We start from the raw sequence: 57,671 nt of genomic DNA, 5'->3' as shown, positions 1-57,671 counted from the left end.
TTCCTCTCAAGGCCGGATTGTTACGTACGCAAGCTTTAGCTCCCATACTTGTAACAATTTGCGCGGTCTGATCGGTGCAATTGTCGCAAATAACGAATACATCATACATCTCTTTGGGATAGTCGAGTTTATTCAAGTTATCGATTAACGCCCCCACAACCTTCTCCTCATTGTGAGCCGCTACCAGGATTGCAAAAGTTTTCTGAGCGGGATGTTGAACTTTGGCGGTACGCTTGTAATAACCAAAAAAAGTGAAGAACAGTTGGTACCCTCCCATACCTGCCAATAACAGCTGCATGGTAAGTACGATATAGTCTAGCATGAATGACCCCCCTTTTGTTTATATTGACCCTTTCTCTCTAGTACGTTGTAGTGTAAAAATTTAGCAAAGGTATACAAATGTGTGACCGAATATGATTTTCCTCTCTTTACACCGATTTGTCAAAATCCCATTTTCGCTCCAATAAGTCAGAAATTAAGGAATATGATGATTTTATCGGGTCTTAGGGCTTAACTCTTACGCATTACAGCCAATTGCTTCGTCTATCCACCAGTTTGCTGTATATTTATAAATTTGGTGAAGGTACGAGTTCCATTATACTGAACCACTCCTCACGAAACAACCTTAACTAAGGCCTATTTTAAGACCTATCTGCTAAGACCTTTCGACTTTTTTCGCACCCTTTCAACCCGTTTTGCCTTTAGTTAAGTCGAAATGAAGCGGTTCACGACGAACACTATATGGAGACTAAATTGGAATGTCTATCCTGCGTTAGGTTATAATGGACGTGATCTCCTCTCATACAAGGATTTCATTATATTCAGTATAACCATGTATGCTTTTCGGATATCATGTTAAATTAATTTTCATTTATTATTGCGATAATACTCTGCTAACAAATGCAGCTTACACTTAAGCTGTAATCCTGGAAGCTTATAGCTTTCGTAATACATTTGCTCCAGCAAATGTTTAAGGAGGAACCTTCTATGAGCCGTGTTGTAAGTTGGCTGCTGCACCATGAAAATCAACTGTTCTTTTGGGTCAATCGTCGTTTGCAGCATGCTGTTCTGGATCGGTTGTTCGGAGTTATTACTCACTTAGGCGGTGCCACTGCTACTATACTGACGTGTGTAGGGGTTGCAATTGTTGCAGAAGGACCGTTGCGATCTTCTGCGTGGCAAGCTTTGATTGCCTTGGTGATCAGTCACATCCCTGTTGCATGGGTGAAAAAAAAGTATCCGCGTCAGAGGCCTTATCTTACTCATTCCAATGTGAATTTCGGAAAAAACCCGTTAAAGGATCATTCCTTTCCTTCTGGACACTCGACGGCAATCTTCGCTGTTGTTGTTCCATTCGTCTGCTTCGCTCCCGCTAGCGGCATTATTCTTTTTCCGCTCGCAGCCTCGGTAAGCCTATCGCGTATTTATCTAGGCTTACATTATCCATCCGACTGCCTTGCAGGCAGCTTGCTGGGAACGTGCTCTGCTTTGCTCACAGTTGCATTGATCGGCTGACTTCGATTATTGTTAGGTTATCGTATGGCTAGTACTGCTGATGGAGCCTTGGAACATTGGATAAAGGGTTAGGTGACGACCGTTGAGAAAGAAACGAATCTTGCTGCTATCCGAAGGATTCGGAGCAGGCCATACGCAAGCTGCTCACGCTTTATCCGTGGGATTGCGACAACTCTCACCCCATTTGAGGACGCGCGTTATGGAGCTTGGAACATTTCTGCACCCTACGCTTGCGCCATGGATTTTTTCCGCATACCGAAAGACACTTATATCCCAACCGAAACTGTACGGAATGGTGTACCGTTCCCAATATAAGAAGTCTCTGAATCGAATTACCCAGCTTGCGCTCCACCGAATCTTCTACAGTCAAACATCAGAATTAATTCAACAATTGAAGCCCGACACGATCGTCTGTACCCATCCTTTTCCGAATATTGTCGTATCTCGTTTGAAGCGTGCTGGACTTAATGTCCCCCTTTGTACAGTTATTACCGATTATGATGCACATGGGACTTGGATCAACCCAGAAGTCAATAAATACTTGGTTTCAACCGCAGAGGTGAAAGACAAGCTTATGCAAAAAGGGGTTCCTGACCACTCCATTGAAGTAACCGGAATTCCGGTACACCCCAATTTCAGGGAACAGCATAATCGGGAGGAACTCCGTCAGCAGTTCGGTCTCAAGCAAATGCCAACGGTTCTCGTAATGGGTGGCGGTTGGGGTATGGTGGACAAAGAAAACCTGATGTCGTATTTAACCTGCTGGCGGGACCGCATCCAATTCATTTATTGCATGGGCAACAATGAGAAGCTGCGTCAGGAGCTTGCAGAACAAGCCGAGTTCCAACATCCGAACATTCATCTGCTCGCCTTTACCCGTGAGATTGATAAGTTAATGGATGTATCCGATCTGCTAATCACCAAACCCGGTGGAATGACCTGCTCTGAGGGTCTGGCCAAAGGAATCCCGATGTTATTCTATAGTCCGCTCCCAGGACAAGAAGAAGAGAACTGTCAATATTTCACCGAGCAAGGGCTTGGCGAACAAATCAAATCCCTTGAGACGATTGATTCCTGTTTCGAGAATCTGGTTCGCCACTATCCTCTCATTCAAGAACGCAGGGCAGCAATGATACAAGACTGGCCTATCAGCAACCCCAATCCTTGCACCCTTGCCATTATGCAAATGCTGTCATAGCACGCACTATACAAAAGGACCGTCCGGAGACTTAATTCCAGACGGTCCTCTTGCTTATTTCATTCCTCTTCTTGCTGCTCTTCAGCCTTATTCGCAGACAGCTGCTGTAAGTGCAGACGCAACGCACTTTCTCCCAACACCACTTCAATCCGGTGTATGGGGAAGCCGCGCCCAGAGAATTTGCTTTCGTATTCGGTCATCACATTGTCAGGAGCCGGACCATCCGCATGCAGATCAAGCGAAATGTTCCTCATTCGAAGTCCCATGTCAGCGAATGTATTCAGCGAGAATTCAAATAAAGTGCGGGAGTCCGTTTTGAAATGGATCTCACCGTTCTCATTTAATAACTCCTTATATTTGAGCATAAAGCCGGAATGAGTCAATCGGCGGCGGGCATGCTTCTTCTTCGGCCAAGGATCACTGAAGTTGAGATAAATACGATCAATCTCGCCAGGAGCAAAGGCCTCCTCTATCCGTTCAATGTTCATGCGAGCAAGAGCCAGATTCGCTGGTGCTGCCCCATCCTCACGATCAGCTGCCAAACGGGCCTTCTCACTTGCCCTGCGAACCAGCTCATCATACATATCCACACCGATATAGTTAACATCAGGATGGAGTACGCTCATCTCAGAGATGAACTTCCCTTTTCCCATGCCAAGTTCTACATGAATGGGCTTGTCATTACCGAAAAAATCTTTCCAACGTCCTTTGTAATCGCTTGGTGTAAGAATAATCAGTTCCTTTTGACTTTCGATCGCTTCTTTTATTCCTTTTCTACCTCTTAACCGCATAGCTGCTGATCCTCCACAAAATGCTTATTGTGACAACGCGCGCCGGGGCTGCATACGTTGTCAACGTTAGTAGTCCCATCATACAGCAAAAAGAAAACCTCCTCAACAAATCCCGCAGGATCCGCTGAAGAGGTGCTTGTTGAATCGTTATATGTCCAAAGTGTAATAATGAATCTTCTCAGCTTCCGGCATCAACTTATGTTCCAATTCCCTTCGAAGCTTCCGCTTCGCACTCAAAGCTACAAGACTAGCAGGCTGGAACCGCGAACCTCCGCTCAAAGCCAACGCTTCCTTCACAGTCAATTCAATCATGATCTTCTCATCGCCATTCGGAATCTCAAATGTTGAATTCATCGTTATCACCTCTCGGATTTATTTCCAGTATGCCCTTCGCTGAACATGTTTATGAATCCAAGTACGAATTGTGGTGGAATGCTTGCTGTATCTTGGTTTTAATATAACATACCATGTCAGGTTTATCAAGTAAAAAGCAACAATTGGACGCTGATTTACTTCCAAAAAACATTGTTAATATTGCATAATAAAACGTCCGGCTATTTAGCTAAACATGTTGAAATTTATGTAGATAGCAAGCTTCATTGGTAGAAGAAGCCTGCATTTGTTACAATGGAAGCACAGGACACCCTGCTGTCAACAATGTAAGACGAAGGAGTTATAGGCTATCTATGAATGGCATAATCCGGCAACACCAGCAACCTCTCCTTTGGGGGGATAAACGATTTCATACATGGAATTATGAAATGCGCGAGCAATTTGACACCAAGGTGTTCAAAGTGATGTTAGACGCAGGCTTCACTTGTCCCAATCGGGACGGGAGTATAGCGGCCGGCGGCTGCACATTCTGCAGCGCTCGCGGCTCAGGGGATTTTGCAGGAAGCCGCAGAGATGATCTGGTTACACAATTCAATACGATTCGTGACCTCCAGCACCTGAAATGGCCGGAAGCGAAGTATATTGGTTATTTTCAAGCCTATACGAACACTTACGCACCCGTTGATGAATTGCGCGAGTACTATGAGATCATTTTGCAGCAGCCTGGAGTAGTTGGATTATCGATTGCGACCAGACCGGACTGCTTGCCCGATGATGTTATCGAGTATTTGGCGGAGCTGAACGAACGCACTTACTTATGGGTCGAGATGGGTCTGCAGACGGTGCATGAGGAAACCTCCACGCTGATCAATCGCGCCCATGACACCCAGTGCTACCTGGACGCCGTAGCCAAGCTGCGCAAGCACAACATCCGCACCTGCGCCCACATCATCTACGGATTACCTGGAGAAACGCATGAGATGATGCTTGATACAGGCAGAGCCGTTGCTGCTATGGATGTACAGGGCATTAAGATCCATCTGTTACACCTGATGCGTAAGACTCCTATGGTGAAGCAATATGAAGCAGGGCTGCTGCGCTTTCTGGACAAGGACGAGTATGTGAAGCTGATCGTAGATACGCTTGAGTTTCTGCCGTCCGAAATGATCGTCCATCGACTTACTGGGGATGCTCCGCGTGATCTGCTTATCGGTCCGATGTGGAGCTTGAAGAAGTGGGAAGTATTGAATGCCATCGATGCTGAATTAAAGTCTCGTAATACATGGCAAGGGAAACTGTCGCCCCTGTCCTAACTTATTAACGGGAGTTGATTAGGTATGAATAGAGAAACTCACTCACAACTATTAAAGATAGCTGTCAAAAATTTCGTCCTCTGCGGATCATTATCCTTGACTCTGCTGTTAGCTGCTTGCGGGGAGGACAAACCGGACGCGACCTCCCCTAATGGAAGCAGCTCCAGAATGGTAGAGCCTGTAACGGCCAGCTCTACCCCATCCGGGATATCAACACCAGCCAGGACCGATTCACCGACAGAGTCACCGAAAGCGACGTCTCGGCCTGACGGTCCATCCATGTCTCCTATACAAACTCCAGGGTCGCAAGTAAGCGATCTGCCCAAGTCGGAGCCGGTAAATACTCAGCTTAACCAGACCCAAACCGCGACCCCTACTCCGACAGTACAAGCGGCTCCTGCCACATCTGTGCCGGTTCCTGCAGCCACAGCGGTTCCGCCAGCTCCACCTGCGCCTACAGCAGCGCCTGGTATTAGTGAACCAGCAACGGCTGCATCCACACCTGCTGCTGCTGCTGCTAGTGTTGATGCCGGCGTCCAGGCTGAGACTCTGTACAAGAGCAACTGCATGTCCTGCCACGGGAACTCGCTAGAGGGCAAAATCGGACCGAACCTGCAAAAGGTAGGGGCCAAGCAGACGAAGGAGCAAATTATGACTCAGATCAGCAAAGGCGGCTCCAGAATGCCCGCATTCGAGAAGAGCCTTGATCAAGCCTCGGTTGAGCTTTTGGCGGACTGGCTGGCAGCGAAGAAGTAGGTAGCAGCCTGAGCACAGATCTATATGACGGAGAGATGAGCAATTCGATGTAATCGGGGCGAATTCGCATTCATTAGCCACGCCCCAATCTGCTACATATCCTGTAATTGAGCTATTGCTGAACAAGAAGCGACAGACGACTTCTGACGGCTTCGAACGCGATTGAAATGAAAGAACAGAGTGGTGATTGACATGGGATTCAGATCCGTATTAAGCAGCGCGCAGCATTGGGTATCCGAACGATTGCAACCCGGAGACATTGCGATAGATGCTACTGTAGGGAACGGCGTGGATACACTGTTCCTCTGCCTTGCAGTTGGGCCGACAGGTTCCGTGTACGGCTTCGATATTCAACAGCGCGCGCTGGATATTGCTGAGCAGCGCATCGCCGGGCATGGTGCTGGCAGTAATCGTACAGCCAGCTGTAAGCTGTACCTCCGCAGCCATTCCGAGATGCTTGACGCCCTTCCCGCCGATGTCATCGGTCGAGTCGGGGCAGTCATGTTCAATCTCGGCTATTTGCCAGGAGGAACCGCAGTTGATGGCGGAGGGCCCGGACAGCCCCCCATTATTACACAGCCTGAGACGACTATCCCTGCGCTTGAAGCTGCTCTAAGTGTTCTGACAACAGGAGGAGTCATAACGATCGTTCTATACAGCGGACACGAGGGGGGCAGCCTGGAAGCAGACGCTGTCCGCGCGTGGACCGAGCAGCTGCCGCAAGAGCAATATCAAGCTGTCCACTACCGCTTCATTAATGTCCGAGCAGAGGCACCCTACTTGATTGCTATCCTTAAGAAGAAGCCGTCTGCCAAATCATCATTCATATAAGGAGACAATGATTCACGATGACGATTAAGCCTTATCCCTTGCAATTCCAAGCAGAAATGAAACAACGTGTCTGGGGCGGCCGTGCCCTTGAGCAATTCGGACTTGATCTGCCCGATGGTCCGATCGGAGAAGGCTGGATGATCGGAGATCATCCGAATGGAACGACTAAGGTTATGAACGGTGAGTTAGCCGGTCTAGGTCTTGATGAGGTGCGTTCCAAATATGGTGCGACTTTATTCGGTAACCGGGCATTGGTTGATGCGAGCACTCGTTTCCCTCTATTGATCAAGCTGCTTGATTGTAACGATGACTTGTCGGTTCAGGTGCATCCTGATAACGACTATATCGGACTTCCTGCCGGGGAGCTCGGCAAGACAGAGATGTGGTACATCCTTGATGCCAAGCCGGGAGCCAAGATTATATACGGCCTTCAGCCGGGCGTCACACGTGAGAGCTTCGCTGAAGCGATACACGAAGGCCGCATTATGGAATGTATGCAGGAAGTGGATGTCAAGGCCGGCGATTCCTTCTATATTCCTGCTGGTACTGTCCATGCCCTATGCGCTGGTGTCCTCGCTGCAGAGATTCAACAAAATTCGGATACAACCTATCGCCTCTACGATTACGATCGACCTGGTCTTGACGGCAAGCCCAGGGAATTGCACATCGAAGATTCCTTGGCGGTCATCGCCTACGAAGGCAACGATGCAAGTCGAATGACTACTGAATTAGCCGGACCGAATGAATGGCTTATGCTAGCCAGATCCCCTTACTTCGTTGTCGAGAAAGGTTCAGTTGAAAGTTCATGGGAGCTGCAAACAACCCCTGACAGCTTCGTCGTCCTTGTAATATGCGACGGAACAGGCACACTTAAGTGGGCAGATGGTGAATTATCGGTAAAGTCAGGTGATTGCTTCTTGTTACCCGCTACACTAGGTGATTATAAGCTTGAAGGAGCTTATACTTTACTCCGCAGCTACTTGCCTTAAATAAGCTGAAAAAGCCTATTACCCCTTTTGGGCGGGTTGTAGGCTTTTACATTACACACATGGTAGGAGAAGAACGAGGAATGGAACATCCCACATTAGAAATGCTGCTCTTCCTGATTGCAGCTGGTTTCCTTGCGTCATTCATTGACTCTGTTGTCGGGGGAGGCGGCCTTATATCTGTCCCAGCCTTAATGCTCACCGGATTACCACCTGGTATCGTGCTCGGAACGAATAAGTTAGGCGGCACGATGTCCTCCCTGACAAGCTCCACTTCCTTCCTTTTATCAGGGAAAATTAATATGCGGTTAGTCCGGTGGTTATTCCCGCTAGCTCTTGCGGGATCCATAGCTGGGGCCTTAACAGTTCGATTCATTCCAGCCTCATTCCTCAAGCCGATCGTGGTCGTTCTTCTTGTACTCGTAACCTTATACACCTTGTTCAAGAAAAACTGGGGCAGTCTGTCTACATATAAAGGCATAGGCAGAGGCACTGCACTGGTAAGTGCAATCGTGGCATTGGTTATAGGTTTCTACGATGGATTCTTCGGTCCCGGGACAGGCTCTTTCCTCATCTTCGCTTTTCTTCTGCTTGGCTTCGATTTTGTTGGTGCGGCTGGAAATGCGAAGGTTCTCAATCTGGCAAGCAACCTTGGAAGCTTAATTACGTTTACAATAATGGGCTATGTGAATTTCTATTATGGTATACCCATGGCGATTTCGATGATCTTCGGTGCATTAATTGGCTCGCGTGTGGCTATTCGCAATGGAGCAGGCTATGTGAAACCGCTCTTTATCGCTATGTCCACTCTGCTTATCGGCAAGCAAATATGGGATTTCATGCACAATTAAGTACAGAATACCGATGAGGAGGAACCAGTATGTCAGAAGCAGCAGCAAACAAGCTTAATGCAGTGTGGTTGTATTCGGGCAAGGAAGTGCGCAATAACGAGGAGCTTGATTCGTTTATAAATTGGTGCGCTCGCAATAAAGTAGGCAAAGTGCTTCTGCACCTTCCCCCTCGCGCCAAATCGGTAAGCGTCGAAATGCATAATCAAGTAGGAGCATTAATCACTGCTTGCCGTGCGGATGGAATCGAAGTACACGGAATGGTAGGGGCTTTAATCCAACGGACCTCTGACCGGAACGAGTTATTGTTCGATGACCCTTCCTGTTATTGTGTAGATGCCCATGGAATCAACAGTTGGGAGGAGCCGATCAGCGGCAACGCCTTTGTGTTCGATCCAGGGAAGCCGCAAGTAGTCAGAACCATTAGCCGTAACTGCTCAGATCTGCTTGACGCATTCCCGGGATTAGCTGGCATTCACCTGGATTTTGTTCGTTACTACCATTATGAGAGCATTCTAACGCTGGATACGAAGCATGCAGGTCACTGGCTGAGCAGCGTGCCTAAGAAGGGTCAGAAACTGCGGTTGGAGAATGAAAACGGGGAGCGGACGACCTTTTTCGTCGAAGCTTCTTCTAATTCGTACAACGATCCCCCTATCGGGGACAAGGTCGTTCTGAAACGCGATTATCGGTTTTGCTTCTGCGGTGACTGTATCCGCGGATTCACAGGGGAGACCGGGATTCAGCTTCCAAAGGAGCTTGGTGACACTACCTCTGAGCAGTCGGCATGGATTTTACGGGAACATCCGCACGAATGGGCTGCGTATAGAGCCAGTCTCATCACTGAGGTTATTCGTTCCATTCACACGACGGTGAAGGCTGCCCATCCATCTGCGCAAATATCGGCAACCATTTGGTACAACGCCCCCTATGGGAACGAACTGCGGCAAGAACCGCTGCAAGCTGGCAGTGAATACGAATTATTCGGGCAGAAGTGGGAGAACTGGATTACCGAGCAACTGGTCGATTTCATATGTCCGATGGATTATTGGTTGAATGCTGACAGCTTCGGACAAGTAGTAGGGGATCAGATTAGAAGAGCAATCGTTGCTGCTGGCCCACGTTCTGCTGTACCGTTCTACCCAGGCATCCTGCACTCGCCAGAATATGAGATATCTGCAGAGCAGCTGCAAGTATATGAACAACAAGCCCTTAGCTCAGGAGCTACAGGCATCTGTTTCTTTCATTTCGGTTCGTGGAAACACATTCTATAGACGATAGTGAGTCAGGAGGAGCCTTATGAAGCATCCATTGCGTAAAATCTTGAAAGAATGGCTAACCCCGCTGGCAATTGCCATTATTCTAAGTATTGTTGTACAAACCTATGTAGCTCAAGCGGTCAAAGTCCCTACAGGGTCTATGCTGCCTAGCATCCAGGTCAACGATCGGTTGATTATTGAGAAAATGTTGCAATTCACGACATGGGAGCATGGTGATATCGTCGTATTCAATCATGATGCCAACGGCAAAGGAACAGTCCGTTATGTTAAACGGTTGATCGGACTGCCCGGGGATACGATTGAAGTACGGGACGGTGTGCTGTTCCGAAATGGAGTACAAGCAGACGAGCCTTATTTGACAAGCCGCATGAACTATTCGTTCGGCCCCATACAAGTGCCTGATGAGCAATATTTCTTTCTGGGCGATAATCGCAATAACAGCTATGACGGACATTTGTGGCCTAACCGCTTCGTGCCAGCCGATGAGCTGATGGGGAAAGTTATATTGCGTTTCTATCCTTTCAATCATATCGGTACGATTTAATTACACAGAAAAAACCTCAAGCAGGCGGGATCCAGTCTGCTTGAGGGAATGTTTTTTTCAACCTTTCAATTAAGGGCCCTACTGCCTCTACCCCAGACCAGAATAGCTCCATATCCGCTTCCAGTTTGGCTATCATCTCACGATTCGGAAATAGTTCCTGCATGAAGTAGCTGCGATCGCCGAGCAACTCCTCTTCTTGAATCAACTTCATGTCATCATGATCCCAAACTCCCTCATTGATGTTACGCCGAACTGAGAGGTACATCCCCGAACGCACGAGCTGTCCCTGAGTCTCATCGCTTATTGCAATGTGGAGCATGTCCATCGCCAATCGACAATCCCCGTCCTTTGGCACCATACCGTAGATAGCCCCGATTTTCCTTGCCTTAACTGGTCCGAATGGCAGCTGCGCAATCTTGGCCTGGAATGGCATGCCGCCCGCGCGCCACACCCCAAGTTCTACGTTCGTAGTTAGCGTCATCGCTGCTTTACCGTAATAGAAAGGGCCGAATCCTTTGATCTCTTTGGGATACACTAACAGGCTCCGATCCCGGAAGGCCATCCTGCGAATAACCTCTAACACTTCAGCAAGGCGATCCGCCTCCTCCCTAATATTCGTGAAGGATATGTTGTTCTGCTGGGCAATAATCGGCCAACGGTTCCACGAAGGAGCTACACAAAAACCATAAATATCTGTAATCCCATCGCGATCTGTATCGATCGTAAGTGCTTTGGCGGTTTCTTGAAACTCATCCATCGACCAACTTTTATTTGGAAAAGGCACCCCATGCTCTCGGAAAATCGTTGGATTATAGACTAGAAAAACCGTCGACATCGAAAGCGGCAAGGATCTTAACGTTCGGTCATCATTACTCGGTGATTGAAGAAGGCGCGGATAGATCTGGAGTCCCTCTGTGTCGAATTCTCCAGCCAAATCCACCCATGACGAGTCCTCGGATTCTTGACGCAGCTGACTGTCCGTCAAAAGAATCAGGTCTGCCTTTAAGCCCGAGTTCTCTACATTCTCTATAGTCTCCCAGAACACCCATTTCGGAAAAGACAGCACCTGCACATCTACTTCAGGATGCTTCAGTCTGAATTCGGCAAGTATGTTCTGGAGGTTGTATTCCACGAAGTAGGATGGAGCATCAGCGAATATGCGAAATGTTGCGTTCGGACGCGGCACGTATGTCGGGTTCACGATGGAGCATCTGCCATTCTGGGTAATGACGACTCCGTCAGCCACAAGCAATTGCAGCGACTTCCGAACAGAGACCCTGCTCATCTGATAATGTTTGGCTAGGTCATTCTCCGACATCAAGGATTCCCCAGGCTTGATCTTACCCGAATTGATCTGTTCCCTTAAGGTGTTCGTCAGCTGGATATATAAGTAATCTTCTCCCCGTTTCATACCTTCGAACCCCCTATTCTTTGTCCTTAGACAAATTGTACCATGCGCCCGATAGCTCATCAACGGGAAAACAATCGCGGCACACGTCTCTCGGCATGCGAGCCAAAATCCGCAAAAATACAAAATGCCCTCCCGACGTACCTGACAGCTGATGTTAATTAAGGACAAAATAAAGTTGTAGCATTCCTCTAGGAATCATTTACAATGGGGAATGTAAGTTAAAACCCAAAAATGAAACGAGGTTGTACGATGAAAAAACTTGCCATCGAAGGTGGAACTCCAGCCCGCAGCAAACCATTGCCGCCCAATTACCCGGGTGCGGTAGTCATGGGACAAGAGGAGGCCGATTTCGCATCCAAGGTCATTCTGGCGCAGTCTCCTTTTCGATACTATTCACCTAATCCTCAAACTGCAGTACAAAAGCTGGAAGATGCTATGTCAGCAGACTTGAATATTCCTTATGTACTGGGAGTGACATCCTGTACGGCGTCTCTTATTGTATCTATGAAAGCGCTTGGAATTGGATACGGGGACAAGGTCATTGTGCCTGCCAACACTTTCCTGGCCACTCCTGGAGCAGTTGTATGCTGCAACGCGGTTCCGGTATTCTGCGACATCGACGAGAGCATGAACTTGGATCCTGCTGCGCTTGAGCAAGTATACGATGAAGATGTGAAAGCGATCATCGTTGTGCCTATTCTCGGTAATCCGGTTGACATGGACCCTATTATGGAGTTCGCCAAGCGCAAAAACATTCCCGTCATTGAAGATGTGGCTCAATCCTGCGGTGTTACTTATAAAGGACAACACGCCGGCACGATTGGAACAATCGGAGCGTTCAGCTTCCAGATGAACAAGATCATCACGGCTGGTGAAGGCGGAGCGGTTGTCACACGTGATATCAAGCTGTTCGAACGCGCTATTCGCTACCACGATCAAGGCATTCTGCGCCATAGGGACCGCTACGGTATGGATTCACCTGACGATCAATTCGCCATAGTCGGACAAAACTATCGGATGAGCGACATCACAGGAGCTGTAGTATATGAGCAATGGAAGAAGCTTCCCTCTATTATCGCTTCGATGAGACAATCGCATCAAACTGTTAAACAGGCGCTCGCAGAGCAATTCCCTGAATTGAAATTCCGCGATTGCCCAGATCCAGACGGACAGATCGGATCTAATCTGGGAATGATCCTGCCTTCCGCTGAGGCTGCTGCTGCTTTTAATAAAGCTACACAGGCTGAGAATATAAGCACACACTTGCTGTATTTGGGTAAGCCGGCTTATCGGACACCTGCTATCTTCAACCAACGCACGGCTGATAAAGATAATTTCCCGTTCAACTACCCATTCAAGAATCCGGTTGTATATAGCGATGATATGTGTCCTCGGGCTATTGATCTGATTCCGAGAACGACTTTCCTGCCCCTTGCTCCGACTTTGACTGAGCAAGATGTGGAAGAAATTATCGAAGGCATTTCCAAGGTATATGCATTCCTAAGAGATCAACAATTGGCAGGTAAGAACTAAAGCCATGCCGCAGATGGCAGGAGACTTCATTCATGATTCAATCTAATACACCGCTACCGAATCGCTGGCTGATTCTGCAGCTCGTTAACCTGGGGACGTTCATGACAACATTGGATGTCGGTATTGTCAACCTGGCTCTACCGACGATGGCCTATGAGTTCGAAACAAACTTATCCTATGTCCAATGGGTCGTGACCTCGTATTTGCTGACAATGGTTGCCCTGCTGCCTATATTAGGCAAACTGTCGGATAGGCTCGATAGAAGGAAAATCTACAGCTGGGGATTCCTGATCTTCGGTCTAGGCTCCTTGTGCGCAGCACTATCCAGCAGCCTGCTAACGATTATTATTGCGCGATGCATACAAGGTGTCGGCTCTGCAATGATCATGGCGAACAGCCAGGCGATGGTTAGGGCTATATTCCCGGATCACGAGCGCGGGAAAGCACTGGGGATCAATACAATCGTAATGTCGATTGGTACGTTATCTGGTCCTGCCATAGGGGGTTTCCTGATGGAAATCGCCGGATGGCCGCTGCTGTTCTGGCTCAATGTTCCGCTTGGCGTGGTCGCCCTTGTGTTCGGCTTACGTTGGTTCCCTGATACTGAGAGGGCCTACCATCCGCTCGATCTATTAGGTTCAACCCTGCTCGCCTTAGCGACGACGATCTTGCTCTATGCGGCTGTAGTCGCTGAGCAGAACGGATTCACGACCCTTGTGCTGAGCCTGGGCGCGGCCGGTATCGCCCTGATTGTCATCTTGCTCGTCTATGAACGCAAGCTCGAGCATGGTATCCTCGATCGGATCTTGTATAAGAACAAGTATATCGGCATCGGCAACTTGTCCGCCTTCCTGTTCTACGCCGCTCAGATGGCGTCACTAATCCCGATCACGTTCTACATGCAGAACGTGCTGCAGCTGTCGACGCGGAATGTCGGCCTGCTCCTGGCCATCCAGCCTGTGTTCATGGGCATCATGGGCCCAGTGGCCGGCTGGTACCGCGATCGCTATGGTGCGCGCATCCCCACGACGGCAGGAGCGATATGCTGCGCACTGTCCACGCTGCCGATCATATTGGGCAGTGAAGTGTCCGTGTGGGATACGGTTTTGTACAGCTCGTTGTTCGGCTTAGGCAGCGGATTCTTCCTTGCTTCCAACAATGCCGACATCATGGGCAACGCCCCGGCAGCCAAGGCAAGCTTGGTTGGCAGCATGCTCGCCCTCATCCGCTACTTGGGGATGATTGTCGGGATTGGCTTAGCCGTTTTGCTAGTAGGTCAGCTAGGCGGTGCTGCAGTAGATACTGCGGTGCTCGCATCTAAGATTCGCTGGTTATTCGTAATATGCTGCGCATTTGCATTGTGCTTGACGGTGTTTAGCTGGATGAGACCGAAAAGACGGAACGTTTAACGTTCCGTCTTTTCTATGGGCTAGTGGAAGGTTCGATATTTAGGATGAGGACGAAGGCGAGGCTATTCGCCTCTTATTGTGAATGGCGTCGATTCAGTAGGTGCTTGCAGAGACCTTGCTAGCTTCTGCCGCTTCTTTCACACTCAGACGTTCATACCGTGATAAGCAGAAACGAATTATGAATAAACAAAGAATAGTAAGAAACACAATACCAGCAAACATGGCACCTCGAATATCATTCAGGAAAAATAAAACGGTCAGCATGCAGCATCGGGACAAACACACGATACATTCACGCCAAAGCAATACCCTCAGCTTGCCCATCGGGCTCAAATGGTTAACCGAACGGAAAACTTTGATCATCCAATTAATATTGAAATAGAACATCCCGATTGTGGACAATATATTAGAGACTACCAAAAGCGGAGAAATATATGCTATGGATATCAAAAAACCAATAGACATGCATGACATCCCGAGCAAGATCCAGGTATTTTCAGATAACCGGACTCTTCGATACAAATACAGGGCTGCAAAGGAAGATAATGTATATGCCGTATTGAGCAGCGCGATAAGCAGCTTATTCTCGGTTACATGGAACGTAAATAGCAGCACGAATAAATTTTGAAATTGTATAAACACGCCTACTGCAAAAAAAGCTATGTTCAACCATTTGTCACTGCGATTACGAAATAGATTGCCATACGCCATCCCTTTGTACCACTCGCCTTCTTCCTTGACTACATGAGTCAATGATAAATTAGGGACAAGCTTCGACAAAGCAAGCATCACTGTAACGATAATCAGCATCATCAAGAATGAGCCCGGATAGCCGAACCATTGAATGATTAATGCTGATGCAATGGGAACCGTAACCGAGGCGATTTGCTGAAAAACATTAACATAGGAATAGTAGCTTCCCAAATCCTTCACTTGCCCGGATAAAGAAATGCTAAGGTTATGAGCCGCATAGAAGGACCCGAAGGTGAGGCCGACAAAAGCACCGATTAGAACAATCCACAGGATCCGATTATCCAAATGAAGAAATGAAAGGGAAGTAAACACCACCAGCCCCGCTATCGCTGATAAGGCGAAAACGAGGCGAATGGAATAACGCGTCATCAAGTGTGCTCCAAGTGTGAACCCAATGCTCCAACCAATGAACAAGGACATATTAAATAGTGCTATATCGGAGATCTTCTTGCCGTCTTCCCAAATATACAAATTAATGAAAATGCCGATGTAGATATATATCACTTGTGCTACAATATTCATGATCAACAACTTGCGTAAATCGCTGCTTAATCCCACTTGATTGGTCCACTCCCGACAGGTTAACTCCATACCGATTATTGTCTAATCCATTATGCACACATTATGGCAGATCAATCAACATGAAATAACTATCCGCGGCGGCAACCAGGTCTATTGTTGTTTCATCTGTGCTTCTTGCAGAATCTCGCTCTTGCAGCAACTGTCCGTTAATAGAGAGAGACCCTTCTATGTTGAAGACGTACGTTCTGCGGGAACTATCTTGATTGAATGTGATCCGTTCACCCGCATCCAAGCGAGACAAGTATAAGGTCATGTCCTGATGAATATGAGCGACTCTGTGTTCGGAATGGGCTTTACTCGATACAACGGGAAGCAAAGCTCCGTGCATGGCGGCTTGATCGTAAGCGAACTGCTCGTAAGAAGGCTCGAGTCGACTCTGATCTGGCAAGAACCATAGTTGAAGCAGGTGCAGCTCTTCATCCTTGGAAGGATTGACCTCCGAATGGGTAATTCCAGTTCCAGCCGTCATGCGTTGAATTTCTCCAGGTAAAAGAATTTCCTTGTTACCCATGCTGTCTTCATGCTGGATCCGGCCTTTGAGCACAACGGACACAATTTCCATCTCTCTATGAGGATGCATACCGAATCCATTCTCAGGTTGAACAATATCATCATTGAATACGCGAAGCGGACCAAAATTCATGTTGGCAGGATCCCGATATTCGGCAAATGAAAATCCGAAGCGGCTTTGCAACCACCCGTGGTCAGCGGAGTAACGACTGGAAGAAGGATATACTTGTAACATAATAACATCTCCTTTAAGATTAGATTGAGCAAGTTTAGAATAGCAAGTGATCGATGGAGTAAATGCCAGCTCCTGCGAATGCGACACCTAATGAAACTGCAATGAGCACTACGTTGTATTCAATCCCGTTTGCAGTGACCCAATAGCCATTACTTCCATGTACTTTAATGATGGCTACTAACATTGTAACAATAATAATGGCCGCTGCAAGAGGAGTCAAGAAGCCTGCTGCGAATAGTATGCCTCCTCCGACCTCCAGCAAACCAGCCAGAACGGCCATCAGAATACCTGGACGAATACCGATGGATTCCAACCATCCACCTGTACCTTTTGGGCCGTAGCCGCCGAACCAACCAAATAATTTCTGAACACCGTGACCAATGAATGTCAGTCCGATCACGATACGAATAATAAGTAATCCTAAGCTTAACATAAAGCAGCATCTCCTTTTCATCATATTTTTTGTTTGTTGCTTACTTTATGTTAGTATAATATCGCGGACACTTACTTTTGTCAAGTAACTATGTTATAATTATTTCAGGAGATGATAATCATGGATTCCATGGACTCAGCACACCCAATGCATCTTTGTCCCAAGTTCGAAACCGCTTTTGAGATTTTGGGTAAACGATGGACCGGTCTCATTATTCAAGTATTAATGAACGGACCATTACGATTTAAAGATATCTCGAATATGATTCCAGGTATGAGTGACCGCATGCTCACAGAGAGATTCAAAGAACTGGAGCAGCAAGGTGTCCTTATCCGCAGAGTCTACCCTGAGATGCCGATCCGTATCGAATACGATCTAACCGATAAAGGTCGCGCCCTCCGTGATGTAATGGCAGAGGTCCAGAAATGGGGAGACCAGTGGTTGGTGTAGAAATAGGGCGCATTTGCCGGGAGCAACGAAACTAGACCGTCCGGGAACCGGACGGTCGTTTTGTTTGGAGGAGCATCTTATAAACACCATACAAAAAATGGCTAGTTCATATTACAATCAGCAGGCTAAAAGGGCCTATAAGTAAACGGTCTTTCCCGTTGCGCGACTTTCATTAGCTGCTTCAAGGAAACGAACAATAGCGAGCGTCTCTTCTGGATCGATGCCAAGTTTCCCAGTCCGAAACATGTCCATTGCTCGTTCAAGTAATCCTGCATACTTGGGTTTTGGATGGTTCCCTACATCCACGAACTGCGTGCCATTGGTACGATGAATTAATGCTCCATTGGTGCGGTTGCCTTTGCGGTTCCCGCGTATCGTACCGATCCGACCGTCTGCCCACAACGCTGTAATACCCTCGTAGTGATCGTTCGCGATGGCCGTTACCTGCACACAACCGCGTCCCAGGATGGCATGCAGCATCTCGGCGCAATGAATACCATACCAGAATAACCCCGGTTGGGTAGGCTGTAATTCTATCGGACCGTAACAATCGGCGCCAATAATATCTCCTCTCGCCCCGTCCTGCAGAGCAATAACAAGATCTTCCGCGTATCTGAGCGAGGAGGAGCTCATCACAGGGACACTGTGCTCACGAGCAAGCGCCATGATCGCTTCAGCATCTGAGGAAGTGACCGCGAATGGTTTATCGATAAAGACCGGCTTGCCGAAAGGGGCAATAGCTCGGAATTGCTCCAAATGTACCCTACCATCGACGGAGGTGAGTAAGATCGCGTCCGACTGCTCAGCCACTTCTTCCAATTGATCCGTGATCTTAACCCCGTACTCCTCTCTTACGGTTGTTGTAAATCTGTCTACCCTGGACCAGCTCAGCTCAAAATCAGGAGATCCACCCTGAAAAGCTATCGTTACTCGACCGCCACCCACGTGAAACGGTGCATTCTCATCATTAAGCAGCTTTGTAAAAGCTCTACTATGGGATGTGTCTAATCCGATCATGCCTATTCTCAATGCGTTACTCAAAGTGTGATTTCTCCTTCCCTATTAGCTGCAACCTACAACACGATCTCTTTTCCCGTACGTCCTGATTCATAGATAGCCAGAATAACATCCACCGCTTTACGAGCTTCCTCTCCTGATATCAGAGGATCGCGATCTTCTCGAATCGCGGAGATCATATCATCTACGAGAATGTAGTGACCGTCTTTCGTTATCTGGGTCGGGTCTGTCTTGGAGCTGATCCTTCCTTCTACAATTGGAGCGGCTTCATCATGGTCAATAAATTTCCACTGGCGGATACCATCATCGTCAAAAATAATCGTTCCCTTTTCTCCGTGAAGCTCATAACGAGCCCCTTGATTCGGGTAGACGGATGTAGTGCCCTGAATGACACCGAAAGCGCCATTCTTATATTTCACTACAGCTACTGCGGTATCTTCTACCTCAATCTCTCTTACTAACGGAGCAGAGTAAGCGAATACGGAGTGCACTTCACCAGCTAGCCACAGCATCAGGTCGATCCCGTGGACACCTTGGTTCATCAAGGCTCCGCCGCCGTCGATCGCCCAAGTGCCGCGCCAGCCCGCGCTGCGATAGTACTCCGGGCTGCGGTAATACTTCTGGTACACATCGCCAAGCACCAGCTTCCCAAGCTTATTCTCACGTATCGCTTGTTTCACAGCAGCGGCAGCAGGCATGAACCGGCGTTGATACACACAGCCCAGCTTCACATTGTTCCCGCGTGCTGCCTGGATCATTTCGGTCATACGCTCGCTGTTGATCTCCAACGGTTTCTCGCAAAGCACATGCTTCCCAGCTTGGCTTGCGGCCACACTCAGTTGCCCATGAAGCCCACTCGGTACGGTAATGTTAACGACACTGATCTCGTCATTCTTAAGCATCTCTTCTATGTCTGTATAGATGTACGGAATGTTGAACTCCTCTGCCAGCTTACGGGCTTTGTCTATATCTTTATCGACGACGGCTGCAAGCTGCGCTTGGGGATGCGCAACAATCGCCCGAGCATGTTGGGGAGCAATAACCCCTGCTCCGATCAGGGCGAACTTGGTGATGTCCGACTTCATGATTATTCCTTCCTTTCTACGATCCTGGAAGTAACAGGGTTTTATTACGTGCTGAGCATGTAGCGGCCGCGATCCATTCGAAAGCGAAGCTGCTCTCCGTTCATATGTCGTCTGATATTGTCTAGACAGATTACCTCGCGCGGGAGCAGCGGAGGCAGGTTCCAATTCACTTTGGCCAGCGTATGTGCCGTGAACACGCAATGATCCCATCGCCTGGCAGGATGCTCGGATTCAAGCTCATCGTTGCCCGCCAGAACATCAAGACCAGCACGCAATCTGCCGCTCTCGAGCTCAGCGAATAAAGCATCCTGATCGAAGATTTCTCCCCGTGCTGTATTAATGATGACACTGTGATCCGGCAGCCGGGCAAGCAGCTCTGCTGTGATCGAGCTGCGTGTCTCCCGTGTCAAAGCCGCGTGAACGACTATTGCTAAGGAGCTGTCGAATAACTCCTCCAAAGTATGAGCTCGCTTGCAGCTTTCCGGCAGCTCTTTGACGAACGGATCATATACAGTAAGCTTCGCACCGAATGGGCGCAGAAGCTCAACGAAACGGCGCCCAATAACACCCAGGCCGTAAATGCCTACCTGAAGCCCCTTGATTGAACCGCGAGGGCGACCGTCCAGCCGCCAACCGCCTCCTTCAATATGCTTCACCTGAGGGCGAAGCTCTTTGACTATGGCTAGAAGCAGTGTCATGGCCGCTTCGGCAATCTCATCAGCTGGCGCATCGCCCCAATTCGTCACGGGAATATTCGACTCAATAATCTCGAGCGGGATCCAGCTCGTCATCTCGCCCGTAATATTGCAGATATACTCAAGCTGACCTGGGTTGCTTGCGACCTCAATTGGAACAGGAGCCGCACCCCACATGGTGAGGAGAATTTGATGCTGGCGTATCAGATCTGCTCTCTGCGCGGGAGTCATCTCATTCCCATTGCGAATAATCGTTAGATCGCCAAGCTTCTGAAGCTCCTCTATGAACAAACCGTCTACTGGCATCCTTGAGCGGGATGTGCCCAGGTGTAACATTTTCAACCGCATACAAGGTCACTCCGATTCTTCGACAGGATGGTAAATCAAGACAAGAGCACAGCGCCATATACTAGTGCTCCAGCAATCACATACGCCGGATTCACCTTTTTTCGTTCTAATAAGTACACCGACGCTGCTACCAGCACCAATGTGTGCCACAATCCTGCACCTTGCCAGGAAGACACAAAAAACTGATAAGCAAGCAAACCTAACAACACGGCAACTGTAGGACGAATCCAAGCCGTCATCCGCTTCACTCGCGGTGCATTGCGATAACGATATAAGAGCTGCAGAAGAGCAATCATGATAATGAGCGAAGGTGCGACAGTAGCAAACAATGCCACCAAAGCCCCCGGGATTCCTCCATAATCATACCCAATGTAAGCCGCCATCTTCGTTGCAATCGGTCCCGGTAAGACATTGCCCATGGCGAGCAATTCCCCGAAACGTTCAACCGTATACCAACCATAACGGTCTACCACTTCATTCTGAATGAGCGGGATGGATGCCGGTCCGCCGCCGTAGCCCACAATTGAAGGGATCAAAAAAGCAAGAAACAAATGCCAAAACAACTCCATGCGGCGGATCCTCCCTCCTTGTATTTCGCCTGCGCAGCGCCATTGGCGGCGTTTACCACGGGTTTTCCGTGTTAAATCGCAATAGGCCCGAAAGCTTACATGGATGCCGTGCTCTTCCCTGTTTCCTTCTGCTTCGCGCCTTTGCCGCCTTTCCCCATGCCCTTCCACAAAGATGCGGGATTCCCGAGCAACGCTGCGATCAACAATGCGAGGATGATAAAAGCAGGGTGCACCTTAAGCAGACCATATAGAAGCAAGCTGCCTGCCGCCAATAAGGAACAGCCCATCCAGCCCAGTTCTTTTTTCGATTGCTTGAGAAATTGCCAGGTCATCGATGCCAGCATGACAGCGATAATGGGAGCTACCGCTTCCGTCATCCCAGCCACCACTGGCGAATCACGGAAAGCCGACAAAAGGCCAATAAGGGCGATCATTGCGATAGCGGTTGGCAACACCGTAGCGATCAAGGCAGTAATCAGTCCGAAGATCCCCGCTAACCGATACCCGATGTAACCCGCCATCTTCGTTGCGATTGGCCCTGGCAAAGTATTACCTAGCGCGAGCACGTCCGCAAATTCATCATTCGTCATCCAACGGTATTTCTCAACGACCTCGCGATGGACGAGCGGAATTGTTGAAGGACCTCCGCCGTATCCTAATAAGCCCGAACGCAGAAATCCGATAAATATATCCCGCTGCAAGCTCCAATCCAAGCTGTGTTTCATCTCGTCCACCTCACTTACCTCGCACACCCTTCTGATTACCAATAACACAATTAGTGAAGCAAACTTAAGTATTAGTAAACTAATCTTTCGAATTAGTTAAGTTAGATTAATTATTTCCTTCCGACACCTATCTACATGACGAATTAGTTAATTTATCCTCACTAATAGTAAGGTTTGCTTAACTAATGCCGCACAAGGAGTGCTAAACAAACGCCTGCCCATTCCGAGACCACTCACTCAGCCAGCCAGCCAGCCAATCAAAAAACAACACATCATCGCAACAAATCACCAGACCGCAATATGTCCGTCCGTTCGCGGCTCAGTGCCGCCGACGAGCACGCCGCTCTCCGGATTGCGCCAGATGATCTGGCCGCGGCCGAAGTTGAACGGATGCGCCGACCGCACAATGTGATGACCGCGCCGCACCAACGCTTGCGCCAGATGATCTGGGAAGCTTGGCTCCACTTCGATCGTCTTGCCTTCCTTCCACTGCCAGCGCGGAGCATCAAGTGCTGCTTGCGGATTCAGCCCGAAATCCACCGTGTTCATCACCATTTGGAGGTGACCCTGCGGCTGCATGTAACCGCCCATTACGCCGAATGGACCGACAGGCTCGCCATCCTTGCTAAGGAAGCCTGGAATAATTGTATGGTAAGATTTTTTGCCAGGAGCCAGGGCATTTGCATGTGTCGGATCCAAGGAGAAATCACTGCCGCGGTTCTGCAGCGCGATTCCTGTACCTTCAACCACAACACCCGAGCCGAAGCCCATGTAGTTGCTCTGAATGAACGACACCATGTTGCCTTCTTCATCAGCCGTTGCAACATACACGGTGCCTCCTTGCGGAGGTGTTCCAGGTGCCGGCATAATCGCCGTTTCCCCGATAAGCGCTCTGCGCTCAGCAGCATAAGCCTCAGACAGCATCGCGTCCACGCTAATCTTCATGTGCGCCCGATCGGTAATGTAGTGCTGACCATCCGCAAAAGCAAGCTTCATCGCTTCAATCTGCTTATGATGCGTATCCACACTGTCCCGCGAGCCAGCATCGAACTCATACCCGCGCAGCATATTCAAAGCCATCAGCGCTACCATTCCATGACCGTTAGGCGGAATCTCCCACACGTCATACCCGCGGTAGTCCGTACGGACAGGATCTACCCACTCCGGTCGGTAGCTGGCCAGATCTTCCTTCGTCAAGTATCCGCCGTGCTCTCGCACAAAAGCATCGATTCGCCCAGCCAGCTCTCCGCGATAGAATTCCTCAGAGCGGCTATCCGCGATTCGCATCAGCGTCCTCGCATGATCGGGGAAACGCCACAATTCCCCTGCCCGAGGACGCTTGCCATCCCGCATAAATGTCGAGTACAAGCCGGCGAACTCCGGTCCTTTTTGCATCGCATCGAACTTGTCGAACTCATATCCGAATAAAAAATCAAGGGTGGCCGAGATTGGGAAGCCTTCCACCGCATAGCGGATCGCCGGCTTGAGGAGCTCATCGAAAGGCAGCTTGCCGAAGCGGCGCGACAGCTCTGCCCAAGCAGCAGGAGCCCCAGGTACCGTGATCGGCATAATGCCATATTTCGGCATCGCCCCGAATCCCTTGGCCTTCAACGCCTCAATCGAGATTCCGGCCGGTGAAGGTCCGCTGGAATTCAATCCATGCAGCTTGCCGCCAGTCCATACCAACGCAAATGCATCGCCTCCGATTCCGTTAGAAGTCGGTTCGAGTACTGTCAAGCTTGCTGCAGTCGCTATTGCAGCGTCGATCGCATTGCCCCCAAGCTTAAGAATCTCCAAGCCTGCCTGCGCTGCCAAAGGCTGTGAGGTCGCAACCATGCCCCGACGCCCATAAACAGCTGTTCGGCGTGATGAATAAGGATAATATAAAGCATCAAATCCGCTCAATTCCTAACCTCCTACTTAATAGAGCACGGAGCACATCCATTCAAGCTCTGCATAAGGGACAGGGAAAACGAATCCACCTCGTTTCCCCCGCCTGCTCCAATTTATAATTGCTCCTACTTTTTCAAAGTACGCTCATAAGCAGCCTTATGCACTTCAATCACTTTGTCCACGCCAAGCTTCTTCTGTTCCTCAACGAATTTGTCCCACTCCGCGATGTTACGCTCCCCTAGAATAAATTTGCTGATATTCTGATCACGATGCTTCACAATTGCGGCATATGTGGTTGTCATAACTTCCATTTCCTTCTCCGTCATAGGCGGTTCCGGATCAAGCGCAGCGTCATACTTACGTGCTTCTACGTACGTTTGCTGCAGCTCAGGAGTGGCTAGTGACAGATGGGCATCATAATCGAACCAAGTATAAGCACCGTTAGTCGAAACTCCTGTTTTCTTACGCAAATCTCCAACATCTACATAATTCTCGATGAATTTCTTCTTGCCGTTCTCCACCTTGTACGTTTCGCCTTCCTTACCCCAACTGAGCATGGTACGGCCTTCTTCGGAATAATAAAAATCCAATGCTTTCATTAGATCATCGATTTTTTTGGATGTAGATGCCACCATCATACCTGAAATTTTGAAATGCGTGAACGGATTTTTCTGAGGCGCGCCGGCAATACCTGAAGGCGGAGCCATAAATGCCATTGTAAATTTAGGATTGTCTTTGCGCAGCGGCGTATTGAAGTTATCAATCCGGCCGATATAATCTACTGTTACGAACGTGCGGTTCGTCGAGACAAGATCCTGCCACTGCTTCACATCGGTCGTGAGCCAGTCTGGCGGCATTAAGCCTTCTTTATAAAATTTGTTCAAGTATGTTACCAACGTTTTGTAGTTATCCTCGATTGGACCATATTTCCACACTTTTTTATCAAAATCATAGTAGAAATCCTCATTGGTCACGAAGTTGGTAGAGAGATTGCGCATGATTTGCAAGTTAGCGCCAGTACGGAAAGCGAACGGATAACTGTTCGGGTACAGCTCCTTCAGCTTCTTCAATACCGTATATAACTCGTCATACGTTTTGGGAATTTGCAAGTTGTGCTGCTTGAAAAGATCCTCGCGGTACATCCAGATGTTGCGGTTCGTCTCGCTGATTCCTTCATTAGGGAAGATGTACATTTTGCCATCGGCAGCTAGAGAGTTCTGCGCTTCGTTCGGATACTTGGTCAACCATTTCTTGAAATTGGGCATTTTGTCGACATAGTCGAGAATGTTAACGAGCGCACCTTGTTGACCGTATTTATCAGCCAGCTTTTTGTCCAGGGTATACATGATGTCCGGCATTTCACCAGATGCTACGGTCAGACTTAACGCGTCATCAATTTTACCGGAAGGCACTTGCACATCAAATGTGGCTCCAGTCTTCTCCTCAATCATTTTCCAGACCGGCCAATCTTTACTGTAAGGCCAGCTTGGATGAGATTCCACGAGCATCTTGAACGTCTGTTTCTTGATCACTGCCGACTTGCTGCCCGTATCTCCAGTCGAACCCGATGGAGATGCTTCCTCTTTTCCCGAACAGCCAGCAAGCACGCTTACGGCCAGAGTCGCGGATAGTGCGATGGATAACCATTTCTTCATAGCCATTCCCCTTTCAAAATGTTGAGCCATTTGTCGCAGCTTTGGTATCTTCTATTGGAGATCAGACCCTATTGGGGGAGATTACCCTTTCACGGAGCCGATCATGACACCCTTAACGAAATATTTTTGCAAAAAGGGATACACTAGCAGAATAGGTACGGTAGACACGATGATCGTCGCGAATTTCAAAGATTCCTCCACAACCAGGCTGTCCACACTTGTGACCTCGCTGGAATTGACTTGGCCCGCCAGTACTATGTTGCGCAAAACTACTTGGAGCGGGAACAAATCAGGTGATCGAAGATAGAGCAGCGCTGAGTAAAAATTGTTCCAGATCCCGACTGCGTAGAACAAGCCGATTGTAGACAAGGCCGCTTTGGACAGCGGCAGCACAATTCGAGTGAAGATCCCGATGTCGGTCAAGCCGTCCATTCTACCCGCTTCTTCAAGCTCCTTGGGAATGTTAGTGAAAAAAGTGCGCATAATGATCAGATTCCAAGTACTGATTGCAGTCGGCAACACCATTCCCCAGATCGTATCGACGAGATGGAGCCCTTTTACAACCAGAAATGTAGGGATCATACCGCCCTGGAAAAACATCGTGAATACGATAAGCAGAGTGAACGGTACGTTCCATATCATATCTTTGCGAGATAAGGCGTAGGCGCCCATGGCTGTGACGGTCAGGGAAATCACCGTACCCAGTATCACATAAAGGAAAGTGTTCATGTAAGCGGTAAATATTCTCGGGTCCTTAAGCACGATCTCGTACATTTTCGTATTAAAGCCCTTGGGCCACAACGAGACCTCACCTTTCATGACGTATATATCTGCACTAAGGGAGACTGCAATCATATAGATAAAAGGATAAGCGGTTACAATAACTAGACCGAGCAATGTTAGTACGATAAAAATGTTTGCGATGCTGAAACGCTTCTTTCTCATAGGTTACCTCTCCTTCTTTTACAAGTGCGAGTGCCTACCAGAGGCTCGTTTGATTAACTTTGCGAGACATATAATTAGCGGAATATACGAAGATCAGTCCGACAATGCCTCCGAACAGGTCGATTGCGGTCGCGTAGCTGTAATTGCCCTGATTCAACCCGGTTCGATAAACGTAAGTACTGATAATGTCCGCAGTCTCATAAATCGCAGGATTGTACAAAAGGAACACCTTCTCGAAGCCGATCTCAAGCACTTTTCCGATATTCAGAATGAACAGGATAACAATAGCGGGCGCAATCCCCGGCAAGGTTACATGGACCATCTGCTTCCAACGGCTGGCCCCGTCAATCTCCGCCGCCTCGTACAGCCCTGGATCAATCGCGGTTAGCGCGGCCAGATAAATGATCGTTTCCCAACCGACATGCTGCCAAATCTCGGATGCCACATAGATCCAGCGGAATAAATCCGGCTTCACCATGAAATTGATTGGCTCAAAACCGAACCATTGGATCATCTGATTAACGATCCCGCTTGACGGGGACAGGAACATAATGACCATACTTGCTACGACAACATTAGAAATGAAGTGAGGCAAATAGCTGACCGTTTGCACAAAACGTTTAAAGAAAGCGTTTTTAATTTCATGTAACAAAAGCGCAAGTATGATAGGTGCCGGGAATCCGAAGACAAGCTTGTAGACACCGAGTAAAAATGTATTTTTCAGGATAACCAGGAAGTCAGGATTTTGCAGAAACATGACGTACCACTTCATCCCGACCCACGGACTGTCCCAGATTCCTTTGAATAAATTGTAGTTTTTGAATGAAATGATAATCCCGCCGATGGGGGCGTATTTGAACACCGCGTAATATAGAAGACAAGGTAAGAAGAGCAATAATAAGTATTTGCTATTCGACAATCTCTTGAGAAAACGATTTGTTTGCTTTTTGACCGGTGCCGGTTCGGCGTTAGTTGGTCTATTCATAGTAATGGAATTCGCTCCGTTTGCCATACGCCAATTCTCCTCCGTCTTCTCTTCAGCTCGGTTTTCGTTCACGCTATTGCTTGTGTTCGATCCCTTTGTAAGTGCTATGTTAAGACAGATTTCACGGAAAAGAAACCGCTTTCTTTTCGATAACTTCACTGTTTTGAGGAAAAATCGTAATATGATTAGGTTTTCGAATAATCGACAAGTTCCTTGCCAACATGGGCATGATATGATCATAATCAAGTTCTAGATGTAGGTCAGGAAGGAGTAAAGGTTATGATGCGTCGAATCCTCAAGCTGAAAAACAAGAGCTCCTCTCTATTCCGCAGACTTCTGCTCAGCTTTATGCTTATTATTGTGCTGCTGGCCTCTTTTAACTTTCTTTCCTTCACTTACTTCCGCAAACAGATTCGAGAAGAAATCATTCGTTACAATACCCAGAATCTGAACAATACGACTGACGGCTTCGAGAATCATTTCAGCCTGGTCATCAAGCTCATGTACAGCTTTTACTCCAAAGACCGGGTCCAGTTGTTGAACAAACCCGATTTCTCCTATGAGATTGCCAATCAGCTGCGAACGGATATCTTGAATACGGTTTCGAATGATCTCTTATATATAGAAGATTTCCTCGTTGTGTTCGAATCTACTCGTTTGGTCTTAGGCAAAGGAGGCAGCACCGATCCCGAAACAGCATTTAACAAGTTCTATTCCAGCCCGAGTTACTCCTACGATTATTGGAAAGGACAGTTCAAAGAGCCCTTTACCTCACGGATTTATCCGGCCTCCCGATTCTTGGAGATAACCTTGAAGCAATCGCCTGTTGATCTGGGCCCGCTCATCCCGATTGTGGCCAAGAATAGATTCTATCCCGATCTGCATATGGTTAGTCTGCTGCGCTCGGATCGGCTTGTGACCGCTTTTCACCGCTCTATTAATGAGAAAATCGTCATTCTCGGCCAGGACGGGAAAGTATTGTTCTCCAATCACGCTGAGGAGATCAGTGAGATGCCTGCCCTTCCGGATAAGCAAGGATATATTAGACAAAATGAGCAGTATTTCTTCTATAAAAAAGGGGACACCACTGGGATCACCTACATAAATATTGTTCCGGACGCCCATATATCGGCTATTGTTTCACGCTTGAACTTCACATTGATCACTCTGCTGCTAGTTGCTATCGCCATCAGCATCGGGACTTCCGTATTGTTCAGCTTGCGCTTCAACAATCCTGTGCAGCGGATTATCGAGTCCTTAAGACGTATGAATGCGAATGCACCGCAGAAGAGTAGAGCTAATGAGTTCGAAGTGATTAACGAAGCGATAAATCACATGCAGCAGGTACAGCATTCGATCCATCTGGATCTCGACGAGAAAAATTCCTTGCTTCGCTCCTACGTCTACACGAACAAGCTCAAAGGCATTCCGGACAACATGGACAAGCAGCTTGGGACGCTCGAGTTCGATAGTAATAAACCGTATGTATTCGTTCTGTTTCAGCTAGCCTTTACTTCTCAGTTCCAGGCGGAGGGCGAAATTTCAGAAGAGCGTGTCACCTATTTGTTCCGGGAATATATTCGCAAGACAATGAGTGAGGCATTCCCTGACTCTCATACGTTCCAGATCGAGTATGATCAGATCCTGACTCTTGTATTCTTGGAAGAAGGGGCGTCAGCGCTTGACCTAGTGCTTGAGGAGATGAAACAGGAGTTCGACAAGGATCAAGAGAGCTGTTATTTCACCATCGCGGTTAGCGAGCCGTCTGAGCAAGCTGGCGCGTACACGGCCGCTTACGAGCGGGTGCTCGAGCTTGTGAAGCAGCGTCAGCTGAAGAACGGGACGCAGATTGTGTCTGGCGCGCCTAAGCAGAAGGGCGAGGCGGCCTCGGTATTGTCTGCCGCGCAAGCGCATGAATTCGAGACCCAGCTGCAAGCAGGTCACGGGGACGCTGTGCGCCAGCTCGTGCAGCGCATACTGGCGTCCATGCAGCGCAAGGAGGCGAGCGCTGCGCAGTTCTTGCAGTTCGCGGACGATCTCGTCCGCAAGGTGTCGCGCGTGCTCGCGGCGGTCGGCATCGACACGGAGAGCATCGCCGGCTTGCGCGACGCGGGAGCTCAGCTCCGCCGCATTCATTCGGCAGAGCAGCTCGCGAAGTTCTTCGATGCGTATCTGGGTCTAGCCGCCGATAGGGTGCGAGCCAAGCGGGAAGAGCGCGACCCGATTACAGGCTTCGTGAAGGAATATATTGAGAAACACTATCGCGAGGACATTACATTGGAGCTCGTGGCGGATAAGCTGGACATTACTGGAGGGTACTTGTCCACGTATTTCAAAGACAAGACGGGGGAGAATTTCCTCGACTATGTCCATGAGGTGCGCATCCGCAGAGCCTGTGAGCTCTTGCTGAGCACAGATGCAAGAATTCAGGACATCGCAGAGCAGGTTGGCTATAACAACTTGAACTCGTTCAACCGCACGTTCAAGAAAACAACCGGTCAAACACCACGGGAATATCGGATGGAGAAGGCTAAGCTGTGATTAGACTTATATCAGTAAAAGCAGCGGATTTTCCGCTTTGCAGCTCCGCTGAGCTTGGCTCGTTGCGCTGTAGCGCGGATTTTCCGCTTTGCAGCTTCGCAGAACTCAGCTCGTTGCGCTGCAGCGCGGATTTTCCTCTTTGCAGCTCCGCTGAGCTCGGCTCGTTGCGCTGTAGCGCGGATTTTCCGCTTTGCAGCTTCGCAGAGCTCGGCTCGTTGCGCTGTAGCGCGGATAAAATCATACATTAGTCCACATCGGGTTCCGTTGTTTGTGGATTCGATAAGAAACCATAATAGAGAAGGAATGGAAAAGGATCCATTTTCACATACTATAGGTACTCAAACTGACCCATTCCAAACCTATACCATCTTGGAGGTTGCGATGAAGTATAAAGCTACGATGATCCTCACTCTGTTCGCGATTGTTTTATGCTTGTTTAACTATTCGGGAGTTGATCCCGACAACATTTTCTTATTTATGTTCAGTGTTCCGGTATGGTTGCTTGAGATATTCTCCGACATCCATTACTACAACATTTACTTTGTTTACTTATTGACCGTAGTGACATACGCGATTTTCGGCAGGATTGGAGATTATTTCCGAGCACAAGACAAAGCTAGAAGATGACCGAGACTGAATGCGGCACATTAGCCCGCACCGCAAACACCCTGGCGGAACCATTCGCTGCCGAGGTGTTTGAGGTGCGTTTTTTTCTGCAAAAAGATAGTCTATCGGACAATCACGTTAGTTAAGAGCTGCATAGATTACAGAGTAGAACTGCGCTAATCCCTGTATAAAGGACGGTGAAATTAGGGTGAAGGAGCTCGTGATTGTTGTTGTGGCGTATAATCGAAAGCATGCCTTGGAGAGATGTCTCCGCGCATTGTCCAATGCTGCCTATCCGGATCATAAAGTGAAACTCATCATCAGCATCGATGGGGGCGAGTCCAATCAGGATGTACGAGAAGCAGCAAGCCTTTTTGGTTGGAAGTACGGTGACAAGCAAGTCATTTGTCAAAGGCATAATCTCGGACTGCGTAAGCACGTGATGCTATGCGGTAATTTATCTCACAAATACGGAAGCATTATTCTTTTGGAAGATGATATTTATGTATCCCCAGATTTCTACAATTATGCGCTTCAAGCAATGGATTACTACAGAAAAGACACTCGTATAGCCGGTATTTCGTTATATTCTCCGCGCTTCAATGAGAGCTCCAAGCTTCCCTTTGAACCGTTGCAAAGCATGTATGACGTATTCTTCAGTCAGCTTCCCACTTCCTGGGGACAGGTGTGGACTTCTGAACAGTGGGTGTCCTATACAACCTGGTATCAAAGTCAATCAAGCATGGCGATAGACAACTTTGATAATCCTTCCTTATCGCGAAGCGTTAAAAAGTGGCCATACACGTCCTGGAAAAAATATTATGCAAAATATATGCTGGAGCACAATAAATATTTTGTATATCCTTACGATTCATTAAGCACTAATTTCGGAGATCCCGGCACTCATTTTCGGAAAGGCTCGAGCTTGTTTCAAGTTACTCTGTCCCGGCGCGGGCCAAAAAAGTACAAGTTCGATCCCTTTGATTCAGCTAGCGTGGTCTACGACAGCAGCTATGAGAACATCCATCTAGCCAGCGTCCTTCATCCCTATAACGGATCGAATATCACGATTGATTTGTACGCGTCCAAAGAAATAAGCAGCTATAAGAGATATGCCCTGACGACTAGAATAATGGATCACCGCATCATCATGTCCTTTGACCTTTCCATGAGGCCAATCGAGGAAAATATCATACACTCCCTTCCTGGAACAAGTATATTCTTGTATGACACATCCATAAAACAGAAACTTCCCATGATGAAGCCGTCTATCCCTCTAATCAACTATTATTCCTGGGACAAGAAAAAAAGGAGGGACACTTCAACATGATTGTAGAGGATCGGGCTTTTTTTACTGTTAACGATGTACTCAAGGCTGTCCGTACGGCTCTTAAGGAGGAGAAACCTTTCTCTCTTGTTCGGGTCGGAGACGGCGAGAATATCGTGCTTGCCCAACAAACCGCTATGACTGTGGAACAAGTCCTTCAGACAAAGTGGGCCATACAGGCGAACAAAGGCATGAAGGGCGTTTCTCTGCCAAATTTGCAGCTGCGAGATGAGCTCGCATCCGGCATTAACCGCGCTGATATTGTGGGTATTCCATTCTGGAATAACGATCCTATTCGTGCAGATGATAGCTTGAAGCGCGAGCTTACGGAGAAAGTGTTCCAACAGCTGAACATTCAGCCGAAGCAAATCTGTCATACGTTCGTCAATCGGGTTTTTGCCCAGAAGAACGAATTCTGGAGCCTGCTGAGAGACAAACGGGTCGTTTTGATTAGCGGTTGGGCAGCGCCGGTTAGCCGAATATTGCGTAACAAACCGTACAAGCTGAATATTGCTTTCACAATTGACTTCAAGGATTATCAACAAACCAAGAAGACTTTAAAAAGGATGAGAAAAAGAAAGGACGACTTCGACGTCGTCCTCCTGTCTTGCGGTGTGAATGCAGTCATCCTGGCTCCAGCCATCGCGGAGCAGACGGGCAAGGTGGCTCTGGATTTCGGCAAATCTCTAATGTTTATCGTCGAGGAGAAGGCAGGATTAAAGCATTCCTCGGAGAAGGCGAACATGAATTTGATCCCTTGAATCCAGCATTCGGATAAGAGCTATTGTTCTTCGATGGGGAATACGGTGATAATTGCTGCCGTTATATCTTTGGCCATTTGTACAACATGGTGCAAGGAAGTATTTTGCAGAATCCAATATTTCTTTGGGCCGTCTACATTAACAATAGCCGCTATGGAGTAATGACCAACAGCAGGCAACCGCTTCCCCACGGACTTCCCCGGTTCTAAGGGGAGATTGGCTACCTGATATTGTCCAAGTGAGTTAGGCTTGCCCAGACATGCGTCTATGGCGATGACGATTCCTTCTGCGGGCAGTTGAGCAAGCCGAGCTTCCATATTGCTTCCATCACAAGGATTACTGAGTGTCCCTACAACCCGTGTATAGCCTGCTTCTGTAAGAAAAGTGCCTACCAATGGACCGAGCGCATCACCCGTAGACCGATCCGTTCCGATACAGAAGAAAATAAGCTGCTCCAGGCTTACGCCTTCCTTACGAATGGACTGAAAAAAATCAATCAGCCTATCGCCCTTTACTTTATGTCGGTAAGAAGCTGTTTGAGCGATTAGATCAAGCTCGCTTGATTGCATAGGAGGCTGATTAGAATGAGTTGGATTCATGAAGCGCTCTTCCTTTCCTAGGGCTTAACAAGGTACAATAGTTTTAAGAACATTTTGCCAGTCCTGAGGAGGACGCCGTTATGTCAGTTTGGGAAGCTGCTGCCACTGTTACATTGCTGTACTGGATGTTTATGCTAATTCAAACCTTGGTCGGTATTAAGCTTCTCAGGCCATTGCCAAGAAGCTCGAATGCGCCGTCTAAAACACCGCTTGTTTCGATCATCCTTGCTGCTAAGGAAGAAGAAACTACAATTCGTGACACCGTACAGCATCTGTTGAAGCAAGATTATGGCCGATTCGAAATTATTGCAGTCAATGATCGCTCCCAAGACTCCACCGGGCGGAAGCTGGAGGAGCTGCGAAAGTGGTCGGAGAGTATGCCCGAGAGTCGCATCCGGCTTACTATTATACATATTACTACATTGCCGGAAGGCTGGCTCGGTAAAAACCACGCCTTGTATCAAGGCTACAAACAAGCTAAAGGGAACTATTTGCTGTTTACCGATGCTGACGTGAAGTTTCAACCCCATACTTTGCGTGATGCTATAGCGTATGCCGATAAGCAAGGTGCTGATCATGTAACGATGAGCCCTTATATGAAATCGCGCTCCTTCTGGCTTCGAGCATTCGTTCACTATTTCTTGTTCTCCCTGTGCCTATTCATTCGTCCTTGGCGAGCGAATATCGATCATCAGCATCGCCATGGGATGGGGATCGGCGCTTTCAATCTTATTCGTCGTCAAGCCTACGAAGGCATTGGTACTCACAAGGCTTTCGCTCTGCAGCCGGACGACGACTTGCAGCTCGGATATCGGGTGAAGAAAGGGATGTATGTGCAAAGATTCGTAACCGGTAATGACCACTTGGAAGTGGAATGGTATCCGGATCTGAGGAGCGCCGTATTAGGTCTCGAGAAGAACTTCTTCTCTGGATTCCGTTATCGCTTCTCCTACGCGCTTGCAGGGATGCTTGGACAGCTGCTCTTCTTCGCCTATCCATTCATTGGCCTTTGGATCATGCCGGGTTGGTCACGAGCGGCTTATGCATTAAGCGCTGCGATTGCTATCAGTCTATATATAGTAAGTACACGGCGATTGACCAAAGACTCTGGACTGCGCGAGGTGATCGTCTTTCCTTTCACCGTCTGCCTGCTTGTATACGTCCTTGGCCGGTCTGTCTATCTGACGCTCCGGCGGGGCGGCATTTACTGGAGAGGCACCTTCTACTCGCTGCGGGAGCTTAAGAAGAAGCGTTCTGACACATAGGAAAGAGGACTGTTTCGAAGCAGGTGAATTTCCACTGCTCGATACAGCCCTCTTGTTTTTTGCATTCTAATAAGTATGATTCCATTATATCCAAGTATTTCGAAGTAATGCAGGAACAGCACTATGAGGAACAGGTTATTTCCAGTTGAAGGCCAGTATTGTTTTTTTCCAACCGCGGTGTTCTGCAGCTTCTTCCATTGCTGCCGTGAATTGCTCCGCTCCCCGCACTTCTATATGTTCATTCGGCAATATTCTTCTTAAAGTCTCCTGACAAGCAGGGTCTCGCATCGCTTTGACGACTGGATAATAATCTGCTGCAGAACTTCGGCTGCTGCCAATCATAGTGATGCCTCTCTCCAGAACGTCTCGTGTGTTGATCGGCACCCGCTCCTCGGTTACGCCCATCAGAATCAGCACGCCGCCAGGCGAGAGAATGTCGATTGCTTGATTAACCGCACTTTCTGAAAAACGGCCCCCTGTACATTCAACTGCAATATCAAATGGTTTACTGTTATTGAAATCGTATTCTTGGACGAGATCGGTTTGGGCGAACTTGAAGTTATCCAATTTGTCTGGAATTGCTCCGAATACTTGGAGTCTATCTGTACCAACTCCATAAATATGATGGAGCATAGCAGCCGTCAAGTACCCAACCGGTCCATCACCGAAAACGGCAACTCTCGCCCAACTAAGTTTGTTGGCTACTCGGCTTAATGCCTGGTAGGATACTGAACATAGCTCTGCGAGTACGGCAATATCGTCGGGAACTTCAGTCGGAACCGCGATGACACATTCCGCCGGTAACACAACACGACTTTGTGCGATTCCATCCTTCCCGCTCCCCAGGAATTGTCCTCTCTCACAATAATTATCCCCATTTCCAGCTCGACAGGATGGGCAACAATCTTCAGGGCTGATCCCGTCATAAACATGACCCGGCAGGTTCGGTACGATAATAACACGATCCCCATTATGGAAGCCTTCGGATCGACTCTCTATTATTGTACCAACACCTTCATGAATAAGGGCCATAGGAAGCTTGCGCGCAAGTGCCTCTGGTCTGCGTTGACCTGTAAAGTACCGCAAATCCGCATGACAAATGCTTCCGATCCTGGGTTCGACGGCCACTTGTCCATCTCGCAGCTCATAGAACATCGATACTTCTTGTACTTCTCCGGGTTGCAAAAGACGTAACGCTCGCGATTGAATCCTATTTCCAGCACAATATTGCAACGACTATCATTCCTCGCTTTCTTTGGTGACAAATTCATCTATATTGAGTATAAGCTCACATACACTCAATAATGTTTATTTCTGCTCGATTACAGATTAGTTTAAAAACATTCCCTTGTCAATAACTTCATTCCCCATTCCCGAAATCAATGTAATTGTGGATTATATAGGTAAAACATTGCATCGCGTACTCGTATTTTAAATAATTTCCATATATAGATTTAGATTACTTTCGATTATTTGCTCATATATGCTTGTTAATTTTTATTTTTGCGCTTTAATGCCACACATGTCATTCCATAAATCAGGATGTTGAAGGGCTTGCCGAGGTTGTTGGCCGCTAGGGAAATCGACGTGATCAACTTATCTGGATGCGGATTCACCCATTCATAGTCGTAAACCGTTTGGTAGCCCTTGTCGTTCTCGCCAATGATTCTAGGCCATGCAAACAAAGTCGCCTGCTGAAAACAAATATTCGTGCTGTATGCATACTTGGACGATTCATTTCTCCCCCAATCTGCACCGGAATTCCCTATGTTATGGCCAAAATACAAGTCAATCAGAGACGTGGCCCCGTCCTCATAGTTCACTGTGTATGTACCGATTAAATAGTCCTCCTTCTTATAGCCATGATCGGCTGACCGGAAAGGAATATCCGCATTCGTGTTGTGGGTGAAAACAATACTATCCGCCTTTTCCTCTATGATAGCTACTCTGAACGTCTGGGCTACCGTATAACGATTGATCTTGGAACGGTAAGACCCAACTTCATGCTCTACATGCGTATGCAGGAAATTTCGGATTTCCAACGCCGAGGTTTTTAGGTAATACTTCTCTTTCTGCTCGTGCCTGACTAGGACGGGGATAGTTTCATACTCTCTCTTCGAGCGGGAAGGAAGGGTGACGCCGCTAAGGATCTGTAAGAAATCCGGCGAGTATGCGATCGTCAAATCCCTGACGCAAGCATACGAATCATGGTTGTAGGTCTCGTTCCAAAATGGAAAAGACGAATAAATCACATTAAACAGAAACCCGTCGCGGGCCATATTATCCAACTCTACCGCATCCCAGTGGGAGCACACCCCGCCAATAACGTTGTCCATTCTCGAATACAGGTCCCAATCGCGTACATCCGGTCCCATAAAATTGTTGCATATGCCCTTTATTCCGCGTTTTTTGAACTGTTCAAAGCCTGTCGGTTCAATCGACCAGTACCATTGAAACAAAGTAATATCGTTCGGGATTTTGTGCAATGCGGGGTACACGGCACCTCTATACGAGAAGATTTTCGAGACTTCATAGCTTTCGATTACTTTGAACGCGCCCCCTTGTCCTCTCCCGTCAAGCGTATGCGCGTTTAAAAACTTTTCGCCGTACATTTCGGTTTGGATGCCCTTGGCCGCCAAATACCCGTGAATTTTTCCAACGTCATAAGCAAACAGATCCGCCGGGTCCCAATCTTTGCACCGCTCGCATTCACAATAGGAATACCACTCGTCATGCCCGATATGGACGGTATTCGGTTCGAACACTTCGATGACTTCATCCATGACATCGAACAGCAACTCATAGCTGCGCGGGTTCATCGGACAATACGTGTCCGGATAAGGATCATACGGCCTTTCTGCAATTTCCCTGTGCGGAATAACGAGATAGTCGCAATGACTGAGCGATTGAACTTCTGGAATCACTTCAATCATATGCGCCTTGCAGTACCTAATCAGCTCCTTCACCGTTTCTTGACTTACTATGTTGCCCCCTCCGTTTTCGATATGGATGCTGTCTTTCATATATTTAAAAGCGTTTTGGTACAGCTTTGCTTTCTCTGGGAATTCATTGAGATCTTCTGCGTATTGGATCCAGGATGTGTTGATTTCCGGATGCCGTTTGTATTCCATAGCGCTCACTTCTACATAGATGCGGTTATATTTCAGATTGGCCAACCCTTTTACGAACTTTTTAAAATAGTCCATTTGTTCTTTTGCGGGCAAATAAATGTGGACGCCTCTTTGAGCAACATGCGGATAATCGAATATTTCGACATTCTTAAATACAATTTGATGGTCCGATCGCTTCACAATCAATTGTCGCACCGTTTGAATGGCATAAAAGAAACCTTTCCGGTCTTTGGCGGCAATCCTCATCCCGTCCATATCGCAATGAATGAGATATGATTCGTCTTTCAATTGCTGATCGGACAGCCAGACTACGCTTATTTTACAGCTGTCCTTATACGAATGAACACTGAAATTGGTACCTAGGGTGTCATTCATCACTTGGATCAACTCCGGATAATGCAGAACCACTTCCGGGGTTACATGGACAAGATCGGTGTTTCCAATTGGCAAATAGCCGCTCTTCAACCTCAATTGGTTCGGTTCCGGCATTAGTACGGGCAAGTTCATATGTTTCTCCATTCCCTCATAAAGAGATAGATTTAGTAGCAAGGACAAATGACGAACGATTCGGTCTTTCTCTTGTTTCGCTAAGGTTTAGTTGAAAAATTGCGGCGCGTTCACTTTCAGATAAGCTTCCTTGGCTTGAAGGATCACATTAATGCCCGTTTTATCCACATCGCTGAGATATTTGTTCCAATCGACATCTTTGGCTGCATCATACTCCCCAGTAACCATTTTCATATACAGCGCTGTAATGGCGGAATTGTAATCCGGATATTTATCTTCTTCCAACAATCTTGGAATGATCAGCCCCCAGCTTTGATTTGGAACCGATGTAGGTGTAGACAGGCTAAAAGCTTGCTTGACTCTGACGATGGCATCCCGCTCGGGATCCCAGGATGGATCGCCGCCACCGCCCAAATCCTTTACAGCCAAATCATAATATTCTCCTGTCTTCAATAGCTCCGGGTCCCCCGTTAAATAATAATCGCTAATAAAACTTACTTTCTGCGATCTTGCCTTCGATAATTGTTTATTGCCGCCAACGACATCATGCTCTGTGCCTTCAATGCCGTATTTTGTAAATTCCATCCCTTCTCTGGAAGTAAAAAAATTAAGCACCTTCATAACATTGTCTATATTTTTATTGCCTTTCGGTATACCATAAAATCCGTCGAAGGGCTCGGTAATCTCATAGGTTCCTTCCGTGCCAAAAGGATTTTTCAGGCCTGTACCTGTGAGCGGAGGAATGATCGTCAGCAAAGCATGGTTGTTCTTCTGCGTTTGCCTTATGCTCGTTGTCAGCCAGCCCGTGCTGGCAGCCTGATGGCTGATGATCCCAACTTGCCCGCTATTGATTTTGTTCCAGAATTGATCGCTTGAATTGGTTACGCTTTCTTTATCAATCAAGCCATTATTCCAAAACTTCTGCACTTGGATAAAATATTGTCTGGCTGCAGCTGTGGTATGCCAAAGAACGACTTTTTTCTGTGGCTTATCTAGATACAGGTAAGGCTTCTCCGGATTAGCGCTTGGGTTGCCATAAGCCGCGCTGACGGCATAGAAATAAGAGAAATTTTTTCGGCCGGTCAAGCCGAACGTAAGCTGTCCATCCGGTTTATTGTCTTTGAATGCTTTGGCAACCTGATATAGATCGTCAACGGTTTTGGGCATTTTCAAATTTAATTTATCCAGCCAGTCCTGACGGATCAGAGTTGCTACGTTGGCTCGCGGAAACAGATACATGGACCCGATCAAATACTTGTTTTTATCGAAGGTAGTGCTCTCCCAATATTCGTCATTGTAAACCTTTTTCACGTTTGTGTATTTATCCAAATAATCGTTTACCGAAGCCAGCGCACCGGACCTCGCAATATTCATGCATTTGGCAGAAGAGTAATCCAGGAAGATCAGGTCAATGCTCGTGGGCGAGGCAAGCGCAAGCTGTACTTTTTGCTCATATCCGTTTGCCGGTTGCCTGTCTATGACCACCTTAATCCCTGTCTTATCAAAAATATAACGTGAATAGGGATTATCCTTTTCGTGCAGCTTTGACTCGGCTCTCTGGGCTGCCGTATTATCTATTTTCATAATTTTGACTACAGGTGCATTCTCGAAAGCGACATCTGCCGACGGCGAACTTTGAGGAGGAGCCGAAACGTTCGTCGAAGGCGGCTGGAGAATAGACGGGGTATTCAAGGATGTACATCCTCCTATCAGTCCAGCGATCCATGCGGACATAACTATGAAAATCATAGTTTTTTTGCAAGCATTGTGCATTTGCATTCACTCCTCCACCATATTAAAGGATGCATATCCAGACCCTGTCGTACTTCTAGTAGATACTTAATTGTTCAATGGGCTTAATCCATATTCCTGCAGGTAATTCATTCAGTCTAGCCTTTTAATGAACCAACGATAATGCCTTTAACGAAGTGCTTCTGCAAATAAGGGAATATACAAACAATTGGCAAGGTCGTACAAATGATCCATGCTGCTTTCAGGGATTGGCTTGTTAAGGCCCGCAATTGATCGCTATTGAGGGAGCTTTGCGTAATATTTTCTTGGTCCATGATGACATTTCTTAAAACAACCTGCAACGTTCTCAATCTCTCCGATGACGTAAAATACAAGGATTGATCGTACGTATTCCATTTGCCTACCGCATACCAAAGCGTAATGGTCGCAACGGCAGGCAGAGCGATAGGGAGAATGATTTTGAACAAGATCGCAAATTCGCCCGCTCCGTCAATAAAGGCGGAATCCTCGATTTCTTCCGGGATTTGCATAAAGAAATTCCGCAGGATGAGCAAGCTCCACGTCGCGATCGCGCCGGGCAAAATATAAACGTAAATGGTGTTATAGAGATGCAGGGATCTGTATAAAAAATATTCGGGAATTAATCCGCCGCTGAAAAACATCGTAAAGACGATCATGAAGGTAAGCGGAGTCCGCAATTTGAAATCCTTCTTCGATAATGGATAGGCGAGCAAGCAAGTCATGAGCAGGGAGTAGACCGTTCCCGCTGCCGTGATGAATGCCGTTAACAGGAATCCGCGCCAAAAAATTTTGCTTTGGATAATATACTTGTAAGAAGCCAGTTGGATCTCTTTGGGCAGCAAATAGACGAGACCGCTTTTAATCGGGGAGGGGCCGCTCATCGAAATAGCAAGCGTATGGAGAAACGGATAGAGCATAGTGATGCATATGAACGTGATTACGAAATAATTGACGCCGATAAATATTTTTTCGCCCCTTGAAACCATTCTCTTTTCGCCTCCCTGTCACCAGATGCCATTCCCGCTGATCGATTTTGAAAGCCGATTGGCAACAATCAGAAGGATCATATTCGATATATTTTGAAATAGCCCCATTGCTGTAATATAGCTGAACTGTCCTTCGCCAATGCCGACTCTATAAATGTAAGTTGAAAAAACGTCTGCTACATTGTATACATTTGGATTATATAACGTATAAATGGATTCGAAGCCTGTATCCATAATTCGGCCTATTGAAAGAATAAGCAGAATGGAGATGATTGGAAAGATGGACGGTAAAGTGACATGCCAAATTTGCTTCCACTTATTCGCGCCATCGACGATGGCAGCTTCATACAGCGTGGAGTCAATACCGACAATAGCAGCTAAAAAAATGACGGAATCCCAACCCATCTCCTTCCATATTCCTGCTCCGATTAGAATGGGCCTGAAAAATCTTGAATCGTTGAGAAAAAAGACAGGCTCTGCGCCGAACAGGGCGAGCACATTATTGATCAGACCGCCATTAGGGGAAAGGAACTCAAGAAGAATTCCGCTAATGACCGCCCAGGATAAAAAATGCGGCAAATAAATTAAGCTTTGCGAGATTTTCTTGAATTTCAGGCTCCGTATCTCGTTAATCAGAATGGCCAGAATAATGGGAATCGGAAAGCCGATGAGGATGGAATAGAAGCTGATCGTCACCGTATTTCGGAACAGTATCCAGAAATCCTTTTGCCCAAATAGAATCTGAAACCAATGAAAGCCGACCCAGGGACTGTTCCATATGGCCGCTGTTCCTCCATAAGGATTAAACTGCTTAAACGCAATGATCACTCCATACATAGGCAAGTACTTAAAAATCAAGTAGGTCAGCGCGCCTGGAATAACCATCCAATATAGCGCTTTCCTACGCTCGTAGTTTCGTTTCAACTCATGAAGCCATGCTGGCATGCTTACTCCTCCAATTCTGACCTCCAATTCTGACATCGAAGATTCAATCACTCGGCATCGATTACGCTCTGAATGTATTCGATTCATGGAAATATGTAAACGGACAATTCTCAGAACGGCGGACACTTTCTAACGGCACTCCTTCCAAAGTAATCCAATTGGGTTTACAATATTAAACAGGAGGAGATAAATTTGAAAAAGAAAAAAATATTTAAATTTACTATCCTGGTCCGTTTTTTTCTATCTTATTTGCTAATCCTCAGCTTTCCGGTCATGGTAGGCTGGTTCCTGTATGCCAAAACGATCCATACGTTTGAAGAAGAAATTTTGAGCAACAACCTGTCGCTCGTGGAACAGACACGTGACTTGCTGGATAAGAGGCTGCAAGAAGTCGATGCCATCTCCTCGCAGCTAATGCTGAATTCCTATATTCAACAATTCATGTATGCCAGAGGACCGGTCCAAGAAATTGATAGCGCTTACACAATGTGGTACGTTTGGAGTAATCTCCCTTCCTACAAAGTTACTAACAATTTTATTTATAACTATTACATCTATTTCCGGAACAGCGACATTATCATGTCGCCGGATGCCTTATATGACGCAAAGGAATATTACGATCATTACTCCTCCTATGCCAATCTCTCTTTTGACGATTGGAAATCCAGCTCTTTGCTTGCCTATCATGCCAAGAGCTTCCTCCCCCTACAGAACGTTACGATGAACAAGGCGTCCTTGACGAACAAGGAAACGAAATCGATTGTTACGTATATCCAAACCATGAGTTTAGGCACCGATGTGCTGCCAAGTGCAACGATCGTGATTCTGATCAATGGCGATGAAATCCAACGAGCTTTGAAGCAGATGATCGCAACAAACGAAGGATACGTGGAAATCCGTAACAGCGACGGCATGCTCATCACATCCATCGGGAAGCCGCCGCAATCGGTGATCTCCGTGACTGCTGACAATTCGGGCAATACGATCAAGAAGGTCGACGATAAAAACATGCTGTTGTCTGTCACCAAATCGGAATATAACGGATGGCGTTACACGATTATGCTTCCCGCCAGCGAAGTGCTTCAGAAAACCAACTACCTGAGTAATATTTTATTCTTATCGTTGTTTGTATGCCTCGTACTCGGTATCATGCTGGCCCTTATTATTTCCTATAAAAACACGGCCCCTATCAGCCGCCTGATCAAAACCTTGATGCAAAGAGGTGAAGTCACGGTGCCAAGCGGTAATAACGAGTACGACTTCTTAAACAATGCCATCTCCAACTTGATCGAAACCGACATTATATTACAGGAGAAAATGATCAAACAAATTCCTACGCTCCGAAATGCATTTTTATACCGGCTTGTGAAGGGCGGCTTCAATGACATTCACGAAATCATGACGAACATGGCCGAAGTCAAAATGAAGATTGAGGGCAACTTTTTCGTCATTCTGATTATGCGAATAGAGGGCTATAGCGAGGCATTGTCGATCCATGAGCTGAGGGAACTCAATGCAGCAAAAATTTTGACCCAATCGACCATGAAAAGCATCTACGATTCCTCTTATTACGCGGATATCGACGAGAAAACGGTTGTATTCCTGCTGTCCATGAACCATGAGGATGAAAAAGAGTGCGCGTGCTTGGTCGAGGCGATTTCCTCGGCAACCGTTCAGCGACTGGAGCAGCAATACGGGATCAAACTGAGGATCTCCGCCGGCAGCATGAAGAGCAATCTGCTGGATTCATTCTATTCATTCATGGAGGCGCAGCAAGCTTTGGACTCGGATCGAACCGTCTATAGCTCCGCGGTGATGTGGAGCCGTAACAATGGGCAGCCGGGTGATATTTTCTACTACCCGATCGATATCGAAATCCGGCTAATCAACATTGTCCGTACGGGCGATAAAGACGAAGTAGAAAAATTGTTTGCGTTGCTGTACGAAAAAAATTTTTTAGTGAAAACGTTATCTCAAGAGATGGCGCAATTATTGTACAGGGAATTGAACGGCACGCTGATCAAGATTATAGAAAAATTGCCGGTTGCCGAAGAAACGAGTGAAGAGCATTATCATAAAATGATACATAAAATCAATAAAAACATTGTTGCGGCTAACAAGTTCGATTCTATTAAAACGATTTACATCGAATTAGCCAGCTATTTGAGCCTGCAAAAAAGGAATGCCTCAGACAATCTGAGGCATCAAATCATCGATTATATGGAACATTGTTATTCCGACATGAACCTGACTCTTTATCAAGCAGCTTCTGCGCTTCATTTCTCGGAGGATTATTTGTCTAGTTACTTCAAAACCCATATCGGGCACAGCTTCACGACGTATTTGGAAAATATGAGACTTTCCAAGGCGTGCGAATTGATTAAAGAAGGCGGCATGACCATAGAAGAAATATCCGAACGGGTTGGATATAACAGCTCCAGAGTATTCCGAAGAGCCTTTAATAGATGCTATGGCGTTTCGCCGACCTTGTTCAAGGATTCTGCCACGGCGAATGAACCTGTCTTCAAATCACGGATATAATCGTCTAACAGCATCGTTTTGCCAGTAAGCCTCGATTCCTCCGCGGCAAAGGCGATAAGGTGGGTGCGTGCTGATTCGGTCCCGGTTGAGGAGCCGCCCTTAACGTCTCCGTCCGCTACTTGCTTGACGAAATCGCGCATGATCAACGTATCCGCACCGCCGTGTCCACCTGCTACAGTTTCCGGGTAGACGGTTTCCCTTTTGCCAGTGAAAAAACGAATTTCAATTTCATTTTTTTCACCGTGACCGCGGATTTCACCTTTAGTACCCATTATTTTGAACGTGCGGGTGTTTTGGATCGTGAATCCAGTCATTGTGAAGGAAACTGTAACATCATTTTTGAATCGTAAATTCACTACTTGATGATCCACAACATTGTTATCGCAGCGATAGACACATCTTCCGTATGGCCCCTCTTTTAACGCTTTCAACCGTACTTCTAGACGGTTATCCAGGGAAACGACATTCTGGGGCCATTCATCCTTCTCATTCAAATACGCTTTCATTGCCGAGTAAGGGCACTCATGCTCCACGGCGCAGCCGTCCATGCAACGCTCAGTCGATCCTGCCGGGGCATTCTCCGCCTTAAAATGAGTCAGGGCGCCGAACGAGGAAACCGCTTCGCATTTGTCATCAACGAGCCAGGAAATCATATCCATATCGTGACAGCTTTTCTGTAAAATCATTGGACTGGCTTCCTGCGCATTGCGCCAATTGCCGCGGACGAAGCTGTGGGCCTGATGCCAAAACCCTACATTTTCCGTCCATTGAATCGTCATGATGTTGCCGATCGTTCCGTCCTGAATGATTTTTTTTAAGGCCCGGAAGTAATTGGAGTACCTCATCGAATGGCAGACCGTCAATATTCGGTTAAGCTTCTCGGCTTCTTCCGCCATTTCCAGCGCCTCGAGGGGGTTCGGCGACATCGGCTTTTCAAGCAAAATGTGGTAGCCCCGCTTCAGAGCCTTCATCACCGGCTCATAATGATTCCGGTCCTGGGAGCATACCAATAGCGCTTCGCATAATTTCGGCTGTGCCAGCAGCTGCTCCCATGAATGAAATTGATTCTCTAAGGGAATGGCATGCTCCCTCGCAAACCTTTCCCTTCTCTCATCATCCGGCTCAGCAACGGCAATAAACTGGACCTCATTAGGCCTTTGTAATGCATAGGAGCCATAGGCGAACATCCCTCTTTGGCCTGCTCCGATCAACGCCGCTTTTATCATAGCAATAGTTTCTCTCCTTTAACTCATTTCTTCTTGCCATAAATCGATAAGCGCTTGCCCCAACCCGATCAACGCCTGTTTTGCAGTTTCGGAAATTTTGCTCTGATTCTGCGGTTTATTCAAATCCTTCAACAGATCCTCGATGTCCTTCTTCGCGTCTTTCAAAGAGCCCTGGCTTAAATGACGATCGGCTTGATTCAGTTGGTTCCGTAGTTGGGTTGTCAAAGGCTCCTTCACATCCCCGGATGCTGCGAAACCGTTTACGGAATCACGGACGATCTGTACGGTCGGCGTGAGCCCTCCGTCGCCGATCGGTCCTGCGGCGGCGCTTATCACCGTGTCTCCCGTCTTCGGCGACATGGTCGTTTTCGGGGTGACCTCGAATTTGATATACTTGCCAACGTTTGCCTGCGTAAGTGTGAAGGTTTGCCTGACTGCTCCTTTTATTTCCTTATAACGGCCGTCAAGCGTATCTGAAATCAACCATTTGTAGGTCGTCCCCGATTCTGGATCGCCGTTAGTGTCCACATAATAATAGCTTCCAATGAGTGTCTGACCTGCCTCCGCAATCCCCCTGATCGCGACATTTACGGCCATTGGCGCTTGTTGTGGACTTGGGAACATGATGGTATCGGACAATAACTTGTGACCGTCAGCGCCTTGAATGAATAATTTCAAATAATAGTTATCTGCGTTGTCCGGCATTGCAAACCCCACTCCGTATTCGGCTGTTTCTCCGGGAGCAGCCGTTCGGGACACATACGCTAGCTGCTTGACCGCATCTTTGGAATTGTATAGCACGACATAGAAGGAAGCCATTTGCACCGATTCGGTGTTATTCGTGATTTGTGCGGCCACCTTAATGAATTCTAATCCCTTCATGCTTGTAACGGGGTTGCCGACGGCATCTTCGAACCGGAGGTCCGCAATCGCAAATGAGTGAACCGTTACGCTAGCTGTAACTGTAAGCCCACTATAAGTTGCCGTAAGCTGCGAGACACCGTCATCCGCTCCTTTCACAACCCCATGTGCGTCAATGGTTGCCACTTCGGGGTTCGATGAGGAATAGGCGGTTTGCACCGTAACATCCTTGGTCGTGCCATCTGAATAGTAGGCGGTTACGATCAATGGATGTGATCCGCCGGGACTAAGAACATAAGCGGCAGAATCGAGGACAAGATCCGTTAACGTTACCACTTTGCTGGTTACCGTTACATGTATGGTGGCGGATTTGCCGTTATAGCTGACTGTAATAACAGCTTCGCCAGACGAAATTCCGGTCAATAGGCCCGATGCGCTCACGTACGCCACAGCAGGGTTCGATGACGCATAGACGACCGCACTCGTAATATCGGTCACGGTTCCGTTAGAATAGACAGCCGTTGCAGCGATCTGTTTGTAGCCGTTAATATCCAAGGTGGCCGCAGACGGATTCAAGCTGATTTCGTTGAGGATTTTATCCACTTTAGACTCATAGGCGCCAATGTCGTATCCGGAGCCTATTGGCCTTACAACGCCATCCAAGTCGAGGGCTGGTATCGGATAACCGGCATTGTTAGCCGCATTGTCAATGGCCGGACTTGTAACTTGCAGTCGGACATCATCATTGCCGGGATTGACCAGCAGCGGATCGGTGTTGATTGGCGAACGATCCCAGCTTGGCCCGGCACCGTTGCCGTACCAAATATTATGATCCCCGTTCATGATTACACCGGACGGAATCGTGCTACTCAACACATAAGGGGTCGCTGTGCTTGTCGTAAATAAAATGTTGTTGCGGAAATCGACCGTATAACCGTCATAAGACTTGGCTACTGAGATCATGCCGGATGTATTGGCTGGGGCACCCGAAGGGTTGGCGCTGCAGTCGTACATCGTATTGTTGTAAATATGCAGCAGCGCTCCTGATCCCGGTGCTCCCGGCTGGATGGCCATGCACACATAAGCCCAGGCCGGGTCACTGTTACTAGGGACAGGTCCCCTTCCCGAATGCAGAATGACGTTGTTGTACACCCAGTTTTCACCGGTAATGTATTCGCCGATCAGAATGCCCCGACCTGCCTGGTTGATAATGTAATTGTCATGGATCCGATTGTTGGTCTGATAGGCGCTGAACGCCCCTTCCCGATAAATGTTGATTCCGTCAAATGCGCTGTTGTCATGTAAATAGTTCCAAGCGATTTCACGGTTCGACTCCGTCGGCAATCGGGGAGCCGTGCTCTTCTCCGTGCTTTGCAAATAGATCGGATGATATAATTTGCTCGTACCCGGATAACCGGTATTCGTTACTTCATTGCCGAGCATGTAAAGATCATTGCCCACCGCCGTCACAGCTCCCGTAGGCTGGTTGCCCGAGGGGGCCGTTATTTTACTGCCGATCAAGCGGAACCCGGAGCTTAAGCTGGCACCGGTTTGATTGCCGGTAAGAGTCAGCTTGGAAATTACCCAATACATACTGGCGTCATTAAAGTTGCCCGCACCAGATCCGACAAAAGTGGACCAGGCCTTGTCATAACTATTGCTGCCGATTGTAACCGAGGCGCCAGGATAAGCGACCAACGCTTTTGGCATCGCCTGCGTACTTAGTTTACTGGACGGCAGGCCGTACTCCAGATTCATCGTCGCACGGTCTCCGCAGCCGCAAATCTGTTGAACACCGTCCCCCACATACAGCGTATCGCCGGAACTTATTTTCAGGATTGCTCCGTTCGAGCTCGTATTCTGCAGCGTTTTCCATGGATTCGACCAGCTACCGTCGCCGGTTGTATCGCTGCCAGTCGTCTTCACGAAATAAATATTGCCGGAACGGACTGTGAATGGCAGTGTGTTGGTCGAGGTGCCGCCGATCACCGCTTGAATGGTCGTCACGCCGCTCGGTGCCCCGCTTGGAATTTGGAATGCGACCATCTGCATTCCGTGCTTAGAATACATATCGGCTGGCGACGTGGCGTTGCCCCAGGAATAAATGCGCGCGGATACGCCTCCCACCAAAATTTGCGAGGTACCTTGAGTGCTGCCGAGGTTTTTACCCCACACCGTTACGATTGCGCCTTCCTGACCAGAGATCTGGCCGAGCGAAGTATCGGTATTCCCGGTTTTTGGGCCTGATACAAGGTCGGAGAAATAGAGCACAGGAGCAGGTCCGGCTTCTTCTACTGTAACAATTACCATTTCCATTCGTCCACCATAATTTACCGATATTGTTATAATTCCCAGCGCCGTAGCTGTTACTTCTCCCTGGTTGACCGTTACGATTCCCGGTGCCGATACATCATAGACGGCTTGCGAAGTTACATCCGCCGTACTGCCATCCGAATAAACAGCGGTTACCTGCATGCGGTGGCTCCCACCCAAGACTAGGCTGTAGGCGGTTAAGTCAAGTTGAATGCCTGCTAATGATAAAGGCTCTACCTCTATTGCGGCGGTGGCCGTTTGGCCTCCATATCCAACGGTGAGCGTCGCCTGTCCTATGGCAACCGCAGTTACTACGCCGGCAGCATTTACGGTCGCAATGCCCGCTGCCGATGACGAGTAGCTCACGCTTGCCGTCACGATGGATGTGCTTCCGTCCGCATAATGCGCGGTAACAGCCACCTGATGCGTCCCGTTAGGCGATAAACGATATACATCTGAATCCAATGTGATTGCTGATAAGGGGGGCGGCGTTACCGTGATAGCGGAAGTTGCCGTCATTCCGCCATATGACGACGTTATTTGCGCCGAACCCTGCTTCAGGGCTATAACAGTTCCCCATGCATCGACCGAGGCGACTGCCGGTGCGGATGAAGAAAATTTGGAGCCCGCAGTTACGTTATAGGTGCTGCTGTCCGCAAGCGCAGCTGTAACCGACATCGCTTGTGATTCTCCGACCGTCAGCCCGTAAGCACCCGATGCGAGCGTTATCCCTGTTAAAGCCGTTGTTGTCGTTACCTTATGATTCTCCAACTTGAACACATCGTTAACCCCTGTGTCGCTATACAAGGTGACTTGGCCTAGATCGTCCGGTACGGGGGCTCCGGTTCTGAACGCGTAATTGTCGGCAATCTGGGTTTCAACACCGCCCGGTTCCTGAGGCGTAATATATACACTATAGAGCTTAGCTGGCAAATTCGTGACCATTCTCACGTGGTAGGTCTTGTCAACCACCAGTGGAATCGCAGCCATACTGCTGTATACACCGCCATTCCTGACGGAGAAAACACCTTGGTGCAAGTTAAGAATCATGGCGAAATTTCCGTATCCGGGCGTCATGTCCGTTGCCGTTCCTCCATAGCCCACCGCAGCATCGATGCTCGTCTTTAGAGGTGTAATATCGAATTCAGCGGTCTGGATACCGGTATTTCCCGTTCCAAGGCTGAAAGTTCCGGCTGCAGTGCTCGTTTTCGGATACCAGGCTGGCACATCGCCGTATGTAAATGTACGGAAGTAAGTTTCGGACGGGAAATGTCCGCTCCCGCTTGTATAGATCACCTTGACCTGAACAGTCGGCGAAGCTATTTTCCAATTCGTCTGTGCCGTGATACCCAACAGGTTTCCTTGATTCAGTGTAATCGTTACATCCGGATTGCCGGTACCCGGCGAAGACAAAATAACGGTCGAGGTGTCATAACGGTTCCCGACCTCCAAGCTTTTCAACACTTTTCCTGGCGGTAGTGTGAGCGTCTTGCTCACTTCATTATTGGAGAAATCCGCAATTGATGCCCATAAGTCCGAATATTTATCATAAGCAATTGTCCTCCAGTGAGGTGCGCTATTTCCAAAGTTAATGCCACTCAGATTGCCTGTGATATTCTGGTATCTGTCCGTAAAGGATTGGAAATTCACCGTAGTGTCACCCGCTGCTCCGGCAGCAGGAATCGGCAGCAAGCTGGAAGCAGGCAGTAGATACGATATAGCTAAAGTAAAAATGAGCAAGAGAGAACAAACTTTCTTGAACATAAGAACAACCCCCTAATCCTATCAATATGGACTTCCGCACTTGATCTTGGCGAGCTGCCGAGACTTCCTAACAGCTTGAGAAAGTCTCGGTCATCTCAATCAATATTCCAATCCGCTTCAATGAAACGCAATCATAAAGGCAAGGAGTCGTATAAATTATTGAAATCTTAGTACTCGTATGCTCCAATGTCATATCCTGCACCTTTAGGTCTTGCAACACCGTCAAAGTCACGGGACGGAATCGGGAATCCTGAAGGTACACTAGCGCTGTTAATTGCCGGGCTGCCCGACTGCAAATGGAGATCGTTCCCCGCAGTATTGACCAGCAGCGGATTGGAGTTAATCGCTGAAGTGTCCCAACTTGGTCCAGAGCCATCGCCATACCAAATATTATGATCCCCGTTCATGGTTACACCGGACGGAATGGTGCTACTCAACAAATAAGGGGTCGAACTGCCGGTCGTATATAGAATGTTGTTGCGGAAATCGACCGTATAACCGTCGTAATTCTTGGCTACTGAGATCATGCCGGATGTATTGGCTGGGGCACCCGAAGGGTTGGCGCTGCAGTCGTACATCGTATTGTTGTATATATGCAGCAGCGCTCCTGATCCTGGTGCTCCCGGTTGGATGGCCATACAAACATATGCCCAGGCCGGATCTCCACTCGGTATAGGACCTCTGCCCGAATGCAGAATAACGTTATTGTATATCCAGTTTTCACCGGTGATGTATTCGCCGATCAGAATGCCCCGACCTGCCTGGTTGATAATGTAGTTATCATGGATCCGGTTATTGGTCTGATAGGCACTGAATGCTCCTTCCCGATAAATGTTGATTCCGTCAAACGCACTGTTGTCGTGCAAATAGTTCCAGGCGATTTCACGGTTCGACTCCGTCGGCAATCGGGGTGCCGTGCTCTTTTCCGTGCTTTGCAAATAGATCGGATGATATAACTTGCTCGTACCCGGATAACCGGTATTCGTTACTTCATTGCCGAGCATGTAAAGATCATTGCCCACCGCCGTCACAGCTCCCGTAGGCTGGTTGCCCGAGGGGGCCGTTATTTTACTGCCGATTAAGCGGAACCCGGAGCTTAAGCTGGCACCGGTTTGATTGCCGGTAAGAGTCAGCTTGGAAATTACCCAATACATACTGGCGTCATTAAAGTTACCCGCACCAGATCCGACAAAAGTAGACCAAGCTTTATCATAACTATTGCTGCCGATTGTAACCGAGGCGCCAGGATAAGCGACTAACGCTTTTGGCATCGCCTGCGTACTTAGTTTACTGGACGGCAAGCCATACTCCAGATTCATCGTCGCACGGTCTCCGCAGCCGCAAGTCTGTTGAACACCGTTCCCCACATACAATGTATCTCCGGAACTTAATTTCAGAATTGCGCCGTTCGAGCTTGTATTCTGCAACGTTTTCCAAGGATTCGACCAGCTGCCGTCGCCAGTCGTATCGTTGCCGGTCGTTTTGACGAAATAAATATTTCCTGATCTAATTGTAAATGGTAGTGTGTTAGTTGAGGTGCCGCCGATCACCGCTTGAATGGTCGTGGCGCCGCTCGGTGCCCCGCTTGGAATTTGGAATGCCACCATCTGCATGCCATGCTTCGAATTCAAGTCGGCTGGCGACGTGGCGTTGCCCCAGGAATAAATGCGCGCGGTTACGCCTCCCACCAAAATTTGCGAGGTACCTTGGCTGCTGCCGAGGTTTTTACCCCACACCGTTACGATTGCGCCGTCCTGGCCAGAGGTCTGTCCGAGCGAAGTATCGGTATTCCCGCTCTTAGGACCGGAAACAAGGTCGGAGAAATATAGAATAGCGCTGCCACCCGGAGTTGGCGTTGGGGTTGGTGTTGGAGTTGGTGTAGGCGTTGGTGTTGGTGTTGGTGTAGGCGTTGGTGTTGGTGTAGGCGTTGGTGTAGGCGTCGGGGTTGGGGTGCCTCCCGCTGGGTCGCCATAAACAAAATCATCAAAGTCAACATCGAACGCACCGTGGTTGTTCGTCACGGTAATCGTCACATTTGTCGCCGCGGTCGTCCAGCCCGTTGTATAAGTGCTTGTCGTGCTGTTGCCCGGCGGCGTAATCGTAACATTCGAGTTGCCCGATGATGACATCACAATATTTCCTATGCTGTAGCCGGTGCCTATCTTCACACTTTTCAATACTTTTCCTGCGGGAAGCACAATTGTTTTGGATACCGCTGATGTTGAACTCGAAGATATACGGGCTTGATAAGTGGAATTTCCGCAGCATGGGTCCATCGATTCCCATACCGGACTCGCCGAACCCCAGTCAATCCCTCCGTACACTCCCGTTATAGGCTGATACTTGCTCGTATACGAGTTAAAATCCACCGTTACATCAGGGGGAGGTGTTGGCGTAGGTCCAGCTGCATCGCCATATACAAAATCATCAAAGTTAACATCATACGCACCGTGGTTGTTCGTCACAGTAATCGTCACATTCGTGGCTGCAGTCGTCCAGCCCGTCGTATAAGCGCTCGTCGTGCTGTTGCCCGGCGGTGTAATCGTAACATTCGAGTTGCCCGATGATGACAGCACAATATTTCCAATACTGTAGCCGGTACTGATCTTCACACTTTTCAATACTTTACCTGCCGGAAGCACAATCGTTTTGGATACCGCCGAGGTTGAACTCGAAGAAATACGGGCTTGATAGGTTGCATTGCCGCAGCATGGCCCGTACGATTCCCAAGTCGGACTTCCCGTTCCCCAGTCAATTCCTCCGTACACGCCTGTGATCGCCTGATAGTTGCTCGTATATGAATTAAAGTCTACTGTCGTATCTCCTGCTGCCTCTGTTTTTTGAAACGGCCCTATGTTTGATATCAGAAGAATGAAGGCACCTGTAAACACCAAGATGAACAACAACATTTGGACTTTTCTCATTCTCATTTCGCCTCCCGAAGCAAAATTGATCCATAACATAATACTCCTTCCGTCAAAAAACTGTCATTTCACAAAAAGAGCTGCTCGGTCATATACCTATCCGTATTTTTGAAGTTTCACTATTTTCACCCCCTTCAAGTTTATCTGTTTGAATGTAATCGATTTCTTTTATTATGTATACGGACTATTATGAAAACGGCGGACATTTCCCTGTTCCTGTATGCGGACACTGCAGAAATCGACCAATAAAAAGGTATCGGATGAACAGGATGCAGGATGGAGCCTAGCTGGGTTTGAAAAGCCTTTAGAGCTTCCATCTCTCCATTCATCTCCTTACCCATAAGGGGCACATACAAGTTTGGCAGGAACGACAGTTCACCATCTGTTTCATAAACCACTACCGTCCCGTTCCAGAAGTAAGGGCGTGTTGCTGCGACAGAAGCTTGATGAAGGGCTGCGTAAAGAAGCAATTACCACTCCTCCGCAATCACTAGAATCATTCCTTTTTCACGAGATTAATAGTTTACTATACCTTTCCAAGCATTGAAGATCGGCATAGTATAACGAAGGCTATCAATGATCTTAAAGGGAGAGATTGCTATGAGAGTTTTGATTTCCACTATATTCGCTTATCCGCCAAGAGGCGGGGTGGGAGTGTATATCGAAGAGTTAAGGAAAGGCCTTGAGCAGAACGGCCATAAAGTTGATATATTGGCCAGAGACAACGACCACTATTATATTACACGCAATAATTCCCGCACTCTGGCAAGCAAGAATGGCCTTGTAAAAACCAACATACCACCTTTGTTCCAGACCAACTCAGTCGGTCAAAAGATGGGAAAAAGATTGCAAGCCCTGCAAAATGAGGCGATGAAGTTCATAGGTGCGGTCCAATCCATAGATCTGAGGCAATATGATGTTATTCATGCGCAAGACATTGTGTCATCCAGCATATTGGGTTATTCCAAACCTGGCGATGTTCCACTCATTTTGACTATACATGGATGTGTTACGGCCGCCTATTATTACTTCGGATACATCAGTCCAGGCAGCCTGCCATGGAATGTGGTATCCCTCTTCGAAACAAGCGCCATCGAGCAAAGCGATCGAACGATTCTCCCTTCCAATTGGCTGAAAAAAGTGTATCAAAAAGTGAATATCCCTACATCTAACATGACCGTCATCCATAATGGAATCCATATCCCCTCCTTCAAGCGCCAAATGAACAAAGCATCAGGGTTAAAGCGTCCATCTAATAAAAAAGTGATCATCAGCACTGGCCGACTTGAAGAAATAAAGGGACTGGATACTTTATTAGACGCACTGGCCAAATTAAAACACGATCGGACAGACTGGGTGTACTGGCTTGTCGGCAGCGGCGGGATGGAAAAGAAGCTAAAGAAGCAAAGCCGTAAGCTTGGCCTTGATCCTTACGTCAAATTCCTTGGACGACGCAGCGATATTCCTTCCCTGCTGAAACAGGCGGATCTATACGTCTTGCCTAGCCTTGAAGAAAACTATCCTTACTCTCTGGTAGAGGCGCAAGTGGCAGGTAAATCGATCATCGCTTCCGGGGTAGGAGGGATTACCGAAATGGTGAAGCATAACTCAAACGGCCTACTCGTTCCAGCGGGAGACAGTGATAGGCTTTACCAGCAAATAAAGAGATCGATAGGTGACCCTGGCCTGCAAAAGCGGATGGGTGAACAAGCCAAGAATTGGGGAAAGAAGCATCTCTCGCTTCCTGTCATGATGGAACAAGTTATGAGGGTATACAATCAAGCCATACAAAAGGTCAAGCAATAGGAGGAAAGAGCAATGTTAGGCAGAGGGTACTCCATGATCAAATTAGATCGGGACAATATGCAACGTTATATATCCGATCTTCTGGAAGTAGAACAGTTGGTTCATCAGGAGAGAGGGTCGTTATACTCTATCGAGTTATGGGATGAGAATCAGTTCTTGTCGGATTTACCCGGAAAATTCGAAACAAGCTATGGAGTTGTCAAAAAGGATAAGCTCATTGCATTCATGATATGTTCAACCCCTTTCCCTGATATAAATTATGTGCATCGGGTCGCCGTCCATCCGCAGTATGCGGGAAGAAAATTAGGAAGAAAGCTTATGACCAAGGCTTATTTGGAGTGGAAGAGGATGCCGCAATATAATACGATCACAGCCGTCATTCGAAAGGATCATAAGCTGTCACTGCCCTTCGCTGCGCTGCTTGGTGCGCGAATAGCGGATAAGCCCTTCCTGACCCGTTTCTTCGAAGCCAGGGGAAAGACGGATATACAAGTATTGGACGATCATTTCGTGGATGAGCATGGTATTGCTTATGTGCTGATCTATATCAATAAATAAATGCAGGCTGGAGATAAGTAAGGCTTCGGAACCTTTTGGGAAGAGGTGTGCATGAGGTGTTGACTAAAATATGTGTTTACCAGCCTAATGTATTCCCGCCTCTTCACTACTTCAATCGAATTATGAACAGTGATGTATGGGTTATTCTTCATGATGTGCAGCTTAATAAGAAAGTAGGGCAAACGTCATTTACAGTGAAACTAAACGGCCAGAAGCATATGATCTCCATTCCGGTGTCCGGCGGGAATCGGGTGAAAATCAATCAAGCCGTCATACCCTATAGCGATAACTGGATCCGCACCATACAAATGACCTTGCACCATGCCTACAGCAAAAGCCCTTATTATGCAGCCGCGGTGGAGGCCGCTGACTATCTCCGTCTGCATCAAAGGCTGAACACCCCTTTCTCTATCTTCTGCGAACAATTCACATTGGATATGCTGCGCAGGCTGGGATGGCAGGGCAGTGCGGTTGGATCAATGGGACTTGCTGTCGAGCTGAAGGCATCTGAACGAATGGCTGAGATCGCCTCTTTAGTGAATGGAACGCATTATTTGTGCGGAAAAGAAGGCTTTACTAATTATTTGAACCTATCTGATTTCCGGAAACGCAACATAAAAATTAGGGTTCAGGAGTGGAAATGTCCCGAGTACCCGCAAAGCTTTGGGACATTCCTCCCCAATCTATCGATATTAGATTTGCTTGCAAATGTTGAAATGGAGGAAGCCAGAAAGATCCTTCTCTCTGGAGCAATGACCGGTTGGAGTCAATATGAATGAGCAAAATGGTGTCATCCTTCCGAGGATGACACCATTTTGCTCATATCCATATTATATTGGCTGCTTCAACTGTTTCAGTTCTGCGCATAATGCTTCGATCTCGCTGATACTGAAATTTTTCTTGTTCATGATCATGTCGTAAATTTCCTTAATATCCTCGTAGCGGGAAATACCGAAGTGCTCGGGCTTGATGGAAGCCGCGGTAACGACCTTGAGCTTGTTCTTAATCTGCTCGACCATGTAAGCGATGTTCGTTTCGCTTGGCGTAATCAAATCCATCAGGGATCTCCTTTCGATAGGAATTTATTGTTGTTATTGTACCATGCTTGATGGAAACCGCCTAGCCTACATCCGTTCTCATGGACAAGTATGGGAATACTTTTCCCATTCGATGCAAATAGTATCAAAGATGAATACGAACAACCCTATCAAATACTAACGAAGGAGAATCCAACAATGGAAAACAAAACGCATGAAGAGAATTACAAAGGCACAGCGCATATGAAAGCTGAGAATCAAGACATGGCCTTCGTTAATGATGTAATCGAGAAGGAAGCTTCTGAGCAAACGATTCGAGGCACAGAAGAAAAGAGCGGTTTTGAAGATGAAGAAGTAGAATAGGAAGCAAGGTCTCTGGCGAAATCAGTTAGATGCGCAGGAGGGCAGAAAGGAGAGCTGCGATTGCCGTTGTGCGTTTCTCCGCTCCACCTTCCTGCCCATCCCTCGGTTTTAAGGGTTTTTCTCACGAATGCTCACTCACTCGCAGGATTTTAACACCCATAGAAATGACGAATACTGCAAATACATGCTCATATAAGCATTTGGTCCAT

Annotated in this window: 50 protein-coding genes (1 of these 50 running past the window's edge); 22 read left to right on the top strand and 28 right to left on the bottom strand. The window is 47.7% G+C overall.

The genetic code is table 11. The features are described from left to right. A protein-coding gene (locus AC58QD_RS16465) for a glycosyltransferase family 2 protein (protein ID WP_497335119.1) crosses the window boundary here: on the bottom strand, positions 1-322 show its 5' portion. 917 nt of this gene lie to the left of the window's left edge; the window shows 322 of its 1,239 coding nt (coding positions 1-322); the start codon lies at positions 320-322; its stop codon lies off the left edge, out of view. Between the two features lie 665 nt (positions 323-987). Here AC58QD_RS16465 and AC58QD_RS16460 point away from each other — a divergent pair. Continuing rightward, positions 988-1,515, top strand: a complete 528-nt coding sequence (locus tag AC58QD_RS16460; RefSeq protein WP_497335117.1) for a phosphatase PAP2 family protein — start codon at positions 988-990, stop codon at positions 1,513-1,515. A gap of 82 nt (positions 1,516-1,597) precedes the next feature. Continuing rightward, on the top strand, positions 1,598-2,713 hold the full coding sequence (locus AC58QD_RS16455) for an MGDG synthase family glycosyltransferase (protein ID WP_497335115.1): 1,116 nt from the start codon (positions 1,598-1,600) through the stop codon (positions 2,711-2,713). Positions 2,714-2,772: 59 nt separating this feature from the next. On the opposite strand, the gene trmB is transcribed toward AC58QD_RS16455, so the two are convergent. Both trmB and AC58QD_RS16445 read right to left on the bottom strand, forming a co-directional pair. Further along, a complete protein-coding gene (trmB, locus tag AC58QD_RS16450; RefSeq protein WP_497335113.1) occupies positions 2,773-3,504 on the bottom strand; it encodes a tRNA (guanosine(46)-N7)-methyltransferase TrmB in 732 nt (243 codons plus the stop codon). 147 nt (positions 3,505-3,651) lie between these two features. Beyond that, on the bottom strand, positions 3,652-3,858 hold the full coding sequence (locus AC58QD_RS16445) for a hypothetical protein (RefSeq protein ID WP_497335111.1): 207 nt from the start codon (positions 3,856-3,858) through the stop codon (positions 3,652-3,654). A gap of 332 nt (positions 3,859-4,190) precedes the next feature. Here AC58QD_RS16445 and mnmL point away from each other — a divergent pair, with 332 nt between their 5' ends. The 7 genes from mnmL to lepB all read left to right on the top strand — a co-directional run bounded on the left by mnmL (position 4,191) and on the right by lepB (position 10,395). Next, on the top strand, positions 4,191-5,150 hold the full coding sequence (gene mnmL / locus AC58QD_RS16440) for a tRNA modification radical SAM protein MnmL/YtqA (protein WP_497335109.1): 960 nt from the start codon (positions 4,191-4,193) through the stop codon (positions 5,148-5,150). A gap of 24 nt (positions 5,151-5,174) precedes the next feature. Beyond that, positions 5,175-5,906: a c-type cytochrome gene (locus AC58QD_RS16435; protein ID WP_497335107.1), complete on the top strand. Its 732-nt coding sequence runs from the start codon at positions 5,175-5,177 to the stop codon at positions 5,904-5,906. Between the two features lie 192 nt (positions 5,907-6,098). After that, on the top strand, positions 6,099-6,737 hold the full coding sequence (mnmM, locus tag AC58QD_RS16430) for a tRNA 5-(aminomethyl)-2-thiouridylate-methyltransferase MnmM (RefSeq protein WP_497335105.1): 639 nt from the start codon (positions 6,099-6,101) through the stop codon (positions 6,735-6,737). 17 nt (positions 6,738-6,754) lie between these two features. After that, positions 6,755-7,726, top strand: coding sequence for a type I phosphomannose isomerase catalytic subunit (locus tag AC58QD_RS16425; protein WP_497335103.1), 972 nt, complete (start codon positions 6,755-6,757; stop codon positions 7,724-7,726). A gap of 80 nt (positions 7,727-7,806) precedes the next feature. Next, positions 7,807-8,574 carry a sulfite exporter TauE/SafE family protein gene (locus tag AC58QD_RS16420; protein WP_497335101.1) on the top strand — a complete coding sequence of 256 codons (768 nt, stop codon included), beginning with the start codon at positions 7,807-7,809 and terminating at the stop codon, positions 8,572-8,574. A gap of 29 nt (positions 8,575-8,603) precedes the next feature. Continuing rightward, entirely contained in the window at positions 8,604-9,845 is a 1,242-nt protein-coding gene (locus tag AC58QD_RS16415) for an alpha-amylase family protein (protein WP_497335099.1), read from the top strand. A gap of 25 nt (positions 9,846-9,870) precedes the next feature. Next, the gene (gene lepB / locus AC58QD_RS16410; protein ID WP_497335097.1) at positions 9,871-10,395 is read left to right on the top strand and encodes a signal peptidase I; all 525 of its coding nucleotides are present in this window, start codon (positions 9,871-9,873) and stop codon (positions 10,393-10,395) included. Between the two features lie 16 nt (positions 10,396-10,411). Here lepB and AC58QD_RS16405 read toward each other — a convergent pair whose 3' ends face one another. Further along, a complete protein-coding gene (locus tag AC58QD_RS16405; protein ID WP_497335095.1) occupies positions 10,412-11,806 on the bottom strand; it encodes a GntR family transcriptional regulator in 1,395 nt (464 codons plus the stop codon). 249 nt (positions 11,807-12,055) lie between these two features. On the opposite strand from AC58QD_RS16405, the gene AC58QD_RS16400 reads away from it, so the two are divergent. Beyond that, positions 12,056-13,339 (top strand): DegT/DnrJ/EryC1/StrS family aminotransferase, encoded by a 1,284-nt coding sequence (locus AC58QD_RS16400; protein ID WP_497335093.1) that lies wholly within the window; start codon positions 12,056-12,058, stop codon positions 13,337-13,339. A 32-nt stretch (positions 13,340-13,371) separates the two neighbouring features. After that, the gene (locus AC58QD_RS16395) at positions 13,372-14,748 is read left to right on the top strand and encodes an MFS transporter (protein WP_497335091.1); all 1,377 of its coding nucleotides are present in this window, start codon (positions 13,372-13,374) and stop codon (positions 14,746-14,748) included. A 93-nt stretch (positions 14,749-14,841) separates the two neighbouring features. Here the strand turns inward: AC58QD_RS16395 and AC58QD_RS16390 are convergent, their stop codons facing one another. The 3 genes from AC58QD_RS16390 to AC58QD_RS16380 all read right to left on the bottom strand — a co-directional run bounded on the left by AC58QD_RS16390 (position 14,842) and on the right by AC58QD_RS16380 (position 17,261). Then, positions 14,842-16,059, bottom strand: coding sequence for an MFS transporter (locus tag AC58QD_RS16390; RefSeq protein WP_497335089.1), 1,218 nt, complete (start codon positions 16,057-16,059; stop codon positions 14,842-14,844). 64 nt (positions 16,060-16,123) lie between these two features. Then, positions 16,124-16,828, bottom strand: a complete 705-nt coding sequence (locus AC58QD_RS16385; RefSeq protein WP_497335087.1) for a pirin family protein — start codon at positions 16,826-16,828, stop codon at positions 16,124-16,126. Between the two features lie 34 nt (positions 16,829-16,862). After that, positions 16,863-17,261 (bottom strand): DoxX family protein, encoded by a 399-nt coding sequence (locus AC58QD_RS16380; protein WP_497335085.1) that lies wholly within the window; start codon positions 17,259-17,261, stop codon positions 16,863-16,865. Positions 17,262-17,381: 120 nt separating this feature from the next. On the opposite strand from AC58QD_RS16380, the gene AC58QD_RS16375 reads away from it, so the two are divergent. Continuing rightward, positions 17,382-17,711: a winged helix-turn-helix transcriptional regulator gene (locus AC58QD_RS16375; protein WP_497335083.1), complete on the top strand. Its 330-nt coding sequence runs from the start codon at positions 17,382-17,384 to the stop codon at positions 17,709-17,711. A gap of 135 nt (positions 17,712-17,846) precedes the next feature. Here the strand turns inward: AC58QD_RS16375 and AC58QD_RS16370 are convergent, their stop codons facing one another. The 9 genes from AC58QD_RS16370 to AC58QD_RS16330 all read right to left on the bottom strand — a co-directional run bounded on the left by AC58QD_RS16370 (position 17,847) and on the right by AC58QD_RS16330 (position 27,628). Next, positions 17,847-18,752: a Gfo/Idh/MocA family protein gene (locus AC58QD_RS16370; protein WP_497335081.1), complete on the bottom strand. Its 906-nt coding sequence runs from the start codon at positions 18,750-18,752 to the stop codon at positions 17,847-17,849. Positions 18,753-18,784: 32 nt separating this feature from the next. Beyond that, complete coding sequence (locus tag AC58QD_RS16365; RefSeq protein ID WP_497335079.1) at positions 18,785-19,813, bottom strand: Gfo/Idh/MocA family protein; 1,029 nt, start codon at positions 19,811-19,813, stop codon at positions 18,785-18,787. A 44-nt stretch (positions 19,814-19,857) separates the two neighbouring features. Next, positions 19,858-20,856, bottom strand: a complete 999-nt coding sequence (locus AC58QD_RS16360; protein WP_497335077.1) for an NAD(P)-dependent oxidoreductase — start codon at positions 20,854-20,856, stop codon at positions 19,858-19,860. Positions 20,857-20,891: 35 nt separating this feature from the next. Further along, positions 20,892-21,425 (bottom strand): chromate transporter, encoded by a 534-nt coding sequence (locus AC58QD_RS16355; protein ID WP_497335075.1) that lies wholly within the window; start codon positions 21,423-21,425, stop codon positions 20,892-20,894. 95 nt (positions 21,426-21,520) lie between these two features. Then, a complete protein-coding gene (locus AC58QD_RS16350) occupies positions 21,521-22,150 on the bottom strand; it encodes a chromate transporter (RefSeq protein WP_497335073.1) in 630 nt (209 codons plus the stop codon). 285 nt (positions 22,151-22,435) lie between these two features. Then, complete coding sequence (locus AC58QD_RS16345; protein WP_497335071.1) at positions 22,436-24,055, bottom strand: gamma-glutamyltransferase family protein; 1,620 nt, start codon at positions 24,053-24,055, stop codon at positions 22,436-22,438. A 113-nt stretch (positions 24,056-24,168) separates the two neighbouring features. Further along, on the bottom strand, positions 24,169-25,698 hold the full coding sequence (locus tag AC58QD_RS16340; RefSeq protein ID WP_497335069.1) for an extracellular solute-binding protein: 1,530 nt from the start codon (positions 25,696-25,698) through the stop codon (positions 24,169-24,171). A gap of 81 nt (positions 25,699-25,779) precedes the next feature. After that, positions 25,780-26,643, bottom strand: coding sequence for a carbohydrate ABC transporter permease (locus AC58QD_RS16335; protein WP_497335067.1), 864 nt, complete (start codon positions 26,641-26,643; stop codon positions 25,780-25,782). A gap of 34 nt (positions 26,644-26,677) precedes the next feature. Continuing rightward, positions 26,678-27,628, bottom strand: coding sequence for an ABC transporter permease (locus tag AC58QD_RS16330; protein ID WP_497335428.1), 951 nt, complete (start codon positions 27,626-27,628; stop codon positions 26,678-26,680). A 279-nt stretch (positions 27,629-27,907) separates the two neighbouring features. Here AC58QD_RS16330 and AC58QD_RS16325 point away from each other — a divergent pair, with 279 nt between their 5' ends. After that, positions 27,908-30,169: a helix-turn-helix transcriptional regulator gene (locus tag AC58QD_RS16325; RefSeq protein WP_497335065.1), complete on the top strand. Its 2,262-nt coding sequence runs from the start codon at positions 27,908-27,910 to the stop codon at positions 30,167-30,169. Here AC58QD_RS16325 and AC58QD_RS16320 read toward each other — a convergent pair. Next, positions 30,159-30,410 (bottom strand): hypothetical protein, encoded by a 252-nt coding sequence (locus AC58QD_RS16320; RefSeq protein WP_497335063.1) that lies wholly within the window; start codon positions 30,408-30,410, stop codon positions 30,159-30,161. The genes AC58QD_RS16325 and AC58QD_RS16320 overlap by 11 nt on opposite strands. Positions 30,411-30,550: 140 nt before the next feature. Between AC58QD_RS16320 and AC58QD_RS16315 the strand changes: the two genes are divergently transcribed. From AC58QD_RS16315 to AC58QD_RS16305, 3 genes are all read left to right on the top strand, one after another. Next, a complete protein-coding gene (locus tag AC58QD_RS16315; RefSeq protein WP_497335061.1) occupies positions 30,551-30,796 on the top strand; it encodes a hypothetical protein in 246 nt (81 codons plus the stop codon). Positions 30,797-30,983: 187 nt separating this feature from the next. Further along, the gene (locus tag AC58QD_RS16310; RefSeq protein WP_497335059.1) at positions 30,984-32,105 is read left to right on the top strand and encodes a glycosyltransferase family 2 protein; all 1,122 of its coding nucleotides are present in this window, start codon (positions 30,984-30,986) and stop codon (positions 32,103-32,105) included. After that, positions 32,102-32,863, top strand: coding sequence for a GT-D fold domain-containing glycosyltransferase (locus AC58QD_RS16305; RefSeq protein WP_497335057.1), 762 nt, complete (start codon positions 32,102-32,104; stop codon positions 32,861-32,863). The genes AC58QD_RS16310 and AC58QD_RS16305 overlap by 4 nt, the downstream gene beginning before the upstream one ends. Positions 32,864-32,883: 20 nt before the next feature. Here the strand turns inward: AC58QD_RS16305 and yyaC are convergent, their stop codons facing one another. Then, entirely contained in the window at positions 32,884-33,432 is a 549-nt protein-coding gene (gene yyaC / locus AC58QD_RS16300; RefSeq protein ID WP_497335426.1) for a spore protease YyaC, read from the bottom strand. A 110-nt stretch (positions 33,433-33,542) separates the two neighbouring features. Between yyaC and AC58QD_RS16295 the strand changes: the two genes are divergently transcribed. Further along, positions 33,543-34,727, top strand: coding sequence for a glycosyltransferase family 2 protein (locus AC58QD_RS16295; protein WP_497335055.1), 1,185 nt, complete (start codon positions 33,543-33,545; stop codon positions 34,725-34,727). A 135-nt stretch (positions 34,728-34,862) separates the two neighbouring features. Here the strand turns inward: AC58QD_RS16295 and AC58QD_RS16290 are convergent, their stop codons facing one another. From AC58QD_RS16290 to AC58QD_RS16270, 5 genes are all read right to left on the bottom strand, one after another. Beyond that, a complete protein-coding gene (locus AC58QD_RS16290) occupies positions 34,863-35,912 on the bottom strand; it encodes an alcohol dehydrogenase catalytic domain-containing protein (RefSeq protein ID WP_497335053.1) in 1,050 nt (349 codons plus the stop codon). Positions 35,913-36,217: 305 nt separating this feature from the next. Then, the gene (locus tag AC58QD_RS16285; protein ID WP_497335051.1) at positions 36,218-38,365 is read right to left on the bottom strand and encodes a family 20 glycosylhydrolase; all 2,148 of its coding nucleotides are present in this window, start codon (positions 38,363-38,365) and stop codon (positions 36,218-36,220) included. Between the two features lie 87 nt (positions 38,366-38,452). Then, the gene (locus tag AC58QD_RS16280) at positions 38,453-40,057 is read right to left on the bottom strand and encodes an extracellular solute-binding protein (protein WP_497335049.1); all 1,605 of its coding nucleotides are present in this window, start codon (positions 40,055-40,057) and stop codon (positions 38,453-38,455) included. A 197-nt stretch (positions 40,058-40,254) separates the two neighbouring features. Then, complete coding sequence (locus AC58QD_RS16275) at positions 40,255-41,124, bottom strand: carbohydrate ABC transporter permease (RefSeq protein ID WP_497335047.1); 870 nt, start codon at positions 41,122-41,124, stop codon at positions 40,255-40,257. A gap of 18 nt (positions 41,125-41,142) precedes the next feature. Next, on the bottom strand, positions 41,143-42,069 hold the full coding sequence (locus AC58QD_RS16270; protein ID WP_497335045.1) for an ABC transporter permease: 927 nt from the start codon (positions 42,067-42,069) through the stop codon (positions 41,143-41,145). 192 nt (positions 42,070-42,261) lie between these two features. On the opposite strand from AC58QD_RS16270, the gene AC58QD_RS16265 reads away from it, so the two are divergent. Continuing rightward, a complete protein-coding gene (locus tag AC58QD_RS16265) occupies positions 42,262-44,610 on the top strand; it encodes a helix-turn-helix domain-containing protein (protein WP_497335043.1) in 2,349 nt (782 codons plus the stop codon). Here the strand turns inward: AC58QD_RS16265 and AC58QD_RS16260 are convergent. The 4 genes from AC58QD_RS16260 to AC58QD_RS16245 all read right to left on the bottom strand — a co-directional run bounded on the left by AC58QD_RS16260 (position 44,538) and on the right by AC58QD_RS16245 (position 54,168). After that, complete coding sequence (locus tag AC58QD_RS16260) at positions 44,538-45,836, bottom strand: Gfo/Idh/MocA family protein (RefSeq protein ID WP_497335041.1); 1,299 nt, start codon at positions 45,834-45,836, stop codon at positions 44,538-44,540. The two genes, AC58QD_RS16265 and AC58QD_RS16260, sit on opposite strands and share 73 nt — an antisense overlap. Before the next feature lie 18 nt (positions 45,837-45,854). Next, on the bottom strand, positions 45,855-50,774 hold the full coding sequence (locus AC58QD_RS16255) for an Ig-like domain-containing protein (RefSeq protein ID WP_497335039.1): 4,920 nt from the start codon (positions 50,772-50,774) through the stop codon (positions 45,855-45,857). Between the two features lie 167 nt (positions 50,775-50,941). Continuing rightward, positions 50,942-53,698, bottom strand: a complete 2,757-nt coding sequence (locus AC58QD_RS16250) for a choice-of-anchor Q domain-containing protein (protein WP_497335037.1) — start codon at positions 53,696-53,698, stop codon at positions 50,942-50,944. A gap of 140 nt (positions 53,699-53,838) precedes the next feature. Continuing rightward, positions 53,839-54,168: a hypothetical protein gene (locus AC58QD_RS16245; RefSeq protein WP_497335035.1), complete on the bottom strand. Its 330-nt coding sequence runs from the start codon at positions 54,166-54,168 to the stop codon at positions 53,839-53,841. Positions 54,169-54,298: 130 nt separating this feature from the next. On the opposite strand from AC58QD_RS16245, the gene AC58QD_RS16240 reads away from it, so the two are divergent. From AC58QD_RS16240 to AC58QD_RS16230, 3 genes are read left to right on the top strand one after another with little or no spacing between them, the layout of a single operon-like run. After that, entirely contained in the window at positions 54,299-55,504 is a 1,206-nt protein-coding gene (locus AC58QD_RS16240) for a glycosyltransferase family 4 protein (RefSeq protein WP_497335033.1), read from the top strand. A 12-nt stretch (positions 55,505-55,516) separates the two neighbouring features. Next, positions 55,517-56,062, top strand: coding sequence for a GNAT family N-acetyltransferase (locus AC58QD_RS16235; RefSeq protein WP_497335031.1), 546 nt, complete (start codon positions 55,517-55,519; stop codon positions 56,060-56,062). Positions 56,063-56,118: 56 nt separating this feature from the next. After that, positions 56,119-56,841 carry a WbqC family protein gene (locus tag AC58QD_RS16230; RefSeq protein WP_497335029.1) on the top strand — a complete coding sequence of 241 codons (723 nt, stop codon included), beginning with the start codon at positions 56,119-56,121 and terminating at the stop codon, positions 56,839-56,841. 51 nt (positions 56,842-56,892) lie between these two features. On the opposite strand, the gene AC58QD_RS16225 is transcribed toward AC58QD_RS16230, so the two are convergent. Continuing rightward, the gene (locus tag AC58QD_RS16225) at positions 56,893-57,120 is read right to left on the bottom strand and encodes a DUF1128 domain-containing protein (protein WP_497335027.1); all 228 of its coding nucleotides are present in this window, start codon (positions 57,118-57,120) and stop codon (positions 56,893-56,895) included. 177 nt (positions 57,121-57,297) lie between these two features. Here AC58QD_RS16225 and AC58QD_RS16220 point away from each other — a divergent pair, with 177 nt between their 5' ends. Beyond that, entirely contained in the window at positions 57,298-57,462 is a 165-nt protein-coding gene (locus AC58QD_RS16220; protein WP_497335025.1) for a hypothetical protein, read from the top strand. Positions 57,463-57,671: the final 209 nt, after the last annotated feature.

It is taken from the genome of Paenibacillus sp. J2R1T-4, assembly GCF_059692235.1.
The sequence above is the reverse complement of the archived record's forward strand: the minus strand, read 5'-3'. Positions and strand labels throughout refer to the sequence as shown.

Bases quoted from the DNA above. Each gene is read 5' to 3' on its own strand.
- AC58QD_RS16445 (WP_497335111.1), bottom strand. From the start codon at position 3,858: ATGAATTCAACATTTGAGATTCCGAATGGCGATGAGAAGATCATGATT.
- AC58QD_RS16285 (WP_497335051.1), bottom strand. From the start codon at position 38,365: ATGAACTTGCCCGTACTAATGCCGGAACCGAACCAATTGAGGTTGAAG.
- AC58QD_RS16225 (WP_497335027.1), bottom strand. From the start codon at position 57,120: ATGGATTTGATTACGCCAAGCGAAACGAACATCGCTTACATGGTCGAG.
- AC58QD_RS16395 (WP_497335091.1), top strand. From the start codon at position 13,372: ATGATTCAATCTAATACACCGCTACCGAATCGCTGGCTGATTCTGCAG.
- AC58QD_RS16375 (WP_497335083.1), top strand. From the start codon at position 17,382: ATGGATTCCATGGACTCAGCACACCCAATGCATCTTTGTCCCAAGTTC.
- AC58QD_RS16260 (WP_497335041.1), bottom strand. From the start codon at position 45,836: ATGATAAAAGCGGCGTTGATCGGAGCAGGCCAAAGAGGGATGTTCGCC.
- AC58QD_RS16250 (WP_497335037.1), bottom strand. From the start codon at position 53,698: ATGAGAAAAGTCCAAATGTTGTTGTTCATCTTGGTGTTTACAGGTGCC.
- AC58QD_RS16240 (WP_497335033.1), top strand. From the start codon at position 54,299: ATGAGAGTTTTGATTTCCACTATATTCGCTTATCCGCCAAGAGGCGGG.
- AC58QD_RS16235 (WP_497335031.1), top strand. From the start codon at position 55,517: ATGTTAGGCAGAGGGTACTCCATGATCAAATTAGATCGGGACAATATG.
- AC58QD_RS16275 (WP_497335047.1), bottom strand. From the start codon at position 41,124: ATGGTTTCAAGGGGCGAAAAAATATTTATCGGCGTCAATTATTTCGTA.
- AC58QD_RS16460 (WP_497335117.1), top strand. From the start codon at position 988: ATGAGCCGTGTTGTAAGTTGGCTGCTGCACCATGAAAATCAACTGTTC.
- AC58QD_RS16400 (WP_497335093.1), top strand. From the start codon at position 12,056: ATGAAAAAACTTGCCATCGAAGGTGGAACTCCAGCCCGCAGCAAACCA.
- AC58QD_RS16425 (WP_497335103.1), top strand. From the start codon at position 6,755: ATGACGATTAAGCCTTATCCCTTGCAATTCCAAGCAGAAATGAAACAA.
- AC58QD_RS16220 (WP_497335025.1), top strand. From the start codon at position 57,298: ATGGAAAACAAAACGCATGAAGAGAATTACAAAGGCACAGCGCATATG.
- trmB (WP_497335113.1), bottom strand. From the start codon at position 3,504: ATGCGGTTAAGAGGTAGAAAAGGAATAAAAGAAGCGATCGAAAGTCAA.
- lepB (WP_497335097.1), top strand. From the start codon at position 9,871: ATGAAGCATCCATTGCGTAAAATCTTGAAAGAATGGCTAACCCCGCTG.
- AC58QD_RS16330 (WP_497335428.1), bottom strand. From the start codon at position 27,628: ATGAATAGACCAACTAACGCCGAACCGGCACCGGTCAAAAAGCAAACA.
- mnmM (WP_497335105.1), top strand. From the start codon at position 6,099: ATGGGATTCAGATCCGTATTAAGCAGCGCGCAGCATTGGGTATCCGAA.
- AC58QD_RS16325 (WP_497335065.1), top strand. From the start codon at position 27,908: ATGATGCGTCGAATCCTCAAGCTGAAAAACAAGAGCTCCTCTCTATTC.
- AC58QD_RS16320 (WP_497335063.1), bottom strand. From the start codon at position 30,410: ATGATTTTATCCGCGCTACAGCGCAACGAGCCGAGCTCTGCGAAGCTG.
- AC58QD_RS16355 (WP_497335075.1), bottom strand. From the start codon at position 21,425: ATGGAGTTGTTTTGGCATTTGTTTCTTGCTTTTTTGATCCCTTCAATT.
- AC58QD_RS16315 (WP_497335061.1), top strand. From the start codon at position 30,551: ATGAAGTATAAAGCTACGATGATCCTCACTCTGTTCGCGATTGTTTTA.
- AC58QD_RS16340 (WP_497335069.1), bottom strand. From the start codon at position 25,698: ATGAAGAAATGGTTATCCATCGCACTATCCGCGACTCTGGCCGTAAGC.
- AC58QD_RS16420 (WP_497335101.1), top strand. From the start codon at position 7,807: ATGGAACATCCCACATTAGAAATGCTGCTCTTCCTGATTGCAGCTGGT.
- AC58QD_RS16350 (WP_497335073.1), bottom strand. From the start codon at position 22,150: ATGAAACACAGCTTGGATTGGAGCTTGCAGCGGGATATATTTATCGGA.
- AC58QD_RS16405 (WP_497335095.1), bottom strand. From the start codon at position 11,806: ATGAAACGGGGAGAAGATTACTTATATATCCAGCTGACGAACACCTTA.
- AC58QD_RS16360 (WP_497335077.1), bottom strand. From the start codon at position 20,856: ATGCGGTTGAAAATGTTACACCTGGGCACATCCCGCTCAAGGATGCCA.
- AC58QD_RS16385 (WP_497335087.1), bottom strand. From the start codon at position 16,828: ATGTTACAAGTATATCCTTCTTCCAGTCGTTACTCCGCTGACCACGGG.
- AC58QD_RS16295 (WP_497335055.1), top strand. From the start codon at position 33,543: ATGTCAGTTTGGGAAGCTGCTGCCACTGTTACATTGCTGTACTGGATG.
- mnmL (WP_497335109.1), top strand. From the start codon at position 4,191: ATGAATGGCATAATCCGGCAACACCAGCAACCTCTCCTTTGGGGGGAT.
- AC58QD_RS16365 (WP_497335079.1), bottom strand. From the start codon at position 19,813: ATGAAGTCGGACATCACCAAGTTCGCCCTGATCGGAGCAGGGGTTATT.
- AC58QD_RS16380 (WP_497335085.1), bottom strand. From the start codon at position 17,261: ATGTTAAGCTTAGGATTACTTATTATTCGTATCGTGATCGGACTGACA.
- AC58QD_RS16255 (WP_497335039.1), bottom strand. From the start codon at position 50,774: ATGTTCAAGAAAGTTTGTTCTCTCTTGCTCATTTTTACTTTAGCTATA.
- AC58QD_RS16435 (WP_497335107.1), top strand. From the start codon at position 5,175: ATGAATAGAGAAACTCACTCACAACTATTAAAGATAGCTGTCAAAAAT.
- AC58QD_RS16335 (WP_497335067.1), bottom strand. From the start codon at position 26,643: ATGAGAAAGAAGCGTTTCAGCATCGCAAACATTTTTATCGTACTAACA.
- yyaC (WP_497335426.1), bottom strand. From the start codon at position 33,432: ATGCAATCAAGCGAGCTTGATCTAATCGCTCAAACAGCTTCTTACCGA.
- AC58QD_RS16270 (WP_497335045.1), bottom strand. From the start codon at position 42,069: ATGCCAGCATGGCTTCATGAGTTGAAACGAAACTACGAGCGTAGGAAA.
- AC58QD_RS16415 (WP_497335099.1), top strand. From the start codon at position 8,604: ATGTCAGAAGCAGCAGCAAACAAGCTTAATGCAGTGTGGTTGTATTCG.
- AC58QD_RS16305 (WP_497335057.1), top strand. From the start codon at position 32,102: ATGATTGTAGAGGATCGGGCTTTTTTTACTGTTAACGATGTACTCAAG.